43 protein-coding genes and 1 other RNA gene are annotated in these 54114 nt (G+C 53.1%); 10 read left to right on the top strand and 34 right to left on the bottom strand.

The genetic code is table 11. The features are described 5' to 3' along the window. Positions 1-87: 87 nt before the first annotated feature. Both PsW74_RS21675 and PsW74_RS21670 read left to right on the top strand, forming a co-directional pair. Positions 88-837: an AzlC family ABC transporter permease gene (locus PsW74_RS21675; RefSeq protein WP_063289927.1), complete on the top strand. Its 750-nt coding sequence runs from the start codon at positions 88-90 to the stop codon at positions 835-837. Continuing rightward, positions 834-1157: an AzlD domain-containing protein gene (locus tag PsW74_RS21670; protein WP_057465740.1), complete on the top strand. Its 324-nt coding sequence runs from the start codon at positions 834-836 to the stop codon at positions 1155-1157. Before PsW74_RS21675 ends, PsW74_RS21670 begins: the two co-directional genes overlap by 4 nt. A 59-nt stretch (positions 1158-1216) precedes the next feature. Here PsW74_RS21670 and PsW74_RS21665 read toward each other — a convergent pair whose 3' ends face one another. The 4 genes from PsW74_RS21665 to PsW74_RS21650 all read right to left on the bottom strand — a co-directional run bounded on the left by PsW74_RS21665 (position 1217) and on the right by PsW74_RS21650 (position 9036). Then, entirely contained in the window at positions 1217-3037 is a 1821-nt protein-coding gene (locus PsW74_RS21665) for an aminopeptidase P family protein (protein WP_063289928.1), read from the bottom strand. Between the two features lie 676 nt (positions 3038-3713). Further along, a complete protein-coding gene (locus tag PsW74_RS21660; protein WP_063289929.1) occupies positions 3714-4616 on the bottom strand; it encodes a 50S ribosomal protein L11 methyltransferase in 903 nt (300 codons plus the stop codon). An 89-nt stretch (positions 4617-4705) separates the two neighbouring features. After that, positions 4706-6523: a sodium:proton antiporter gene (locus PsW74_RS21655; RefSeq protein WP_063289930.1), complete on the bottom strand. Its 1818-nt coding sequence runs from the start codon at positions 6521-6523 to the stop codon at positions 4706-4708. Positions 6524-6597: 74 nt separating this feature from the next. Beyond that, the gene (locus PsW74_RS21650; protein WP_063289931.1) at positions 6598-9036 is read right to left on the bottom strand and encodes a UvrD-helicase domain-containing protein; all 2439 of its coding nucleotides are present in this window, start codon (positions 9034-9036) and stop codon (positions 6598-6600) included. Positions 9037-9407: 371 nt separating this feature from the next. Between PsW74_RS21650 and PsW74_RS21645 the strand changes: the two genes are divergently transcribed. Next, the gene (locus tag PsW74_RS21645; protein ID WP_208988095.1) at positions 9408-9905 is read left to right on the top strand and encodes a DUF4142 domain-containing protein; all 498 of its coding nucleotides are present in this window, start codon (positions 9408-9410) and stop codon (positions 9903-9905) included. 406 nt (positions 9906-10311) lie between these two features. Next, entirely contained in the window at positions 10312-10734 is a 423-nt protein-coding gene (locus PsW74_RS21640; protein WP_208988094.1) for a hypothetical protein, read from the top strand. 58 nt (positions 10735-10792) lie between these two features. Here PsW74_RS21640 and ligA read toward each other — a convergent pair whose 3' ends face one another. Together ligA and PsW74_RS21630 are read right to left on the bottom strand one after the other, a co-directional pair. After that, entirely contained in the window at positions 10793-12985 is a 2193-nt protein-coding gene (gene ligA, locus PsW74_RS21635) for an NAD-dependent DNA ligase LigA (RefSeq protein WP_208988093.1), read from the bottom strand. Positions 12986-13178: 193 nt separating this feature from the next. Next, positions 13179-14438: a glycosyltransferase family 87 protein gene (locus PsW74_RS21630; protein ID WP_063289933.1), complete on the bottom strand. Its 1260-nt coding sequence runs from the start codon at positions 14436-14438 to the stop codon at positions 13179-13181. 366 nt (positions 14439-14804) lie between these two features. Here PsW74_RS21630 and PsW74_RS21625 point away from each other — a divergent pair, with 366 nt between their 5' ends. Together PsW74_RS21625 and PsW74_RS21620 are read left to right on the top strand one after the other, a co-directional pair. Continuing rightward, the gene (locus PsW74_RS21625) at positions 14805-15488 is read left to right on the top strand and encodes an ATP-binding cassette domain-containing protein (RefSeq protein WP_063289934.1); all 684 of its coding nucleotides are present in this window, start codon (positions 14805-14807) and stop codon (positions 15486-15488) included. Continuing rightward, positions 15485-16243: an ABC transporter permease gene (locus PsW74_RS21620; protein ID WP_063289935.1), complete on the top strand. Its 759-nt coding sequence runs from the start codon at positions 15485-15487 to the stop codon at positions 16241-16243. The genes PsW74_RS21625 and PsW74_RS21620 overlap by 4 nt, the downstream gene beginning before the upstream one ends. Before the next feature lie 242 nt (positions 16244-16485). On the opposite strand, the gene recN is transcribed toward PsW74_RS21620, so the two are convergent. From recN to PsW74_RS21520, 20 genes are all read right to left on the bottom strand, one after another. Then, positions 16486-18159 (bottom strand): DNA repair protein RecN, encoded by a 1674-nt coding sequence (recN, locus tag PsW74_RS21615; protein WP_063289936.1) that lies wholly within the window; start codon positions 18157-18159, stop codon positions 16486-16488. A gap of 33 nt (positions 18160-18192) precedes the next feature. After that, on the bottom strand, positions 18193-19059 hold the full coding sequence (locus tag PsW74_RS21610) for an outer membrane protein assembly factor BamD (protein ID WP_057465730.1): 867 nt from the start codon (positions 19057-19059) through the stop codon (positions 18193-18195). Positions 19060-19212: 153 nt separating this feature from the next. Next, positions 19213-20175: a UDP-3-O-acyl-N-acetylglucosamine deacetylase gene (gene lpxC / locus PsW74_RS21605; RefSeq protein ID WP_063290145.1), complete on the bottom strand. Its 963-nt coding sequence runs from the start codon at positions 20173-20175 to the stop codon at positions 19213-19215. A 247-nt stretch (positions 20176-20422) separates the two neighbouring features. Next, a complete protein-coding gene (ftsZ, locus tag PsW74_RS21600; protein WP_063289937.1) occupies positions 20423-22186 on the bottom strand; it encodes a cell division protein FtsZ in 1764 nt (587 codons plus the stop codon). A gap of 111 nt (positions 22187-22297) precedes the next feature. After that, the gene (gene ftsA, locus PsW74_RS21595; protein WP_063289938.1) at positions 22298-23620 is read right to left on the bottom strand and encodes a cell division protein FtsA; all 1323 of its coding nucleotides are present in this window, start codon (positions 23618-23620) and stop codon (positions 22298-22300) included. Further along, positions 23617-24531: a cell division protein FtsQ/DivIB gene (locus PsW74_RS21590; RefSeq protein ID WP_208988092.1), complete on the bottom strand. Its 915-nt coding sequence runs from the start codon at positions 24529-24531 to the stop codon at positions 23617-23619. Before PsW74_RS21590 ends, ftsA begins: the two co-directional genes overlap by 4 nt. Then, positions 24519-25442, bottom strand: a complete 924-nt coding sequence (locus PsW74_RS21585) for a D-alanine--D-alanine ligase (RefSeq protein ID WP_063289939.1) — start codon at positions 25440-25442, stop codon at positions 24519-24521. Before PsW74_RS21585 ends, PsW74_RS21590 begins: the two co-directional genes overlap by 13 nt. A 49-nt stretch (positions 25443-25491) precedes the next feature. Next, positions 25492-26466 (bottom strand): UDP-N-acetylmuramate dehydrogenase, encoded by a 975-nt coding sequence (murB, locus tag PsW74_RS21580; RefSeq protein ID WP_063289940.1) that lies wholly within the window; start codon positions 26464-26466, stop codon positions 25492-25494. Beyond that, positions 26463-27884, bottom strand: coding sequence for a UDP-N-acetylmuramate--L-alanine ligase (gene murC, locus PsW74_RS21575; protein ID WP_063289941.1), 1422 nt, complete (start codon positions 27882-27884; stop codon positions 26463-26465). The genes murB and murC overlap by 4 nt, the downstream gene beginning before the upstream one ends. Next, complete coding sequence (gene murG / locus PsW74_RS21570; RefSeq protein ID WP_063289942.1) at positions 27881-29005, bottom strand: undecaprenyldiphospho-muramoylpentapeptide beta-N-acetylglucosaminyltransferase; 1125 nt, start codon at positions 29003-29005, stop codon at positions 27881-27883. Before murG ends, murC begins: the two co-directional genes overlap by 4 nt. Before the next feature lie 28 nt (positions 29006-29033). Then, complete coding sequence (locus PsW74_RS21565) at positions 29034-30191, bottom strand: putative peptidoglycan glycosyltransferase FtsW (protein ID WP_057465725.1); 1158 nt, start codon at positions 30189-30191, stop codon at positions 29034-29036. Then, on the bottom strand, positions 30191-31591 hold the full coding sequence (murD, locus tag PsW74_RS21560; RefSeq protein WP_057465724.1) for a UDP-N-acetylmuramoyl-L-alanine--D-glutamate ligase: 1401 nt from the start codon (positions 31589-31591) through the stop codon (positions 30191-30193). Before murD ends, PsW74_RS21565 begins: the two co-directional genes overlap by 1 nt. 12 nt (positions 31592-31603) lie before the next feature. Further along, positions 31604-32698 carry a phospho-N-acetylmuramoyl-pentapeptide-transferase gene (mraY, locus tag PsW74_RS21555; RefSeq protein WP_063289943.1) on the bottom strand — a complete coding sequence of 365 codons (1095 nt, stop codon included), beginning with the start codon at positions 32696-32698 and terminating at the stop codon, positions 31604-31606. A 10-nt stretch (positions 32699-32708) separates the two neighbouring features. Beyond that, positions 32709-36392: a UDP-N-acetylmuramoylalanyl-D-glutamyl-2,6-diaminopimelate--D-alanyl-D-alanine ligase gene (locus PsW74_RS30250; protein ID WP_063289944.1), complete on the bottom strand. Its 3684-nt coding sequence runs from the start codon at positions 36390-36392 to the stop codon at positions 32709-32711. A gap of 112 nt (positions 36393-36504) precedes the next feature. Next, entirely contained in the window at positions 36505-38229 is a 1725-nt protein-coding gene (locus tag PsW74_RS21545; RefSeq protein WP_063289945.1) for a penicillin-binding protein 2, read from the bottom strand. 11 nt (positions 38230-38240) lie between these two features. Then, entirely contained in the window at positions 38241-38594 is a 354-nt protein-coding gene (locus PsW74_RS21540; RefSeq protein ID WP_063289946.1) for a hypothetical protein, read from the bottom strand. A 3-nt stretch (positions 38595-38597) separates the two neighbouring features. Next, positions 38598-39635: a 16S rRNA (cytosine(1402)-N(4))-methyltransferase RsmH gene (rsmH, locus tag PsW74_RS21535; RefSeq protein WP_193775993.1), complete on the bottom strand. Its 1038-nt coding sequence runs from the start codon at positions 39633-39635 to the stop codon at positions 38598-38600. Continuing rightward, a complete protein-coding gene (locus tag PsW74_RS21530) occupies positions 39635-40105 on the bottom strand; it encodes a cell division protein MraZ (RefSeq protein ID WP_063289948.1) in 471 nt (156 codons plus the stop codon). Before PsW74_RS21530 ends, rsmH begins: the two co-directional genes overlap by 1 nt. A gap of 619 nt (positions 40106-40724) precedes the next feature. Next, on the bottom strand, positions 40725-41543 hold the full coding sequence (locus PsW74_RS21525) for a sugar phosphate isomerase/epimerase family protein (RefSeq protein ID WP_063289949.1): 819 nt from the start codon (positions 41541-41543) through the stop codon (positions 40725-40727). A gap of 286 nt (positions 41544-41829) precedes the next feature. Further along, positions 41830-43062: an MFS transporter gene (locus PsW74_RS21520; protein ID WP_063289950.1), complete on the bottom strand. Its 1233-nt coding sequence runs from the start codon at positions 43060-43062 to the stop codon at positions 41830-41832. Between the two features lie 69 nt (positions 43063-43131). Between PsW74_RS21520 and PsW74_RS21515 the strand changes: the two genes are divergently transcribed. Then, a complete protein-coding gene (locus PsW74_RS21515) occupies positions 43132-43554 on the top strand; it encodes a helix-turn-helix domain-containing protein (RefSeq protein ID WP_057465717.1) in 423 nt (140 codons plus the stop codon). 42 nt (positions 43555-43596) lie between these two features. Here PsW74_RS21515 and pepT read toward each other — a convergent pair whose 3' ends face one another. The 3 genes from pepT to PsW74_RS21500 all read right to left on the bottom strand — a co-directional run bounded on the left by pepT (position 43597) and on the right by PsW74_RS21500 (position 46353). Further along, complete coding sequence (gene pepT, locus PsW74_RS21510; protein WP_063289951.1) at positions 43597-44838, bottom strand: peptidase T; 1242 nt, start codon at positions 44836-44838, stop codon at positions 43597-43599. Between the two features lie 91 nt (positions 44839-44929). Continuing rightward, entirely contained in the window at positions 44930-45550 is a 621-nt protein-coding gene (locus PsW74_RS21505) for a LysE family translocator (RefSeq protein ID WP_208980675.1), read from the bottom strand. A 119-nt stretch (positions 45551-45669) separates the two neighbouring features. Continuing rightward, the gene (locus PsW74_RS21500) at positions 45670-46353 is read right to left on the bottom strand and encodes an SUMF1/EgtB/PvdO family nonheme iron enzyme (protein WP_063289953.1); all 684 of its coding nucleotides are present in this window, start codon (positions 46351-46353) and stop codon (positions 45670-45672) included. Between the two features lie 160 nt (positions 46354-46513). Between PsW74_RS21500 and PsW74_RS21495 the strand changes: the two genes are divergently transcribed. Next, the gene (locus PsW74_RS21495) at positions 46514-47236 is read left to right on the top strand and encodes an SDR family oxidoreductase (RefSeq protein WP_063289954.1); all 723 of its coding nucleotides are present in this window, start codon (positions 46514-46516) and stop codon (positions 47234-47236) included. Between the two features lie 159 nt (positions 47237-47395). Here the strand turns inward: PsW74_RS21495 and rnpB are convergent. Both rnpB and PsW74_RS21485 read right to left on the bottom strand, forming a co-directional pair. Then, positions 47396-47791: RNase P RNA component class A (gene rnpB, locus PsW74_RS21490), an RNA gene on the bottom strand. 44 nt (positions 47792-47835) lie between these two features. Beyond that, a complete protein-coding gene (locus PsW74_RS21485; RefSeq protein WP_208988090.1) occupies positions 47836-49269 on the bottom strand; it encodes a PLP-dependent aminotransferase family protein in 1434 nt (477 codons plus the stop codon). A gap of 108 nt (positions 49270-49377) precedes the next feature. On the opposite strand from PsW74_RS21485, the gene PsW74_RS21480 reads away from it, so the two are divergent. Beyond that, positions 49378-50190, top strand: a complete 813-nt coding sequence (locus tag PsW74_RS21480) for a pyridoxamine 5'-phosphate oxidase family protein (protein ID WP_206599784.1) — start codon at positions 49378-49380, stop codon at positions 50188-50190. 169 nt (positions 50191-50359) lie between these two features. Here PsW74_RS21480 and PsW74_RS21475 read toward each other — a convergent pair whose 3' ends face one another. The 3 genes from PsW74_RS21475 to PsW74_RS21465 all read right to left on the bottom strand — a co-directional run bounded on the left by PsW74_RS21475 (position 50360) and on the right by PsW74_RS21465 (position 52574). After that, the gene (locus PsW74_RS21475; RefSeq protein ID WP_057465711.1) at positions 50360-50857 is read right to left on the bottom strand and encodes a lytic transglycosylase domain-containing protein; all 498 of its coding nucleotides are present in this window, start codon (positions 50855-50857) and stop codon (positions 50360-50362) included. A gap of 269 nt (positions 50858-51126) precedes the next feature. Further along, positions 51127-51885 carry an N-acetylmuramoyl-L-alanine amidase gene (locus PsW74_RS21470; RefSeq protein ID WP_063289956.1) on the bottom strand — a complete coding sequence of 253 codons (759 nt, stop codon included), beginning with the start codon at positions 51883-51885 and terminating at the stop codon, positions 51127-51129. Further along, positions 51882-52574, bottom strand: a complete 693-nt coding sequence (locus tag PsW74_RS21465; RefSeq protein WP_063289957.1) for a DnaJ family molecular chaperone — start codon at positions 52572-52574, stop codon at positions 51882-51884. The genes PsW74_RS21470 and PsW74_RS21465 overlap by 4 nt, the downstream gene beginning before the upstream one ends. Before the next feature lie 351 nt (positions 52575-52925). Here PsW74_RS21465 and PsW74_RS29475 point away from each other — a divergent pair. Beyond that, the coding region (locus tag PsW74_RS29475) for a GGDEF domain-containing protein (protein WP_208988089.1) at positions 52926-54114 on the top strand (1189 nt) is incomplete at its 3' end.

The following is a 54114-nucleotide window of genomic DNA, read 5'->3' as shown; positions in this document are numbered from 1 at the left end:
ATCAAACGACAAGAATTCGCTGAAAGTAAAGAAATTAGAGCGTGAGGCGTGAATGCAAATGAGCGCAACAGGCTCTAGGAGGGTTTTGTGAAAAGCAATCAGAACAAATCAGCGATCAACGCTGGTCCCAATGAATTTTTCCTCGGTGTAACAACATTCTTCCCGTTGATTTTCGCCGCGACACCCATCGGCCTGTTGTTTGGCGCGCTCGCAGCACAAAAGGGTATGTCTCCTTTAGAAGTCCTGCTGATGGGCTCCTTCGTGTTTGCAGGTGGCTCTCAGTTCCTCGCGCTGGATTTATGGGCCGACCCGCTCCCGTGGCTCACCATTGCCTTCTCCACGTTTCTGATCAACCTGCGCCACGTGCTTATGAGTGCATCCCTTGCCCCCAAACTCGGCCATTGGACACCCCTGCAAAAGTACCTCGGCTTCTTCATATTGGCTGATGAGGTCTGGGCTCTGTCTGAACAGCGCGCCATCAAGCATCACACCACTTTCAGTTTCTATCTCGGTGTTGGCCTGACCCTGTTCATCACCTGGCAAGTCGCAACAGTGGTCGGAAGCCTGATAGGCGCAGTCATGGGCGACCCATCCCGCTACGGTCTGGACTTTGCGTTCACCGCTCTCTTCATCTGTCTGGTCATGGGCTTCTGGCAAGGCCGCAAAACTGGTGTAGTCCTCGCAGCGAGCGGTATAGCAGCAGTTCTCACTCACAAGTTCGTTCCAGGTGCCTGGTACATAATCGCTGGCGCAATCGCAGGCGTCATCGCCGCAGCAGTCCAGTATGACGAAAAAACCAACGGGCTCCAGAAACCTGCGGAGGCACTTCAATCATGATGTCAGAAGTCTTCGCAGTTGATCCGCTTGTCCTCTTCACCATTGTGGCAATGGCAGCAGGAACTTACCTGACCCGCATCGCAGGGCTGGTGCTGACAAAATTCGTCACTTTCTCAGGCAGAACTGAGGCAGCCTTGCAAGCCGTTCCGCCAGCAATCCTTATGTCGGTCGTCGCCCCAACAGCCTTCGCAACCGGCATCGCAGAGACCGCAGCAACAGCCATCACCGCGATTGCAGCCCTACGCTTGCCAATGCTGGCAGCCATGACACTCGGTGTTGTCAGTGTTGTCGTGCTCAGAATGGCACTCACTGTCATTTAAACAAAAACCCCGCTCCATGAAGCGGGGTTTTCTTTAACCTAATGAGAAGCAGGAGCGACTCAGGAAACCGGACGGGTCGCCTCTTCCAGCCAAGCTTTGGTCTCGCCATCAAGCAGTGGCCCAACCAGTTCCCGCACACGAGCATGGTAAGCATTCAGCCAGTTCAGCTCGAACGCGGAGAGAAGCTTGGTATCCACCATACGCAGGTCAATCGGTGCCAGTGTAAGCGGCTCAAAACCGAGCATCTTCTGATCACCACCCTCAATTGCAGCAGCAGGCGTCACCAGCTCAAGGTTCTCAATCCGGATGCCGTACTCATCAGCCCGGTAATAACCCGGCTCATTGGAAAGGATCATACCCGGCTTCAGCGCGATACTGTTTGGAGCTTTGGAGATCCGCTGCGGACCTTCATGCACGCCCAGATAAGAGCCGACACCGTGGCCAGTGCCATGGTCGAAGTCGAGCCCCTGCTTCCAAAGATCGATACGAGCCAGCGTATCCAGTTGTGACCCAGTCGTCCCAACAGGAAAACGCGCGGTCGCAATAGCAATATGGCCCTTCAGAACAAGCGTAAAGTGCTTGCACTGCTCAGCAGTCACAGCTCCAACAGCAAGCGTACGTGTGATGTCTGTCGTGCCATCCTCGTACTGCGCACCGGAGTCGATCAGATACACACTGTTCAGCTCAATCGGCAGATTGCTATCGTTGCTCACACGGTAGTGACAGATCGCACCGTGAGGACCAGCCGCTGAAATGGTGTCAAAGGAAATGTCCTTCAAAGCACCCGTCTCACGGCGGAACTCCTCAAGCTTTTCAGCAACAACAACTTCAGTCAGGCCACCAAGAGGCGCCGTCTTCTCAAACCATGCAAGGAAGCCAGCATAAGCAACACCGTCACGCAGATGCGCCGCTTTTGCGCCCTCAATCTCAGCTTGATTTTTAACAGCCTTGGGCAGCAGAGTTGGCTCCTGCCCTTCCACAACATGGCCGCCATTGTCAGCAACCGCATCATAAAGAGCCTGACCCGCAAGACCGGTATCAATGAGCACTCGTTTGCCTTCAGTACCCAATGCTTTCAATGCAGGTGCAAGTTCTGTCGGTCCTGCAATATCAGCAAGAGCGCTCAGCTCATCACGCACTTCATTGGAAAGCTTGCGCCCATCAATAAACAGCGATGGCTTGCCGTTAGTCGGCACCAAAGCAAAAGACAGTGGCAGCGGCGTATGCATCACATCGCTACCGCGAATGTTCAATAGCCACGCAATGGAGTCTGGCTGTGTCAGAAGCGCTGTATCTGCCTCTTTTCCAGCAATCAACTCACCAATACGCTTGATCTTGTCTGCAGCACTTTCACCAGCAAACTGCATCCCGTGCATTTTCACGGCACCAAGCGGCGCTTCCGGGCGATCACTCCAAACGGCATCGACAGGATTGCTTTCAATAGCAACCAGCTGTGCACCAGCCTTTTCACAGGCAGCTTTCAGGGAGCGCACCTGACGAACAGGGTGCAACATCGGATCGTAACCGATCTTCTGACCTTCTGCCGCATTCTCACGAAGCCAGCCCGTCAGCGGCTCTTCAATCAGATGACGATAGGCAAAAGCCTCCTCATCCACCTGATCCCGCACCTGAATGGTGTAGCGGCCATCAATAAAAACAGCTGCCTTGTCACTGAGAACACCAGCAATACCAGCAGAGCCGGTGAAACCCGTCAGCCACTCAAGGCGGCAGTCACTATCAGGAACATACTCACCTTGGTGAGCATCTGCCCGCGGCACCAAAAAGCCATCAAGCCCACGCGAGGCCAGCTCATCTCGCAGAGCGGCCAACCGAACCGGCCCACGAGATTTATCATTTACTGTGTCAAAGCTTTGAAACATGACGGAAGGCTAATGCCGATCGTCACGCAACTCAACCACACAAACACGGCTCCTAAGAGGAATTTATACTCTCAATTCAGGCGGTGAGGATACAGAAGTACACAATCCATGCGTTATACGCAGATCTGCTATGTACTCCATGCAATTTCAGATCATGACAATACAGAGATATGCAAAAAACGCATAAGTGTCATGCGAAACTATCTCTTTTTTTACAAACTAAAATAATAGATAACTCCTCTTGTCGACGGGGCGCTTCCCTCCCAAAGCAAACCGGTGGATCACAACTCCTCCCAAAGTGATCTGCACGACAAAAATGGCCGGCATCCATCAGCTGCTGATAAAGCGCTAGAAATGCCACTCATACAGCTGGATTCCTCCTCCCGGTATCTAGCAAGCTAAGCAAATTCCTCCCAGTTGCTTGGCACACAAAAAAACCTTTGCTTCCCCGGCAATTTCCTCCCAATTTGCCGGATCAGGAAGCAAAGGTTTTTTGTTTTTTTGCATTTCAATCAGACATCAAAAAACCCTCACTGCATCAGCAATGAGGGTTTAGAATTATTGCAGCGTATCTCCAAAAAGTGGAAACCGGTTTTCGGAGATACGCAAAAACAAAGGCTAAAGCAGTTCATGCGTTTCCATTTAAATGCGAACTGCTTTAGCGAGCTGCCAGACCTTACGAGTCCCAATTGCCTTTGGCAAAGGTCAGCGTCAGCCATCCTTCAATCTCGCGGCGATGCACAAGCTTCAATCCCTGCTGTCCATACGCCGAGATGATCCGTGGACCATGCTCAATCCGCAAGCCGGACAGAACCAGCGTAGACTTATGCGCAAGGTGAGCGCACAGTTTAGCGGACATCTGCATCAACGGTCTTGCAAGAATATTGGCAACAACCAGATCAAACGGGCCAAACTCATTAAAGCGGCGGTCATCTACACCAGCACGGGTGAAGGCTTTGAAGTGAGGCCCCACATTGTTCTTGCGCGCATTATCAATCGCAGCTTCCACTGCAATAGGATCGATGTCGGTCGCCAGAACTTCAGAGCTGGTCAGCTTAGCAAGTGCAATGCCCAGAACACCCGTTCCGGTGCCTAAATCAAGCATACGGTGGTATTTGTGCCGCTTCAACAAGCGCTGAAGCTCCAAAAGGCAACCTTCAGTCGTACCATGGTGACCGGTACCAAAAGCCTGCGCTGCTTCAATCTCGATACCAATGTCAGACTGGCCGACAGCATCACGATCATGCGCACCATGAACGATAACCCGATCCGCACGAACCGGCTTCAAACCTTCAAGAGATTTGGCAACCCAGTTGATGTCAGGCAGCGCCTCAACTTCAGCAAAGCTTGGAATAACGCCGCCTTCAAACTGATCAAACAAACGCATTTCAACCAGATTGATTGCGTCATCAACCGTAGATTCCAGAACCAGCACTTCTGCGGTCCAAGTTTTTCCGTCCTTGGAGCTTTCAAAGACGGCAACTGGGAACCCGTCATCTTCAAAGCGCGCCTCCATAATATCGGAGAGTGCTTTTGCTTCAGCCTCAGGTGCCGGAATGCGAACCCGGATCGTGTCCATGCAAAATCCCTTAGTTACGATGAGCCATCAAAACTCAGTGAAAACCTTTGCCTAGGCGTATAGAAGGTGCAGCACCGAAAAGCCAGTACTCACGAGGTTTTCTCGCGCTCTGCTGCATATTCGCAGGGAACAAGGCTAAGTATTGTTGAACCAGCAATCGGCATCGCAGCCTTGGTGCCATTCAGCGGGCGAAGCTTCTTGGTCGGGTCTATCAACATCAGCACAATAGCCGTCTCCGGCAAAGCCTCCTGAAACTCGGTCCAGCCATAAGTATCTGTCAACTCACTGGCTTTGATGAACCAGCCTTCACGGATCTTCGTTTCAAGGTCATTATAACTGTGCTCTGGTGTCAGAAAGGGACGACCGCCAAGCGTCACAACACGGCGAAACTTTTCCTTCTCGCTTTGCTCTTCTGAGGGTGCAAACTGATACACCTCCCCTCGCCCCATAAGCGGTCCAAAGTTTGTGGTCACCAGCGCGTTGTAATCATCATTATCAGTCACTGCGAGCAAAACGCTGTAATTCTCAAGCGGAAGCTCATTCTCAACTTCCTCAGAAAGAACCTCGCCATAGTGGTTCGCAAGCCCGGCATTGCGCGAAAGCCGCAACTTACCCCAGTTGCGATCAACAGTAAGGCTCGGAACATCCAGCGTTTTCAGTTTGGTCGCAAGCGCTACGCTAAACCGGCTCGCCCCAACAATCAGCAATCCCGGCCCCGTATGGCTGGAAAGCCCCAGCCACCGCGCAAACGGCCCAAGCGAAAACCCGTGCGCAAACACAGTGGCAACCACAACGGCAAACGACAAAACCGCCAACCGCTCTCCATCAGGAGCCCCATGTTCAACAAGCGACCTTGCAAACAAGCCAGAAACCGCGACAGCCACAATACCGCGTGGCGCAATCCACCCAACCAGCAAACGTTCTTTCCAGCTCAAGTGAGCGCCAATGGTTCCAACCCAAACCGAAATAGGCCGGATCACGAACAACAGCACCAGAATAAATGCCAAATCCTCCAACCTAAACTCCGCAAGACTGCCAAGCTGAACCGAAGCCGTCAAAACAATGAATACCGAAGACACCAGAATGATCGTGACGGCTTCCTTAAACCGTTTCAGCTCTTCAAGACTGGCAAGACGAGAGTTACCAAGCACCAGCCCAAGAACCGTCACCGTCAGCAGACCGGATTCCTCCAGCACCAGATCAGAAAGCGCATAAGCACCCATCACACTCACAAAAATCAGCGGAACTTTGAGAAATTCAGGAACACGGCCACCAACAAACAGCCAGATCAATCCACGCCCCAGCGCCCAGCCACCAACACCGCCAATCAGCAGCCCAGCCACAGCCCGGATCGCCAGCACCCAAAAACCGTGGTCGCCGTGATAAACCAGATACCCTTCAAACATGAACACCGCGAGCAGCGCACCAAGCGGATCAGCAAGGATTGCTTCCCAGCGCAGCAGCGAACTCACCCGTCGCTCTAACCGCGCCTGACGCAGAAGGGGAATAATGACAGTAGGACCGGTAACAATCAGAATTGCAGCAAACACCAGCGCCGAAGGCCAGCTCAGCTCTGCGATATAGTGGGCATTCAATGCGCTCAACAAAAACGCGATAAAAGCGCCCAAAAGAACGAGCCGCCAAACCGCCTTCTCAACACCGCCAATACGTTGAAAGTTAAGAGAAAGACCGCCTTCAAACAGAATAACGGCAACACCAAGCGCAACAGTTGGACGCAACAAATCACCGAACAACGCAGTTGGGCTGAGAACACCCGTGGCAGGACCAATGAGAAAGCCAGCAACAAGCAGAAGAACGATCGCAGGCAAAGACCATCGCCAGGCAAGCCATTGTGCACCAACGCCCGCCACACCAATTATCGCAAGCGCGAGAACCACCTCATTCATTGCCATCTCCCAACACAACTTAGAAGAGAGATAGCACAATCTACCCTAAAGGTAATTAACGCTTGAGTTGCAGCTTATGCCCGCTCAACAAAGCTATCGAGCACTTTCTTTTGGCCAGCTTTTTCAAAATCGACGGTGAGCTTGTTCCCCTCGATATCGCCGATCAATCCATAACCAAACTTCATATGGAAAATCCGCTCACCAATCGCAAAACCGCTTCCTGCCTCAGTAACGCTCTTGGCAACCAGCTCGCCTTCAATGGTCATCGGACCAGCCTTCTTGGCACGGCGGCTCTGGTTCCCACCATGCATTTTGCCATACTGCTGACCAGACGCTTGTGCCTTACGCGCCCGCTGCCAACCCGGCGTAGAGTACTTGCTTTGGAAGGGATCACTGTTGTCAAACCGGCTGGCACCGTATCCACCGCCAGCGCTATTCAGACCATACCCACCGTAAGAGCTGGAGGCCTCGACAACCTCAACACTATCTGCAGGTAGCTCATCCAGAAAACGGGAAGGAATGCAGGACTGCCACGAGCCATGAATGCGGCGGTTAGAGGTAAACCACACTTTCACACGCTTGCGGCCACGGGTAAGACCCACATAGGCAAGGCGCCGTTCTTCTTCCAGACCAGCTTGTCCGGTTTCATCCAATGCCCGCTGGTTCGGGAACACACCCTCTTCCCAACCGGGAAGGAAAACACTATCAAATTCAAGGCCTTTTGCAGAATGGAGCGTCATAATCGAGACCGCATCTTCTTCCGCATCGCTGTCCTTATCCATCACCAGCGAGATGTGCTCAAGGAATCCAGCCATGCTCTCAAACTCTTCCATGGAGCGGATAAGTTCTTTCAGGTTGTCCAATCGCCCCGGCGCTTCAGCAGACCGATCCTGACGCCACATCTGGGTGTAACCACTCTCATCAAGAATGATCTCCGCCAGTTCCGTATGGCTCATGGTCTCAACCTGATTACGCCAGTTCTCCAACATGCCAAGAACATCCGCCAGCGCAGCACGAGCTTTCGGACGCAGCTCATTGGTCTGAACCAACTCTTCCGCAGCGATCATCAGCGGAATAGCGCGTTCCCGCGCATAAGCATGCACAATCTTCAGCGTCGCTTCACCAAGCCCGCGCTTCGGCGTATTCACGATACGCTCAAAAGCCAGATCGTCTGACGTCTGCATCACACAGCGGAAATAGGCGAGCGCATCGCGGATCTCCATACGCTCGTAAAAGCGCGGACCACCGATCACGCGGTAGTTCAATCCAAGCGTGACAAACCGGTCTTCAAACTCGCGCATCTGGAACGACGCACGCACCAAAATGGCCATTTCATTCAGAGAATGCCCATGGTTTTGAAGGGCTTCAATCTCGTCACCAATGGAGCGGGCTTCCTCTTGAGAATCCCAGGCCGAGGTAACCTGCACCTTCTCTTCTTCCTCAGATCCCATCTGATCAGTGAAAAGGGTTTTACCAAGACGGCCCTGATTGTGCGCAATCAGATGAGAAGCCGCAGATAGGATGTGACTGGTCGAGCGATAGTTCCGCTCAAGACGAACCACAACAGCACCCGGGAAATCCTGCTCAAATCTCAGGATGTTATCAACCTCAGCACCACGCCAGCCATAAATGGACTGGTCATCATCGCCAACACAGGCCACGTTCGGATTGCCCTGCGCCAGCAGACGCAACCACATGTACTGCGCGATGTTGGTATCCTGATACTCATCCACCAGCATGTAACGGAAGCGATGCTGGAAGCTCTTCAGAACGTCATCATGCTCTTTGAAGATCGTGATGCAATGCAGCAGCAAATCACCAAAATCACAGGCATTCAGGATCTTAAGTCGTTCCTGATAGGTCTCATAAAGCTTGCGCCCCAAGCCATTAGCAAAGGCCTGTGCGTCACCAGCTGAAATCTGAGAGGGTGTAAGCCCGCGGTTCTTCCAGCTGTCCAGCAGCCCGGCAAATGTCTTTGCAGTCCAACGTTTTTCGTCCAGTCCTTCCGCTTGAATGATCTGCTTGATCAAACGAACCTGATCGTCCGTATCCAGAATTGAGAAGGACGACTTCAATCCAACAAGCTCAGCATGGCGGCGCAAAATCTTCACGCAGATGGCGTGGAACGTGCCGAGCCAGGCCATGCCTTCAACGCCATCACCAATGTAAGCGCCAATGCGCGTTTTCATCTCGCGGGCAGCTTTGTTGGTGAAAGTCACAGAAAGGATCTGCCCCGGAGTGGCATGACCCGTTGCCAGAATATGTGCAATACGCGTTGTCAGAACACGTGTCTTACCAGTGCCAGCACCTGCAAGAACGAGCACTGGTCCGTTGATCGTCTCAACAGCAAGTCGTTGTTCTGCATTCAATCCTTCCATGTAGGCTGGGGCGTTGGTTTGCCGTGCAGCCATGGCCCTCGCTGCGATACCACCTGCCTTGGGCTGTGGTGCAGCCAGAGGATCAGCAGGGTGAGCAGGTATTCCGCGATGAAGTGGGCCAGAAGAGTTTGCCATTGAGCTCGTTAGATCCTTTGAACGCATACCCCTCTCAAATCAGAGGGAGAATCTCCAATACTTAACGAGGAACAATATAGCAACAACATTGAAGAAGCGAGGCATCAGCAAAGAGATACACATCGTTTTGTAGGGCAAGGCATCTTCACTCAGTAACTCTTGCCTCACGCCAGTTTTGCTCTGTGATGTTTTATCAAGCTTGTTCTGAGTTACTTGAAATCCGGGAGGCCCTTTAGTGTTTTAAAGAGGAAGTATGCGTATACCTGCCAACGAGAATAACTCAGCTTAGCAATGGGAATATCTTCACTTCCGAAAGACAAACAACACTGTAACAACCTGAAAGAAAAACTATGAATACTGGTAAGTTACACATGACACGTCGGAACGCCGTCATTGGCATCTCCGGTTCTTTACTGGCAGCACCTGCTCTGGTTTCCTCCGCCCAGGCCAACCACCACGGCTCCACCGATTACACCAACAAGACGCTGACAATCAGCCCCTTCTCACTTGCCATCAGTGAAATGGCGACAATGAAGGCCAGCAATCCATTGGTGCGCCAGTTTGCAGAGCTGGAAAGCGAAGAACAAACTGCGGTCTCAAAAGTGATTGAATCCACAGGCGCCATGCCTCCCCCGCGTCCCGCTGCTCTGGAAGACATCTACAAGAAGCTGGAGGCCGAAAACGGTGAGGACTTTGACCGTCTGTACATCTCAGCTGAAATCACTGGTCATGAGGACTTGCTGAAGATTCAATCACCGGAATCCGGTAAAAAGCCTGTGAACGTGGATGTGGCAACAGCAACCATTCTGGTCGCTTTCATCCATACCCATCTGGCGATGCTGGCAGAGATCCGCAAGCAAATCGGCTAAACAACTCATTCAAACATCTCAGAAAACACCAGTGGTGCGCTCCGGCCCCACTGGTGTTTTCCTGTCAAATTCAGCCAACCCAACGATCACATCTTCAAATTTGGCTCAATTATCGCTGTCTCCCGAGAGATCTTGCTAAGATTTCCTGCCCACTCTCTTAGCCAAGGATGTTGCTTCTGGAGAACATCTGACCGCAACTGGAATGGAGCTTGAGATATGCCGAAGGTCATTTGCAGATATAAGAACTACGATGATTTCTATAAAAACCGCACAAGCATCTGGGCTGAAATCAGACGTCGGATGAACATCCACGCGACGGACACTGCAAGGCTTCGACAAACTCATTTTCCAGGGCAAGGCAGCCATCCGACTGACCTACGACAATCATGTTGAAGACGCACCGGATATGAAGAAAGCCAGAACGAACATTGCCGCACTTGAAAAAGAGAAAGCAAGAACCTTCCGTTTTGTTCAGGCCTCAAAGTCACTGGAAGAGGATATCTCGACAAAACACAAAATGCTCAAAGTGCTCGAAAGCCAGCTGAAGCAGCAGGAAAAAGACCCCAAAACTGATCCCAACTATCGCGATACAGCGAAAGAGCTCAAAAAACTGCTCAAGCTCCAGCCTGCAGTCAAAAAGAAGATCCAGGAATACGACAGTGCTCTGAAAGCACTTGAAAAAGCTGAAGCAGACTACGACCCGTTGAAAAAGCAGATCGAGAAAACCATCCCCATGAGCGTGCAGACAGATGGTAAGAACATGATGCTCTATATCGGCGGACGCGCCGAAGCATCTGTCCGCCTAAGAGCAACACTGGCGCAGAAGTAGGCTCGCCGCAAGTCTACCAATGCAGCGAGAGGAGCCCCAAAGCTCCCTCGCTCTTTTGCTATTGATCGCCAACCAACTCGAACCAGTCATCTTCGGAGATAACCTGAACACCAAGGCTCTGTGCTTTAGTGAGCTTGGACCCGGCCTTCGGACCCGCGATCACCAGATCGGTTTTCTTGGAAACAGAACCAGACACTTTCGCACCCAGACTTTCCGCACGTACCTTCGCCTCATCCCGGCTCATGCGTTCCAAACTACCTGTAAACACGAGTGTTTTTCCAGCAACGGGGCTGTCAGAGCTATCAGCAACAACCACATCAAGCGGGGTGATCTGGTCAATCAGTGCAGCAAGCGCGTCGCGGTTATGTTCCTCTGCAAAGAACTCGACCAGAGCATTGGCAACCGTACCGCCAATTCCGTCAATGTCATTGAGTTCACGGTAAGCTTCTGAAGTTGCATCAGTTGCTGCAATCATGGCATCAGAAAATGCACTCCAGGAGGAGTACGCCCGAGCCAGAAGCTTGGCATTTCCCTCTCCAACATGGCGAATTCCAAGCCCGAAAATCAAACGATTTAGTTCAATTTGCCGTTTGCTATCAATAGCTTCAAACAGCTTACGCGCAGAAACAGCACCAAACCCCTCACGCGAACGCAGTTTGTTAAGCGAACTCTTGTCCCGTTCCGCTAACGTGAAGATGTCCGCTGGTGTGCGGATCCCACCTTTATCCATGTCATATTCGTAGAACGCTTCCACCTGCTTCTCGCCCAGTCCTTCAATATCGAAGGCATTACGGGAAACGAAATGCTTAAGCTTCTCAATCGCTTGCGCTGGACAAATCAATCCACCTGTACAACGCCGAATAGCATCAACCTTGCCAGAGTTTGGGTTGACTTCGCGAACAGCATGAGAACCACAGGCCGGACAGTTCACGGGATACTCGAACGGAGCCGAATCCTCAGCCCGTTTACTCAAGTCCACGTCCACGATTTGTGGGATAACGTCACCGGCACGCTGGATAATCACCGTATCACCAACACGGATGTCCTTGCCATCTCGGATGGGTTCACCATCCTGACCAATGCCTTTGATGTAGTCCTCATTGTGAAGAGAGGCATTAGAGACCACAACACCGCCAACCGTAACAGGTTCCAGCTTTGCAACCGGAGCCAGTGCACCTGTTCGTCCCACTTGAATTTCAATGGCATTGAGCGTTGTAAACGCACGTTCTGCTGGAAATTTATGAGCAATCGCCCAACGCGGTGAGCGCGATACAAAGCCAAGGCGCCCCTGCAGATCCAGCCGGTCCACCTTGTAAACCACGCCGTCAATATCATAACCAAGACCGGAGCGATCCTCCTCGATCCCATGATAGACTTTCAGGAGTTCCTCAGCACTCTCACAGCGCTTCATCAGCGGGTTGATCTGGAAGCCCCACTGCCCAAACAGCTCCACCATGCCCATCTGTGTCTCAGCAGGAACCTCACTCATGTCCCCCCAGGCATAGGCGAAGAACTTGAGCGGGCGGGTCTTGGTGATCTCGGAATTTAGCTGTCGCAAAGACCCTGCTGCCGCATTGCGCGGGTTTGCAAACACCTTGCCGCCGTTGGCTTCCATACGCGCATTCAGTGCCGCAAAGTCCGCATGACTCATGTAAACTTCGCCGCGCACTTCAACCACATCCGGCACACCCGCAGGCAACACCTGCGGAATATCCTTAATGGTCAGCGCATTAGCTGTCACATTCTCACCAGTGGTGCCATCACCACGGGTTGCGGCATAAACCAGTTTGCCGCTCTCATAGCGCAAGGAAAGGGAAAGGCCATCAATCTTCGGCTCAGCCGTCACCGCAAGTGCGCCCATCAACGGATCATACTTTAAGAAGCGGCGCACTTTGCCAATGAAGTCCTGCACATCCTCGTCAGAAAACGCATTGTCCAACGAGAGCATCGGCACGGCGTGAGTGACCTTGCCAAAGCCTTCAACAACAGCACCACCAACCCGGTTGCTTGGGCTGTCAGCACGCACCAGTTCCGGATAAGCAGCTTCCAAAGCCTCATTCCGGCGGCGCAGCGCATCATAGGTCGCATCATCAACAATCGGCGCATCTTTGGTGTGATAGGCCGCATCATACTCAGCTATCAGCCCCGCCAGCCGCTCCAGCTCCAGCGCAGCTTCGTCCGCGTTCAGGGCTTCAATTTCTTTTTGAGAGGTATCAGCAAGGCTCACCGGTTTACTCACCTGTTTAATCATCAACTGGGCATTAGTCTTATCGCCACCGGGAATAACACACCAGCCAGAACAGTTAGGATTTAGACAGGAATTACTCTGGACCCGAGAAAAGTTGGGCCACGACTTTGCGCAGTTTGCGTTGCTTTGTGTGATTTTGCGTTGATCTGCGTTTTTTACGTGAAACCTGCGTTCCTATGTAACGGACGGCCAAGGCTCAGGTTGTCCCGAACCCTTCATCCTTTTCACGCTCATCAGAAAGGGAGTTATCCCCCTCCTCTAGTTCATCCCCTACACTAACTTGCATCTGATCAATACCAATCATCCGGGTCAACACAGCAGCCAACGCCAGCGCGGTGAAGATTGGCCCCACCGGGAAGCCATGAGCCGCCAGCGCAATATTGACGATTGGCAAAAGATAAACCGCAAACAAAAGGAGCGGCGCCACAAACGGGGAATCTGCATCATCATCAAACAGACCAGTGCGTGTCGCATAAAGGTAGAGCGCAGGAGAAAGCACTGCATAGTCCCAGAGGAACAGGAAAGGCGTTGCCAGCAAAACACACAGCGTCACAGCAAGATTACGGGCAATCGGTTCACGCTCACGCATAAACAGCCAGAACACCACCACGAACGCCAGAACAGTGAAAGGCAATTGCACCAGATATCCAGCCGTCGCAGAAAACCCGAGAGCCCGCATCGCCCCAAACGCAGATGGGATCAGATAAAGGAAGCTGCCCTCACCCTGGTCCATGACTGTTGCCAGTAAGGACGGAACCGTATCCAGATAGATCCACCAAAGACCAGACCCAAAGAACACAGCCGAGGCATCAACAAGAAACGCCACTGTCGCAACACACGCACACAGCGCGATGATACTGCGATGGGCAATCAATATGATCGGTATCAGCATGAACAGCTCAGGCTTGATGGAAACACAGCCAAGCAACACCCCCGCCCACGCCGGATGACGGTCCAGCAAACGAAGCCCGCCATAAAGGAACCCGCCCGCCAGCATGCCAAACTGGCCGTAAAACAGGTTCACCAGTGTTGCAGGAGCAAAAATGAAAAAGGTGAACGCACGAATAGGCGCTTTACGGCTAAAGGCGACCGAAAACGAGAGCAAAGCTCCCATCCCCATCCAAAGGCTATAAGCTTGGAGATAGGTCAACCCAGACAGCGGGACCAGAAAGACCAGCAGACTTGGCGGATGCACCCACGCGTAAAAGCCGGAGCCACCAGCCACATTGCGCTGTACTTCATCATAAAACCAGCCAAAGTCATAAAGCTGCGCAGCTTGCCCCGCCACAGCCATGCGAGAGGCAAGCAGGAACTGGTAGAAGTCGCCCCCCACCCTGCGCAGATCGAATCCGTCAAGGCCCATCACCGATCCAAACAGATACAGCGGATAAACCACCACAATCAGCAGCAGCGCGATGACAAAATAGATCTGTAAGCGGGCGAACGAGATAAACATCTACCGGCCTCCATCTATGCATATCCCCGTAAGTGGTTCCGGTTTTCGGATGAGAATATGCGCAAGTATAAAGTCTTGGTTGCCGGAGAGTTTAGAAGATACCAAGTTAATTATTTGAATACGCTACGTAATTTAAGAATATCTTAGGGAAATGAAACAGTGTTCACGAGAAAAGGTATGCCACCAAATTCTTTATAGGAAAATCTGAAGAAGGGTTATGCTCGCAAAACCTATCCCTTGCGCCTGGATAGAGCATGACCTTGGCTCACCCAAATAAGGTCCACTCCCAAAACACCATGGCCACCACTCCCTCCTTGATTTTCCTAGGCAACTAGGGAACTCTCGCTCCTGCAATCAGGAGTTCCAATGGCCGCCCCTCAGGACGTAGAGCGTGTGCCTCTTATCGAGGCCCGAAATATCTCAGTCACCAAGCAAGGGCGCCAGCTCTTTCACACCTATTCGTTCAAGCTGTATGAAGGCGATAAACTGTGCCTCCGTGCCCCTTCCGGTCGTGGCAAAACGGTTCTCCTGCGCATTCTCGCAGGGCTGAATAAACCGGAGGCAGGCGAGCTGCTCTTCAACGGCGTCTCTTACACAGCAGGCGGACGAACACAGCTCCACAAACAGCTCAACTGGCTCCCTCAACGCGTGAGCCCTCTGGCAGACCATATTCATGAAGCTTTGCTGGCACCGTTTGAGCTGCAAGCCAATCACAAACGCAAGCCATCAGATACCCAGATGCTTCAGGCTCTCACAGCAGCAGGCCTGCCCAACACGGCACTTGATCAGGCGACCAGCAGCCTTTCCGGCGGCGAACGTCAACGCCTCGCGCTTGCCCGCGCACTGCTTTTGCAACGTCCCTTATGGATTGCAGACGAACCTACAGCATCCCTCGACAAAGCCCATGCCCTCGCCTGTGGTGACCTGCTGATGGAAAACACCGGGACACTGCTGGCTGTCACCCACGACACCCACCTTCAAAGCAAGATTGATCAGGTAATTGAACTGCCCGAACCAGCACAGCCAGGTTCACAGGAGCGCGTGCAATGACCTCAAATGTCGCGTGGAGTGATCTAGCTCTCTTTTATCTCATAGCAATCATCCCACTGTCCCTGCTCTGGACTATGGGCCTCAAAGACCTGTCACGGGATCTGGCAATATCCATTGCCCGCATGAGCATTCAGCTGCTTGTCATCGGTTTCTATCTGCAAACCGTCTTCGATCTGGACAATCTGGCCCTCAACCTGCTCTGGCTGGTCGCCATGGCGACAATCGCCGCAATCACCTCGGCTGGCCGCGCACAAATGCCCCGCCTCAAATCAACAGCCCCGCTCACGGCAGCTATACTCATTGCCATGCTGCCAGTGCTGCTGATGTTCATCGTAATCTTCAGCCGTCCTGTGCCGTGGTACTCTGCGCAAGTCACCATCCCAGTCGCCGGCATGCTGCTCGGCAACGCTCTGGGGTCACTGGTCATCGCCCTGCGCCGGTTCAACTTAAGAACGCCGGAAGATAAGGAACACATCGAGCTGCTCACCACCATGGACGCGACCAAACTGGAAGCCCGGCGAACACTCGTCAAAGCCTCCCTGCGCGCAGCCGCCTCTCCCGTTATCGCCAGCATGGCAACACTGGGACTGGTCTCGCTGCCCGGAATGATGACAGGTCAGATTCTCGGCGGCTTCAACCCGATCGAGGCGGTCCAGTACCAGATCGCTATCATGCTCGGCATCTCCGCCACCCAAACCCTCGCCATCATCCTCGCCCTCCGCTTCACCATCTACATGGAGCCAGAGTACGAGTGATCAGAGACAAAGAGCCTTACACCAGCAATTCTTGGCCATCAGCGATTTTGCGGGAGGGCCTGAGCTTTTTCGGTCTGATGGAATGAGCCAACATACGGGCAATTACTTTGTGACAGTCTACCTGTGTATCGTCGGAGACGCGGTTCCGGGTACCTGAGGCTATAAGTAAGTCAATAACTTACTATAGGAGGGGATCAAGTTTACCCTTATGTGTTGCAGGAACTCCGATCAAAGTAGGAGGCTTAAATCAGCTCTTCTTGGCCCATAAGACGCTTGGCCGCGGCACGGGCTTCTTCGGTGATGGTGGAACCGGCGAGCATGCGGGCGATCTCTTCGTGTCGGTCACCCTCGGCGATCTCAGTCACACGTGTCGCCACACGGTCCTTCTCCACCTCATCCTTACGGATCAGGAAGTGACCATTGGCACGCGCTGCCACTTGCGGTGCATGCGTAACCGTCAGCACCTGAACACTGTTCGCAAGGCGGGCAAGACGCACGCCAATTGCTTCAGCCACGGCACCGCCAACACCCGTGTCGATCTCATCAAACACCAGTGTTGGAGACGAGCCCTTATCTGCCAGCGACACCTTCAGCGCCAGCAGGAAACGGGAGAGTTCACCACCCGAAGCAACCTTGAACATAGGCCCCGGACGTGTACCCGGGTTGGTCTGCGCCCAGAACTCGGCAGTGTCGATACCGGACGGCCCGCGCTGTTCAACATCACTCTCGATATTGATGATAAACCGCGCCCGTTCCAGCTTCAGTGCCGGAAGCTCAGCATGAACTGCAGTCTCAAGGCCTTTAGCAGCTTTCTGACGCTTCTTTGACAGCGCCGCCGCCAGCTTGTCATAGGTTTGCTTGGCGGCCTCTACAGCGCTTTCCAGCGCCTGCAATTTCTCTTCACCTGCATCCAGATCAGAAAGATCACCTTCCATCTGGGCCCGCAGTTTAGCAAGGTCATCCGGCTGTACAGAATACTTGCGAGCTGCAGCCCGCAATGCGAACAGACGTTCTTCCGTCTGCTCCAGCTCTTGCGGGTCAAAATCCGTATCACGCAGCGCCTGTTCCAAACCACCGCGCGCTTCCTCCAGCTGGTCCAGAGACCCGCCGATGGCTTCAACCACACTTGTCAGATAGTTCGGCGCAAGATCAACTTTGCGCTCAAGACGGCGCAACAAACTGGAAAGCTCAGGGATTGGAGAGGCTGGTCCGTCAAGTGCCTCATAGCCCTCGCGCAGATCGCCTGCAATCTTCTCCACCTGCATCATATCCTGACGCCGCAGAGCAAGCTCGTTCTCTTCTCCGTCACGAGGATCAAGCGCGCTCAATTCATCAGCACTGGAGCGCAGATAATCCGCCTCACAGCGGGCTTCTTCAATGCGCGCAACATGATCTTTCAGGGCCTTCTCGGCAGTGCGAACCGCTTTCGCGCTCTGCCCCACCTTTGCAGCATCACCTTCCAGCCCGCCAAAGCTGTCCAGCAGCTGACGATGGCTCTCAGGATCAATCAGGGCGCGGTCATCATGCTGTCCATGAACCTCAACCAGCAACTCTCCAATCTGCCGCAGCAGACCAGCACTCACGGGCGAGTCATTCACAAATGCACGGGTACGTCCATCAGACGCCTGAACACGGCGCAAGATGATGTCACTGTCGTGCTCTAGTTCATTTTCCTGAAGAAGGGTGCGAAGAGGGTGCGTCATTGGAACGTCGAAAACTGCGCTCACCTGACCGCGGTCCTGACCATGCCGAACCAGTCCGGCGTCTCCTCGCCCACCAAGGGCGAGGCTTAAACTGTCAAGAAGAATAGACTTACCTGCACCGGTTTCACCCGTCAGAACACTCATGCCGTCGCTGAAATGCAAATCCAGCTTATCAATGAGAACGATATCCCGAATAGAAAGCGATGCCAGCATGGTAGTCTAGGAAACTCCGATTCCTTGAAAGGCTTAAAGGAGTTTCATATCCCCAAATGCCCTGCTAAGCCAGCTGCCTTTGTTCTCATGTGGCTCCAGACCGCCCTTTTTCAAAAGAGAAAACGCATCTTTGTACCACTGGCTCTGCGGGAAGTTGTGTCCCAGCACCGCTGCAGCTGTCTGTGCTTCGTTCGTCACACCAAGTGCATAATAGCTTTCGGTCAGACGATAGAGCGCTTCTTCAACGTGACGGGTGGTCTGATAATTGCTCACCACAGTCTTGAAGCGGTTGATAGAGGCAAGGTAGTTACGGCGCGCCAGATAGTAGCGGCCAACTTCCATTTCCTTACCAGCCAGCTGATCTTCCGTCGCGCGGATACGCTGACGAGCCTGCTTGGTGTATTCAGAATCTGGGTAACGCTGAACAACTTCACGCATTGCGTCCAATGCTTTGGCGGTCACAGCCTGGTCACGACCCACATCTGGGATCTGACGGAAGTAGGACTCACCAATAATGAAGAGCGCGTAGGCGGAATCATCATTACCAGGATAAAGCGAGGTAAAGCGCTCAGCAGCGGAAATCGCTTCAGGATACTTACCCATTTTGAAGTTCAGGTAAGCAATGTTGATCAGCGATTTACGCGCGAATTCGGAGTAAGGATAGATGCGGTCAAGCTCGTAGAACTTTTTCGCAGACGCTTGCACGTCGCCAGATGCACGAAGAGCCAAAGCCTCATTGAACATCACTTCCGCAGGAGTTTCATCCAGCGCAAGATCATCAACATCATCCTTGGTTGCACAGCCCGCAATAACGAGTGCCATCGCCAAAGAGGTATATCTAATCGCTCTTTTGAGGCGATTAGCCCCCAAAGCAGTCCCGGCAGCATCTGAACGCAGCAATGTTTCCGACTCCTATCGTGTTGGGATTCGGGTAAAATCCCTCCCAGTTCACGCTTCTATCTCAATGTTTGGATAACGTCACGTAGTACCACAGCATTTGCCTCGAATTTATGTCGGAATAGAGGCAAAAACCGTTGAATAACTATTTTAGCCTCAGGAGACGTTAGGGCCAAATGCTGCAGCCTGCAGTCCGCCAATCAACTCGGCATGACCTTTTTCGCGTGCATGACGATCTACCAGAGCAACATCAGCTTCGACAATTTCAAAAGCATCCGGGTTCTTGAAAAGCTCCACAAGGATGCAGTGATTCATACGGTGACCGCCTTTGTAAGAGCGGTACTCGCCCAAAATAGGCAAGCCAGCAAGAGCAAGATCACCGATCGCATCAAGGCTTTTGTGACGTACGAATTCGTTTGCCCAACGGGTTCCTTCAGGGTTCAGAACGCGATCACCGTCAAGAGCGACGGAGTTCTCTAAGGAAGAGCCCATGGCAAAGCCAAGCTTCCAGAGCTTCTCAACATCCTGCACGCTACCAAAGGTACGGGCACGGGAAATTTCATCACGGAAGTAATCAGGTGTCAGGTCAAACTTGAGCTGCTGACGACCGATTTTTGCGTGATCGAAATCGATGGTGATGTCAAAGCGTGTACCGTCAAACGGGTTGAGTTCACACCACTGATCACCGGAAACGTAACGAACTTTTTCTTTAACGCGGATGTAACGACGCTTTGCGCTCAGCGTTTTCAGGCCAACACGTTCGATAGCTTCAACGAATGCTTCGGAGCTACCATCCATGATTGGCATCTCAGGTCCGTCAATGTAAGCGGTCACATTGTCAACGCCCATACCGCGCAGAGCAGCCATCAGGTGCTCAACGGTAGAGATGCCGCTGTCATGAGGATCACCAAGTACGGTGCACAAAGATGTTGCAGTGACTTCCTTCCAGTTTGCTTCCGTCTGCACGTAGCCACCCTTGGTGCTACGATGGAAAACAATGCCGGAGTTCGCGTCTGCTGGGTGAAGTGTAATGGAAGCTGGACCGCCAGAGTGAACCCCAATACCATTCAAGGTTACACTGTCCGCAAGCGTTGTCTGTTTTTCGACACGCATTCCCATATTGTTCCAGCCTTTATCATTCCGCTCCAGGTACATACTGAACCTCACGAGCCACTACTTTCGAATACCCTCTGCGGGTTGGCTGGAACATAGCTCTTGGAGCTTACCAAATAAAATAAAGCTTTATTACGGTTTGTAACGTCCTGAAAATTTTAGGTACATTTACCGACAATTCCATTTAAAAACGCAAAGCAGCAACCCGGAAAAATCCGGATTGCTGCTCGAGAGGCGCGAGTTCTGTTGATAATCAGGTGGCTTGGCGGCGCAGGAACGCCGGGATTTCCAACTGATCATCTTCGATCATTTGTGAGCGTGCAGGCGCAGGGCGTCCACCAGCGTCCAGAGTCCCGGCTGCACCGTGATTCCGAGGCTCGGTTGGACGAGGCGCTGCTGGCTGGCGTGGAGCCTCAGCAAACGCATCTGCCTGCACTGGCTCATGGTGCTCCATGTGCTCGTCTTCACGGCGGCCAAGACCACCAGTCAGACGGCGCAGAAGACCCATTGGGCGACGCTCTTCTTCCATGTGATGCTCATCATGCTCTTCAACCTGCTGAGCCATAGTGGCTGGTGCTGGCTGAGGAGTTGCAGATGCCGGCTGTGGTGCAGGCGCTGCAGCAGGAGCATCCGTGCGCGCACGAATTTCACGCTGTGCAATTGGCGGAAAGTCTTCAACACGTGGCATACGTGTCTGAGGCTCTACCTTTTGTGCAACAGGTGGAATAAATGGCTCAGGAATATTGGTAGGCTCATCAAAAGCCTGCGTTGGTTCCTCAAGTGCATCATATTCCTGCACAGGCTCATAACGACGAGACTGATAAGGAGAAATTTCCACTTCCGGGTCAGTTGCAACAGCAACCGGCTCAGAGTGCATAAGTGTTTCGGCTGCTGCGGAGCCCATCGCGCGCATCGCACGAACTGGGGTGGGTGCAGGAGCTACTTCTACCGGCGCAGCTACCGCTGGACTGGGCGTAGGCGTAGTAGCGCTCTGCAGACGCTCTGTGAGTTCAGCCATACGAACCTCTGCAGGAGAGATATCTTCACGCAGCTCTTTGTCGATGCCGGTGGCAACAACAGAAACGCGGATAATACCGTCCAGAGATTCATCGAAGGTCGCACCAAGAATGATGTTCGCTTCTGGGTCTACTTCCTCGCGGATACGAGTTGCAGCTTCATCAACTTCAAACAGCGTCAGGTCGTTACCACCAGTGATGGAGATAAGCAGACCGCGCGCGCCCTTCATGGAAGTCTCATCAAGCAGCGGGTTCGCAATCGCAGCTTCAGCAGCCTGGATGGCACGCTGTTCGCCGGATGCTTCACCGGTACCCATCATCGCTTTACCCATGCCACGCATTATGGAGCGTACATCAGCAAAGTCGAGGTTGATGAGACCTTCTTTGACCATCAGGTCAGTGACGTTCGCTACACCGGAATACAGCACCTGATCAGCCATGGAGAAGGCGTCAGCAAAGGTGGTCTGTGCATTCGCAATGCGGAACAGATTCTGGTTTGGAATAACAATAAGAGTATCAACATTACGCTGTAACTCTTCGATGCCGGCTTCGGCAACACGCATACGTCTGGACCCTTCAAACTGGAAGGGTTTGGTAACCACACCGACGGTCAGTATACCTTGTTCACGCGCAGCTCGAGCAACAACTGGCGCAGCACCGGTACCGGTGCCACCACCCATACCCGCGGTGATAAACACCATATGCGAGCCGGACAGGTGATCGTTGATCTCGTCAATAACTTCTTCTGCAGCAGCTGCACCAACTTCAGGCTGGGAACCAGCGCCCAAGCCTTCCGTAACAGCAACGCCCATCTGGATAACACGCTCAGCCTGGCAAAGTGCCAATGCTTGTGCATCCGTATTAGCAACAACAAAGTCACAGCCCTGAAGACCGCTCGTTACCATGTTATTTACGGCGTTTCCGCCACCGCCACCAACACCGAATACGGTGATCCTGGGCTTCAATTCCTGAATATCAGGCATTTTCAGGTTGATTGTCATATTAACCTCGCGACCCTAATAACATGCCCGAAGTCGGGCATGTCGTTCTTCCTCTCGTGCGTCCGCCGCATCTGGCGAAACTCGTGATAGTGGGGGTTATGCGCTTCCCCACTAGAAACTTTCTCTAATCCACTGACCAACCCGAGCCAGATAGCTCCCGCGCCCTTTAAGGCCACGGCGTTGGTGCCGGGGTTCGAATTGCTCAATCTGCGCCACCTGCGGATAAATCAGCAGGCCCACAGCTGCCGAGAACGCCGGACCCTTGGCTTCCTCTGGCAAACCGGAGATACCCAGCGGACGCCCCAGACGCACACTGCGCCCAAGAATGCGTCGTGCCGTTTCAGAAAGGCCAGTCAACTGACTGCCCCCGCCTGTCAGCACAACACGTTTACCCACTCGGCCTGCAAAACCAGAAGCGACAATCCGGTCTCGCACCATCTCCAATATCTCTTCAACGCGCGGGCGAATAACCCGCGTCAGCATCGCCCGGGGGATCTGCGTTGGCAGATCGCCATCCGTATCCACGGGCGGCACCTGAATAAAATCACGGTCATCCACTACACTTGGCAGCGCAGACCCATGTAAAACTTTCAAACGCTCAGCAGCTTCCATCCGTGTGGAGAGCGCGCGCGCCACGTCCATGGTGACGTGATTACCGCCAACAGCCAGCGCATCCAGATGCACCATCTGACCATCAACAAAAATCGAAAGCGTGGTTGTGCCACCACCCATATCAATACAGGCAACACCCAACTCAATCTCGTCTTCTACCAGCGTGGAAAGGCCTGCTGCGTAAGGCGTCGCAACCAGTGACTCCACTTGCAGGTGTCCACGCTCAATACAAAGCTCCAGATTACGCACCGGCGGTACTTCTGCAGAAACCACCTGCATGTCCACGCCCAGCTTGCGGCCCATCATGCCGCGCGGATCACGAATGCCGCGGTTGCCATCCAGCCCGTAGGAGATCGGCAGCGCATGCATCACCGCCCGTCCCTCAGTCGCCGTATGGGTAGAACCCGCCGCCAGCACACGCTGAATATCGGCCTCAGTCACACCTTCAGTTCCAAGCGGCACAGTGGCGGAGAAAATCTCGCTCTGCAGACGGCCACAGCTGACAGTCACTAGCAGCGTTTCCACCATCACACCGGCCATACGCTCGGCCTGATCAACTGCGCGGCGGATCGCCTGCTCAGCCTGATCCATGTCCACAACAACGCCGGACTTCATGCCTGCAGACGCCTGATACCCGTATCCCAGCACCTCAATGCCATGCGAACGGCCCGGCATCAGGTCTTCCTCGTCACCAGGCACCAATTTCGCGATAATACAGCACACTTTCGTGGAGCCGACGTCCAGCACAGAAACCACAACAGATCTGCGGCTCGGCAAAGGCCGCATCCGCGGCAGAAAAATCACGTTCTTATTCGAGCTCATGTGTCCCTCCCGGAGTTGGAGGGCGTACCCCGTTGCTCGATGGTGGTTTTGCGGCGAATGGCGGCGTCATCCGAAAGACGCACCACAACGCGATCCTGCAAACGCAGGTCCACCGCGACGATATCGCGGGAGAGCAAACCACCTTGATCATCCAGCTTTTTAAGTTCCGCCAGCGCATCGCCAACATCAAATTCTGGCAGACGCACTGTAATTCCGTTTTCTAAGGCAAGATCCCAGCGTCGTTCGGAGCGCAGCTTTGCAGCGCGCACCCGGGCACGGATACCTGGGAAATTGTCCAGCTCGCTCATGATCTCACCAGCACGCAGCTGCGCACCGTGATTGACCACGCGAAGCAAATTCGCATAACGGCCATCCACCTCATCGGTGATGACCTCGCCTTTTTTGGTGATGACAGACGTAATGTCCCCACGCTGCCAGAGCGCATAAGGCTCTTGCTCTTTGATCATCACACGCAGCGTACCGGGGTAGAACTTCTGGATGGCCGCATTCCGGATCCAGGCAATATCTTCCAGACGCTCTTTCGCGTCAGCCGCATCAAACAACATCAAAGAAGGCCGTTCGTGAAGTTCAAGCGCTTCCAGCACCTGAAACTCGGTAACACGCTGCAAACCTTCCATTTTGATCTCATTCACCGCGAAACCGACGGAGGAGGTAACTGATTCGCTCACATTACGGGCGTGTCCACCCAGCGTAATGCCATAAGCAGCGGACAATGCAAGGAAGCCAAAAGCGCCCGCAGTTGGTGCCCAGGATGGGATAAGTGCAAAAAATCCAGTGACCCCCCAAGCGGGTCTCTGGTGCAAACGCGATACGCCACGACTTCTGAAGCGATAGCTCCAGATGCCTGTGCGTTCCCGCAATGCATCAAATTTTGCCTTTATCTTCCGCAACTTGCGTCCTCCACGATCCAACTCACCAATTCTTGAAAATCATGTCCGGCGTGTGCCGCGATTTCCGGGAGCAGTGATGTTGGCGTCATGCCGGGTTGAGTGTTCACCTCAAGACAAATCAGTTCTCCTAGGCCACCGGGTCCTTCGTTAAAACGGAAGTCGGCGCGTGTAACGCCGCGACACCCCAGAGCCTGATGTGCCTTGAGACTTGATTTTTGTATTTCTTGGTAAACAGATGGTAAAATTTCCGCAGGAAGTATGTGTTGTGAACCGCCTGGGACGTATTTTGCATCATAATCGTAATAAGTGTGACCCAGCGGTACAATTTCTAGTACCCCTAACGCCACATCACCCATCACCGCGCACGTCAATTCGCGGCCTGGGATGTAACGCTCGACCATGAGCAAATCACCATACTGCCAATCTTCGCGTGTCAATTCCTGCGGAGGATGCTCTTGCCCCTCCTTCACAATCAGCACACCGAAGGACGATCCTTCGTTGATTGGTTTGATCACATAAGGCGGCTCCATCACATGACGGCGCGCAGCATCAGCGCGGCTGACCACAATGGCATTGGCAACCGGAACACCGGCAGCCTTCATCACGGCCTTCGCCTTTTCCTTATGCATGGCAAGCGCAGACGACATCACTCCGGAATGGGTGTAGGGAATATCGAGCACTTCCAGAATACCCTGAATAGCCCCGTCCTCGCCAAACGGCCCATGCAGCGCATTGAATGCCACGTCTGGTTTCAGTTCCTGAAGCACAGCAGAAATGTTGCGGTCAACATCTACACGCGTGATCTGATAACCAGCCGCTTCCAGAGCGTCCGCACAGTCTTTGCCTGAAGACAGAGAAACAGGCCGCTCAGCAACCCATCCACCCATCAAAACTGCAACATGCTTGGTCATCACAAAACCCAATCCTGATTTAAACGCCTAAAACAACACGTGAACGGAATTAGCCCGCTTTACCCAAAAACGGCTCAATCGCCGCTCCGTCCACAAACGCCCCAAGACGCTTGATTTCCCATTCCAGACGCGTCCCTGTCTTTGCCAGAGCATCCCGGCGAACGGTCTCGCCAAGCATTTCCAAATCATGAGCGGTAGCGTCTGCAACGTTCAACATAAAGTTGCAGTGTAATTCCGACATTTTTGCGCCACCGATCTGCAGTCCACGACATCCAGCCGCATCAACCACCTTCCAGGCACTGTTGCCGTCAGGATTTTTGAAGGTGGAACCACCGGTTTTCTCGCGAATGGGCTGTGCTTTCTCACGATGAGCAACAACTTCCGCCATTTCCGCGCGGATCTCATCTTCACTCTGCGCAAAACCTTCAAACACCGCACTGGTAAAAATCAGGTCCTTGGAGGCAGCAGAATGGCGATACGCATAGCCCATTTCCACATTGGAAAGAGTGAGGATTTCGCCGGATCGTGTCACCGCGTTAACGTTAACAACGCGGTCCTTTGTCTCTGTCCCGTGAGCTCCTGCATTCATGCGCAAGGCGCCACCAACAGCACCCGGAATACCGGTGTAGAATGCAAATCCACCCGTGCCCGTCTTGGCCGCTTCTTCCGCCAGCTTCTTGTCAGGAACGCACGCCCCTGCCCGCAGCTTATGGCCGCCAAGGTATTCAACCTGACCAAACCCGCGGATTGGCAGACGAATAACAACACCTTCAATGCCACCATCACGCACCAGCAAGTTGGAACCAAGCCCAACCACAGTCACCGGCACATCCTCTGGCAGTGCTTTCATGAACACAGCCAGATCTGCCTCATCAGCAGGCTGGAACATCAACTGCGCAGGACCTCCCACACGGAACCATGTCACAGCTGAAAGCAGCTGGTTCGGGATCAGGCGACCGCGAATGTCTTCGACAGCATCACCAAGAAGCGGCAGGAGATCAGGGTAGCTTACAGTTTGGCTCATACAGTCTCTCCTTTGGGAGAGAGCGCTTCCAGCTCTACAGGCAACTTGTAAGCCCACTGGGTAATGTTCCCTGCACCAAGGCAAATCACCAGATCACCCGGCTCCGCCAGCTCCGCAATCTTACCAGCCAGCTCATCAGGACCGGCAATGCTGTGAACCGAACGGTGACCACCAGCACGCAGACCGGAAATCAGATCAGCCTGACCAGCCCCTTCAATCGGCTGCTCACCAGCTGCAAACACAGGTGTAATCACAACCTTGTCTGCATCATTGAAGCAGGCACAGAAATCTTCAAACAGGCTCTCCAAGCGCGTAAAGCGATGGGGCTGCATCACAGCAACCACCTTCCCTTCAGCTGCCTCACGCGCCGCATGCAAGACGGACTTAATCTCAACTGGATGGTGCGCGTAGTCGTCAAAAAACTCTACGTCATTCCAGGAGCCAGTGTGCGTAAAACGACGCTTCACTCCGCCAAAGCCTGCCAGACCCTTGCGGATGTTCGCATCAGAAATACCGAGAGAATGCGCCAGAGCAATCGCAGCCGTCGCATTGGACACGTTGTGCAGACCCGGCATTGGCAACACCAGGTCTTTCAGCTCAGTTACCTTGTCCCCGCGGCGATCATGAATGATCACGGTGAAGATGGACTTGCCACCCTTGGTGGAGACATCAGTAAAGCGAACATCTGACTGCGGGTTGGTGCCGTAAGTGATGATGCGGCGGTCTTCAATCTGGCCCACAAGGCTTTGCACCTCCGGGTGATCCAGACACATAACCGCAAAACCGTAAAACGGGACGTTCTCAACGAACTGGGCGAACGCAGCACGGACACCATCAAAATCGCCGTAGTGATCAAGATGCTCAGGATCGATGTTGGTCACCACAGCAATATCAGCAGGAAGCTTGACGAATGTCCCGTCGGACTCGTCCGCCTCAACCACCATCCAGTCACCCTCACCCATGCGGGCATTGGTGCCATAAGCGTTGATGATACCACCATTGATAACAGTCGGGTCCATATGGCCAGCATCCAGCAGCGCCGCAACCATAGAGGTCGTCGTCGTCTTGCCGTGCGTGCCGCCAATGGCAATCGCCTGTTTAAAGCGCATCAGCTCAGCCAGCATTTCAGCGCGGCGCACAACAGGCATGTTGTTTTCGCGTGCTGCCTTCAGCTCAACATTGCTGCCTTTGATTGCGGAAGAGATGACGCAAACATCAGCGCCCTCAAGGTTCTCGGCAGCATGACCCACCATGACCTTGATGCCCTTATCACGCAAACGCTGCACGTTTGCATTCTCGGACATGTCAGAGCCCTGAACACGGTAACCAAGATTATGCAACACCTCGGCAATACCGCTCATGCCAATGCCGCCGATACCGACGAAGTGTACTCCCCCAATGTCTACTGGCATTTTCATGAGGCAATCTCTTTCTGTTCAGTTGCCGGTGCAGCACCAACAAGTGTTTCGGTCAGATCCGCAAGGCGCTGTACAGCTTCCGGCGCGCCCTGCGCCTGTGCTGCGTGTGCTGCCTGTGCAAGACGGCCCGGATTATCCATGAGTTCTTTCAGCTCACGGGCCAGTCGTTGCGGATCAAGTTCTTTTTGTGGGATCGGCCATGCGCCACCTGCTTCAGCAAGCACATTCGCATTCATGCCCTGATCGTTATCAAGAGCACCCGGTAAAGGTACTAAAATAGAAGGACGCCCAATCGCTGCCAGCTCGCATACAGTACCAGCACCGGAACGGCTGATAACCAGATGAGCGGCCGCAATGCGCTCAGGCAAATCCGTAAAGAAAGACGCCACCTGCGCGGCAACACCCATCTCGCGATAGGAGCTTTCAAGCCCCTCCAGATCTTCAGGGCGAGCCTGCTGCACAACGACCAGCTGCTCGCGATCTTCCGGCGCCATCAGCTTCAACGCTGCCGGCAAAATCTGAGAGAATACACGCGCTCCCTGCGAGCCACCAAACACCAGCAGATGAAAAGCGCCACCTTTTTCAGGTGCGTTATAAGTCTGACCACACACCGCAATCACATTGTCACGCAGTGGATTGCCGGTCATCGTCGCTTTAGCAGCCAGATCAGCAGGCAGTGTTTTCAGCGGAAAACTGGTTGCAACCGCAGTTGCGCCTTTGGCCAGCATCCGGTTCGCCCGGCCCATCACAGCGTTGGCTTCATGCAAAATGGATGGAACGCTTAAGAGACGGCCAGCAAACATTGGCGGAAAGGTCGGATACCCGCCAAAGCCAACAATCGCAGCAGGTTTAGCAGCGCGGATTGCTTTCATGGCCTGCAACGTACCCAAACCAAGTTTGATCGCCGTCTTGGCAAGAGAAATCGGGTTCTTGCCGCGAATGGTATCGCTTTTGACCAGATGCACGTTATCTGCCGGAAACGCGCTGCCATACTTGTCTGCGCGACTGTCCGTGATCAGCTCAACACCATACCCACGGCGCTTCAGCTCGCAGGCCAGCGCTTGTGCAGGAAACAGGTGGCCACCCGTTCCTCCAGCAGTGAGCATAATCTTTGGCTTCATTTCACTCTCCGACACAGGCAAAACTCTTTTAGGCAGGCTGCACAGGGGCAGCACGGGTAACGGTAATAATCGGGTTCTTGCGCGGTTGCGGACGTTTGCGCGTCAGCGCCAGCACAAAACCCATCGTCAGGGAGATCGCCATCAACGACGACACACCTGATGAGATCAACGGAAGGGTCATTCCCTTCGCAGGCATAAGATTGAGGTTCACCGCCATGTTGATAGTGCTTTGCAGGCCAAACATGACGATAAGACCGGAAGACGCCAGACGGCCAAACGGATCCTGATCCTGCGTCGCCATGTAAAGACCACGCAGCACAACGAATGCAAAAACGGTCACCAGCACCACACAAACGATGATGCCGTATTCTTCAGCAGCCACCGCAAAAATGAAGTCCGTATGGCTATCGGGCAAAATTCGTTTCACCGTACCTTCACCCACACCACGACCTAGCCACCCCCCGGCAATGAAGGAGTCGATCGCTTTATCGATCTGGTAGGTGTCACCGGAAGACGGATCCAGGAAACGCATGATACGCCCGCGAACGTGCGGCAGATACGTAAAGCCCGCAGCAACGCCAAGAATACCCATGATCCCAAGCGGCACAATCGCCAGCCAGGACAACCCGTTCAGGAAGAACAGCGCAAACAGAACAATGGTCAGCAGCATGGTCTGTCCAAAGTCAGGCTGCGCCACGAGCATGGCGGCCACAATGCCAAACAGAAGAATGGAGATCAGCTGCCCCGGAATGTCCTGGGCTTTACGCCCCTCAGACAACAGAAACGCAATGATCACCACCAGCACTGGCTTGATAAACTCTGACGGCTGAATGGAAATACCAAACAAGCTCACCCAGCGCCGCGCACCTTTAATGTCAGACCCGAAAAACAGCGTGCCCAACAGCAGCACCAGCATCACGCAGAACACCACCAGTGCCACCCGGCGTATATAGCGTGGTGAAAGCGCTGAAACGCCCAGCATCACGGCAGCGCTTGGAATAAGGAAAAGCGCCTGCTTCTTCACAAAGTAGAAGCTCTCAAGCCCAAGGCGTTCAGCAACAGGAGGGCTCGCGGCAAGAGACAACACCAAACCAGACACCATCAGCGTGAAGATGCCGATCAGCATGTAACGATCAATCGTCCAGAGCCATTCTGCAAATGCACTGCGATCCGTACGTGATACCATCAGCGTGCTCCCTCACCCTTCAGCATTTTGGCAGCAGCAACTGCCGCGCTCACAAATGCATCCCCGCGAACTTCAAAGCTCTTGAACTGGTCAAACGAGGCGCAGGCCGGAGACAGCAAAACCACCGCTTCACTGCCTTTGTCCCGTGCAGCATCTTGCGCCGCTGCCTCAACAGCCAGCTCCAAAGAGCTAAACTTGTGCGCCTCAACAGCCCTGGCAAGCTCTTGCTCAAACTCTTCCGCCGCTTCCCCAATCAGGTAAGCCTTCACGACTTTCGGGAAGTAGGCTTTAAGCGAAGAAATCCCGCCCGCCTTCGGACGACCACCAGCAATCCAATAAATCCGGTCAAACGCTGCCAACCCGTGAGCAGCAGCTTCTGCATTGGTCGCCTTGCTGTCATTCACAAACAATACCTTGCCTGCTTCAGCAACCAGCATCAAACGATGCGCAAGACCCGGGAAGGTCGCAAGCGCGGCTGCAATCTCATCAAGTTCCAGCCCAAGTGCTGCACAAACCGCAACAGCAGCAGATGCATTCTGCCCGTTATGAGAGCCACGCAAAGTGTTGGAGGAAGACAGGTCAGCCACAACCACCTGCTCTTCATCAAAAACCTCAAAGACCTTACCGTCTTCAGCGTAAACGCCAAACTCGACAGGCCCGAGACAAGAGATCAGCTCAACCGGCTCACCGCTTTCTGCACGGCGCTGCGCAATAGCTGCACTGAATTCATCATCCACGCCAACAACAGCAAGACGCGCTGCTTTAACGATCCGCTCTTTGATGGACGCGTAATTCTCCATGTTCCCATGCCGGTCCAGATGGTCCGGCGACAGGTTCATCATTACCCCGATATCCGGCACAAGACTTGGCGCAAGATCGATCTGATAGGAGGAGACCTCAACCACATAGACGCGATCCTCGGAAAACTCTTCAAGATCCAGAACCGGACGGCCAATATTGCCCCCCATCTGAACATCCATGCCGCATTCTTTAAGCACATGCGAAATCAGAGCAGTCGTGGTGGATTTGCCGTTGGTACCAGTGATGGCAACAAACGGTGCCTCTGGACAAACCGCTTCCCGCTCATTCACGAAAAGCTCCACATCCCCAATCACCGGAATACCAGCTTGTCTCGCCCGCTCCACACTCCAGTGCGGCGTCGGATGCGTCAGCGGAACACCCGGAGCAACAACCAGCGCTGCGTAGCGGGACATATCCGCCTCACGCAGGTCAATGGCAGCAAGCCCGTATTCTTCAGCCGTGGCAACACTGGCCTCATTATCGTCCCACACATCAACGCGAGCCCCACCAGCCTCAAGCGCACGCGCAGTCACAAGCCCGGACCCTCCGAGCCCGAACAATGCGACTTCTTTGCCTGCAAGATGACGGATAGGGATCATGTGCCGAACCTCCTAGCGCAGCTTCAGTGTGGCAAGACCAACAAGGGCCAGCACAACAGCAATGATCCAGAAACGAATAACCACCTGGCTCTCAGTCCAGCCCAGGTGCTCAAAGTGGTGGTGAATTGGCGCCATGCGGAACACACGCTTGCCAGTCAGCTTGAACGACGCCACCTGCACAATCACAGAAACCGCTTCCAGCACAAACAGACCACCGATGATCGCCAGAACAATCTCGTGCTTGGTCGCAACAGCAATCGCCCCCAGCATACCGCCCAGAGCAAGAGAGCCTGTGTCACCCATAAAAATCGCAGCAGGTGGAGCGTTGAACCATAAGAACCCAAGCCCAGCCCCAATCACCGCACCACACACAACAGCAAGCTCACCAGTGCCCGCCACATGGTGGATCTGCAGATAGCTGGAGAACACAGCATTACCAGTCAGGTATGCGACCAGACCAAACGCGGCAGCAGCAATCATCACCGGCACAATTGCAAGACCATCCAGACCATCAGTCAGGTTCACCGCATTGCCCGCGCCAACAACAACAAAGGCAGCGAATGGGATGAAGAACAGACCAAGGTTCAGCGTCAGCTCTTTAAAGAACGGAAAACCGATGCTGGTGGAAAATGGCTCGGCATCCAGAAGCGTCACCGCAAAAGCCGCAAGACCCGCAATCAGGAACTCAAGACCCAAACGCGCTTTACCGCCAAAGCCTTTGTGCGAAGACTTGGTGACTTTCAGATAGTCATCATAAAAACCAATGAGGCCAAAACCGACAGTCACACCCAGAACAATCCAGGTGTAGGGATTGCGAAGGTCAGCCCACAACAGCGTCGCAACAATCATCCCGGAAAGGATCATCAGGCCGCCCATGGTAGGCGTACCCTTTTTTGTCAGCAGATGGCTCGCAGGCCCGTCTTCACGAATTGGCTGTCCATGTCCCTGACGCGAACGCAGCGCATCAATGATGCGTGGGCCAAACAGGAACACAAACAACAAAGCAGTCATAATCGCGCCGCCGGTACGGAACGTAATGTATTTAAAAACATTCAGCGCAGACAGGGAAGGATAAACCTCTGAAAGCTCCGCCAGCAAATATAGCATTTAGTCAACCTCAGGACTTACCGGTTGCAGCCGGTTCAGGAAAACGTTTCTTCAAGGCATCCACAAGTGGACCCATACGGGTTCCAAGGGAGCCCTTTACCATCACGATGTCGTTGGGACGCACTTCCGACAACAGGTCTTTTTCCAGTTTGTCGGAGGTCTCTGAATAGGCGCCTCTGGTCTGTGCAGGCAACAGGTCCCAGAGCACCTTCATGTGAGTACCCACACAATAAACCACGTCGATCTTTGCGCGCTCCAGTTCACGCGCAAGGTCTGCGTGCAACTTGTCGGAATCTGCACCTAATTCGAGCATATCTCCCAATACGGCGATGCGACGGCCATTCTTCGCAACGGGCAGACCAGCCACCAGATTGATCGCAGCGCGCATACTCGCCGGGTTGGCATTATAGCTCTCGTCAACAAGCAACGCCGTGCCACCATTCACATCAAGAACGGTCTGCGCACCACGCCCTTTCGGCGCAGACATTTCTGCAAGGGCCAGACCAGCAAACGCAAGATTGGCCCCCAGCTCCATAACCCCGGTCAGCACGCCCAGTGAGTTGATCACATGGTGTGCACCCGGAGCGCCGATCTTGTAGGAAATCTCCTGCCCGAGAATATTGGCATTCAGACAAGAACAATCAGGGTTTGCAGCCACTTTTTTGGCAATGGACTGAGCACCCGGCTGCATGCCAAAGCTGACAATGTTCCGCACCCCGGCCACAGCTGCCAGATAACGAAGCAAGTCATACTGGCGGTTATCCCGGTTCAGGATCGCCACACCACCCTTTTCGATGCCAGTGAAGATCTCAGCCTTTGCACGGGCGATATCTTCAACAGAGTTAAAGGCTTCCAGATGCACAGGCTCCACAGTGGTCACGATTGCCACATGCGGACGAACCATTTTCACCAGTGGCGTGATCTCACCGCGATGGTTCATACCAATCTCGAAAATGCCAAACTCAGTATCAGCATGCATACGCGCCAATGTCAGCGGTACACCCCAATGGTTGTTGAAGCTCGCCACAGGAGCATGGGTGATACCGGACTTGGACAGGCAAAGACGCAAAGCTTCTTTCGTGCCTGTTTTTCCAACAGAACCAGTAACCGCGATGATCCGCGCTTTCGAGCGCGCGCGCGCAGCCACACCAAGGCGCTCCAACGCTTGAAGCACATCATCAACAGCCACATAGCGGCCACCTTCCGGCAGCTCAGCAAGCTTGTCACGCGCAACAACAGCCACAGCAGCACCAGCCTCAACAGCTGTTCCTGCAAACGCATGACCGTCAAAATTTTCGCCCTTGATCGCGAAGAAGGCTTCACCGGGTTGGATCACCCGGCTATCAATGGAGATTCCGGTTATGTCATCACTCAGATCACCGTAAACATCCCCATCTACTGCCTCCAGAAAATCGTTAAGCAGCCACAGCGGCCCACGGTCTATTTCAGGCAGTTCAATCATTTGCCGCTCATATTCCGACTTAGTGTCCGGGTCCAATAGGTTGATATGGGGGACGATAGTCCACTCAGGCTTGTCTATCGCTGACTTGAGCTTTGGTTTTTCTTCGGTTTTACGCTCAAAAGCAGCAGTCTCAGCCGTCTCAGCAGGTTCCTCAGAAGCAGGTAACCCACCTATTGCTTCTGTGCCGTCCTGCTCATCGGGTTGAGTGGACTGCGATACATCTTCCGTGACCTCCGGAGCAACCTCTTCAAGACCTTCATCCGCAAGAAATGCATCCGCATCCGCGTTTGGCGCCTCTTCCGGTTCAACAGCACTCACTGTCGCGACTTCAGGGTTCTCTTCGGCTTCGGCTTCGGCTTCGGCTTCGATAGCCGCTAGATCACCCAGCAGCTCGTCTTCAAGTGCATCCGGTGTATCTTCCGCAACATTGGGGAAGCCATCCTTGCCAAAATCAGGGTCATGGCTTTCAACATCAGCCAGTTCCGCATCGGCAAGATCATCAGCGCCCAGAACATCTTCTTCCAGCGCCAGCCAGTCTTCTTCCTCTTGATCACGCGCATCATCAGGATTTTCCGGCAGAGTAGCTTCCAGCTCCTCAACGCCAGCCTGCACCGCAGCCAACAGATCATCATCATCCAGCGCTTCTGCAGCTGCCAGCTCATCACCTTCATCAGCCAGCAGGTCCATCTCATCCAGATCAAGAGAGATCTCAGGCAGATCAGTCTCAGCAACAGGAGACCCACCATTTTCAGCAGAAGCTTCTGCAAGCGCTTTCTGGATTTCTTCATGGTCGGAGAAAGGCAGAACTTCCGTTCCAACAATCTGCCCTGTTTCATGCCCCTTACCGGCCACACAAAGCACATCGCCTTCCTGCAGCATCTTCACCGCTTGACGGATGGCAAGTGCACGATCCCGAATCTCAAGCGCGGCAGGACAGGCAGCAACAATCTCCTCACGAATTTTGTCAGGATCTTCCGTGCGCGGATTATCATCAGTCACAATGGAAACATCAGCAAGACGAGCAGAAATCTCGCCCATCAACGGACGTTTACCCGCATCCCGATCACCGCCACACCCCATCACACTGATCAGGCGACCAGCCGCAAATGGGCGCAAGGCTGCAAGCACATTCTCCAGCGCTTCCGGCTTATGAGCATAATCAACAAACACCAGAGCGCCGTTTTCACGTGTACCTACATGCTCAATCCGGCCCGGTGCACCACGCAGCACAGTCAGCGCTTCAAGAACAGTTTGAAGCTCCACACCAGCAGAAATAGCCAGCCCCGCAGCAATCAGGGCATTGCTCACCTGAAAATCACCTGCCAACGGCAAGGCGACAGAGAACACACCCTCAGCCGTTTCCAGCTCAAGAACCTGACTGAAGCCCTCTGGCTGAACGCTAAGCACTTTCAGATCATCGCCAAAAACACCAGTCGTAAACGTCTTGAGGCCGCGCTCTTCCGCAATCGCCAGAACTCGGTCAGCAAATTGCGTTTCCGGATCAACAACAACCACACCATCATCCGGCAAAAGATCGCGGAACAAACGCAATTTTGCCTGAAGGTAGTCTTCCACCGTTGGGTGGTAGTCCATGTGGTCTCGGCCAAGGTTGGTAAAGCCAGCTGCAACAATGTGCACGCCATCAAGACGATGCTGGTCCAACCCGTGACTGGACGCTTCCAAGGCCGCATGGGTGATCCCATCCTCTGCCAGACGTTTAAGGTCTTCATGCAAAGACACAGGGTCAGGTGTGGTCAAGCCACCATAGCTCTGCCCTGTCGATGTGACAGTACCAATGGTTCCAAGACTAGCAGAAACCAGCCCGGCATATTCAAAGATCTGACGCACGAAAACAGCAACAGACGTTTTGCCCGCAGTGCCTGTCACAGCAACCATCTTCTCAGGCTGTTTGCCAGAGAAAGCAGCCGCCATCAAAGCAAGCTCCCGGCGCGCATCTTGTGCAGCGACCAGCGGAACCTGTTTGGCTTGCTTGCGGATATCATCAGAAATTCTGTCCGCATCAATCAAAATGGCAGCAGCACCAGCGTCTACGGCCTGCTCAATAAACTTCGCACCATCAACTTTCGCGCCCTTGAGAGCAGCAAAAACAAAACCGGGCTCCACTGCTCGACTATCAGCAGTAAGCCCCGAAATATTAAGAGTATCAACCCCGTCTGGCCCATCGCCCTCGGCGGAGATTATCTCTTGTTTTGTAAGGTCTTTAAGCAACATAGCGTCGATATGTCCGGCCTATGAGACATGAATGTGGCAAACCAGATTTGGAGAACAGTTGTCTTCATATTTCCCCAATATCTCCGTGTATTGCCTCAATCAATTCTCCTGTTTAGTTCCGGTTCTGATAGGAAACCGGAATTGTTTCTGCGTCATCTGCGAAATCAGGCACCACGCCGAGCATTGGTGCAATTCTGCGGATAACAGATGCAGTGGTTGGCACAGCATTCCACCCTGCAGTAGAATAACGTTGCCCTTCCACGGCTTGTGGCTCATCCAAAACAATCAAAACGAGATACTCAGGATTGGACATCGGGAACGCCGACATAAAGGAGTTCAGATAAACACCTTCAGCATAACGGCCATTCACAACTTTCTGCGCTGTTCCAGTCTTACCGCCAACATCATAACCCGGCACAGCAGCACGCCGCCCGGATCCACGCAGGACATTTTCACGGTTGAGATACCGAAGGATCTCGCTAGTTTGTGGTTTCAGAACCTGTTTAGCAAGCTTGTCAGCTTCTTCCTCACTGCGAGGCAGGAACGTTGGTTCAAGATATTTACCGCCATTGACCAGCGTCGCACCCGCAACAGCCATCTGCAGCGGCGTGATGCCCAAGCCATGACCAAAAGAGATCGTCATTGCAGCAAGGTCATTCCACTTCGGTGGAAGCAGAGGCCGCGCAACGCCCGGTATCTCGGTTTTCATTTTCTGGGTCAGCCCAATCTTTTTCAAAAACGCCTTCTGCTCCTCAATGCCAGCTTTCTGCATGACTTTGATGGTGCCGATATTGGAGGAGTAAATGAAAACTTCAGGCACGGACAAAACACGGCGCTTCCCGTGGAAGTCATCGATCTTCTGACCTGCAACACGGATAGGTTTGGTGGCATCAAAGCCATCTTCCAACTTCACCTTGCCACTATCCAGCGCCATCGCAATGGTAATGCCTTTAAAGATGGAGCCCATCTCAAACACACCGCCAGTCACCCGGTTCATGCGTGCTTTTTCAAGCGCCTGCTGACGGTTGTTCGGGTCAAAATCCGGCAGCGACGTCATGGCGATCACTTCACCGGTGTCCGCTTTCAGCACCACACCCATGGCCGCTTTGGCCTTGTAGTACTCCATGGAACGGCGCAACTCATCACGCACTGCATGCTGAACACGCAGATCAACCGAAAGCTTGACGGGCTCCATGGTCCGATCCTGCGTAAAGCCAAGATCTTGCAGATCCTTCAACCACGCCTGATCGACATACTTCTCCATGCCAGAGAGGCCCTGGTTGTCGACATTCACAGTTCCAAGAATGTGACTGACCGTCTGACCACCCGGATAAAACCGCTTATTGCTCTCACGGAAGCCAACACCCGGCAGACCCAGCGCATGAATGGCCTGTCGCTGCTCAACGGAGATCTCACGCTTGAGCCACGTAAACAGCGCATTGCTCTCAAGGCGCTTCTTGATGACAGGCGTATCGAGCTCCGGCAGAATAGAGATCAGTCCATCAAAGACTTCATCCGTATCCGGGATCTTGCGCGGCTCAGCATAAAGCGCAGCACTCTTGATATCGGTCGCAAGAATTTCACCATTGCGGTCAATAATATCAGGGCGCGCCTGAGTAACAGAACTCTGCGCAGCAAGGAACCCCTCAGCAGGGTCCCTGTCCTGCAACCCAAGCAGGATCAGACGACCAGCGATAGCCCCATACACAAACACAAAGATGGTCATCGCAAAGAAAATGCGCGAGCGTCCCGGACCACGAAGCCGGATCGCACTTGTGCCATGCTTTTGGGTCACATTAGACCGCCGCAAAAAGGAACTGTCAGCTTTCCTGGCCACGAGCCCCTCCCTTACTGCACGGATGTAACGCGACTGGCGTAACCGCTCATCGCATCAGCAGAGACTGGCTCCATCAGAACAGGTCTAACCGGCAACGCCTTCAGTGTCGTGATCTGCTCCGCACGCAGTGGCTCAAGCTTCAAAATATCGTTGTAACGATCAACGATACCCTGCAAACGCCCGGGCTGATTAAGCACACTCCACTGGGCTTTGTAGTAACGGATATCGTCTTTTTCCTTGGCAATCTCAGCAGAAAGCTGACGCACCTGATCGGCAAGGTTCTCGTTAGACATCTTGATGTCGTAAACGAGCGCAGCACCAATAACCACCGCAACAACAAAGAACAGATTTACGAAGCGCAGCATAGCTTAGCCTCCGAGACCGTGAAATGAAGCAAGGCGCGGAACGCCTGCTGCATGAATATCTAACTCCCGCGAAGGCGTATCCAACCGCCGTCCAGCTCTCAAACGAGCAGAACGTGCGCGAGGATTATCAGTAATCTCCTCAACGCTGGCATCCTGATTGCCCTTCACGATAAATTCGAAAGTCGGAGGAGGAATATCCATCTCTGGCATATGACGAGATCCACCACCGCGGGTCTTGCAGCGATCTGCAAGGAACCGCTTCACAATACGATCTTCCAAACTATGGAACGTCACAACAACCAGACGCCCACCCGGACGCAAAATCCGCTCAGCAGCAGCAAGAGCACCAGCCGCCTGATGCAACTCACCATTCACATAGATACGCAGTGCCTGAAAGGTCCGCGTTGCTGGATGAATGCTGGCTTTCTTAGGATTACGCTTCACCACCTTCTCGATAACGCGAGCAAGCTCAAGCGTCGTCTCGAAAGGCTTCTCTTCACGCGCCTGACAAATGGCATGCGAAACACTGGAAGCACGCTTTTCTTCACCAAGCATCCCGATGATGCGCGTCAAGTGCTGGCGCTCCATGGTATTCACCACGTCCGCCGCACTTGGACCATCCTGCTCCATGCGCATATCCAGCGGCCCGTCAAACCGGAACGAAAATCCACGCTCCGCCTGATCCAACTGCATGGAAGACACGCCAAGATCCATCACCACACCGTCAACGGCATCATAACCAAGCGCACGCGCATGGTCTTCAAGATCAACAAACTGACCATGGACCAGCTGCAAGCGCCCATCAGACTCTTGTTCCAAAACACGACCGTCGCGGATCGCATCCGGATCCCGGTCAACGCCAATCACACTGGCTCCAGCCTCAAGAAAAGCCCTGGAGTAACCACCGGCACCGAACGTACCGTCAATAATCACATCACCCGGCGCGGGGGTCATTGCCTCCCGCACCCGTTCCAGAAGGACTGGAATGTGACGCGCTGGTCCGCCAGCGATATCGGATTTGTCTCCGTCGCCGCCCGTCATCATAGTGCCCCTCCGGCTGCTGTCCCCGGCGCACCACCGGAAGACAATACTGCAAGCGCCCGCTTCATGGCCTCGTCGCGGTGCTTGGCGAACCTCACAGGTTCCCAAATCTGAAACTTAAACCCCTGCCCAACAAAGGTGACTTCACCATCAATACCGGTGTGGTTGCGGATCATCTCAGAAAGAACAATCCGGCCATCCCGATCAATCTTCAGGGTTTCACTGGCACCATAAAGCGCCGTGGACAGAGCGTCATACTCCATTGAGAGCGTCGAAAACGCATCAAGTCGTTTTTGGATTTCCGCTGTAAGTCCGTTACCGCCTGCATCAACCGCCTCCTGAAAAGGAGATGGGAAGCAGTAGAGTCCCTCAAAGCCGTCTTTCGCCAACGCCGCACGAAAGGGTGCAGGGATCGATACACGACCCTTTGCATCCACCCGATTGGTGAAGTGCGAAACAAAACCAGCCATTGGTCCCCTCTTTAATGAGCCAGATCTTCTTGATCTGTCAGCGGCACATCAAACAACTCTCCACTCCTTGGAGAGTCAGCGCTCAAATCAGGCAAAAACAACAAGATTACTGAAGTACAAACCGGAATATCCCGGGAGCCTATGGGATACCATGGGATGCCATGGGACGTCAATGAACCCACCAGCCCAAACCGAAAAGAATGCCCCTTAACATCTGGTAGTTATCACCAATTATGGTAAACGAAATATTGATAGGAGCTTACGCAGGGATTTCTGCAAGTTACACGCATCCAAATTGCGATTACAACCAGAAGCACTCACAGTTTTCACAAAGGTCGAAGAAAGAATTTCGCCGATTAGCTCTAGTGATTTTAACCTATCAGCCTTGGCAAAACTCCGTTTTTCCCATGCCGGACCATGAAATTCCATGCCCATTCAGAGGACGGTGGGGCAAATTCCCATACCTACCCACGATTGTCCTGAGTCGATAATTTCTGCCGGAAAGACACGTCACGCACCACGATCACAATTGGTTTTGTTGGTTATTTTGATCGCTCAATCAAAGGAGGCCGGCAGTGCTGCCGACCTCAAACCTCATAAGAAGAAGCAAACTGAGCCGTTATCTGGCGAGACTCAGCCCAACCAGATAATCAGCGCCTTTGCGCAAAGTGGTCTCATCCATGATCTCAAGGATCAGGCGTGGATTGCTCTTCAGTTTTGCCAGTTCTGCAAACAGAGGCTCCCACGGAATAGAACCCTCACCCGGATTCCAGTGGCGGTCAGCATGGCCATCAATGTCCTGAATATGCACATGCTGCAAAGCATCACCAGCTGACTTGATGAAGTAATCAACCGGCGGTGCGCCATAACAGGAGTGCATGTAGTGAGCGTGCCCGGTATCAATCGAAAGCGCCAAAGCTTCACTCTCAAAACTCTTCAGGATCTCCAACCGGTAGGACGGGTCCAGATCTTCGATGTTCTCCAACACGATGACGCAGCCCATATCCTCCGCCTTGGTGACAACGTCCTTCAGGTTCGCATGGATCATTTCCAGCTTCATCTGACGACCATTGTCATATAGGTCGAGGTTGTTGTGATCCCAGATCGTGTAAGGACTGTGCAACACCATCTGGTCTGCAGCCATTTTGGCACACAACTCAATACCTTGATCCAGACGCTTGCGAACAGCCTGCTGAAACAGCGGATCAGCCGCAGAAAGGTCCAGGTTCCAGAATGGACCATGCAGACCGAGGCGTCCCTCATGTCCATCCAGAAGCTTCTTTGCTTCTGCGACCAGGTCATCACACCCATTGTCCAGCAAGTTCCAATTATAGAAATCCTGCAGCTCAAGATCCCGAGGCAGCTCCAGCAACCATTCACGATGTTGGGGGAGATGTTTGACGCACATTGCTGCGCCTAAAACCGGCAAATCACTCATGCGGTTATTCCAAGATAAGGCCTCAAAAGGCACTGCTTTCAGTTATGCCTTTGCTCTTACATGTCTTGCATGTCAAAGGCATTACATCGCCTAAAGCTGCTTACCTTATTCCGGCTCGCTCTCACTGCTTTAAGCGCTCATCCCGCCGCATATATTTTGCGGCAATCAGAGCACCATGACAGTTTCGTTTTGCACGGTCTACGTACTATTCCAGAGCGATCGAGAGCATCAACAAAAAATGCGCATAACACGTCTAAAAACTGACGCTCTCGTAAGCCCGTTACACTCAGTTTTCCATCCGCACAAACGCCGTTGCCGCCTTACGAACCGAGCGCCAGATAAAGACGAGTAAGCCGATAAGCGCCATGCAGGTCAGCGCAGTAGCCACAATCCGAAACGTCCCGGCAAATCCAACCGCAGCAATCAAAGGAATGCTGACAAAAACAGAGAGGAACTGGCCAAGGAAAACAGAGGAAGTCAGAACCCCACCTGCCATACCACGCCGTGAGCTCGGAGCCACCTGAAGGGCGATAGCTGGAAAGTTCGGCATCGCAAGCGCGTACCCGGCACCCATCGCAGCGGTCCCCAGGAACACGCTCCAGGTTTGCTGAAGGGTCAGCAACATCAGCCCTATCGCCATAAATCCGTAGGCCAGCGTAAATGCCCCACTGTAACCAACACGCGCTTTAATCCGCCCGTAAAGCAGAGCTGCCGTGCCACCAGTCAACATCAATGCACCCAGCGCAGCACCTGTCATAGTCGCACTGTCATAACCATGAGCATCCAGAAAGAACGGCAGCTGTGTCGGCATGAGGAAGAAAATCATATTAGTCAGCATTTGCAGTAAAGCCAATGCCGTCAGCAACCAGACCCAGGCAGGAGATCCGTCGTCTTCTGCACTTGCAGCCTTCTTTGCAGCTGCAGAGTGCTTCACCGGTTCGCTGAGATAACGCCACAAAAACGGCACCATGAGCAACGCAAGCCCATAAATTGCAAACGGCAACCGCGGAGAAGTAACAGCCAGCAAGCCAGCCATTGAGATAAAGAGAAAACCGCCAAAGTTGCGGGCCGACGTCTGTAGCCCCATCAGCGAGCTGCGCTGGTTGCCGACAAAGTAGTCACCGATCAAAGCTGTTTGCGCCGTCATCACCATGGCAACAGCAATGCCAAGACCCAACCGACTCATCAATATACTCGTCAGGTCCGGCAGGATCATGCCGGCACTTCCCATCACAGCAAACAGCAGGACACCTGTAAGCAACAGTGCCCGCCGACCATAGCGATCTGCAATCACTCCAGCCAGCGGGGCACAGATAACAACAGTCAACGAAGGCGTTGAGACCAGAAGCCGGGACAACCAAAGAACATTTGGATCATCCCGGAACATCTCCTCCAATCCAGCAAGAGCAGGACTGATCGTCGCGTTCGCCATGACTGTTAAAGTAGCCGCCATTAAAAGAGCAATCGCTCTGGGGTCTTTCCAGACCTGTTGTTCGGGCTCCACGTGCACTTGTTTCATTTGCTTATCCTCTTGCAAAATTACCCTGTTGAGATCAGGATACGACTTCAAGTCAACTTGAGGTCAAGTATGAAACTGCTAGATATTGGAGAGATCACCGAACGCTCAGGCGTGAAGCCCTCCACACTGCGATATTATGAGGAAGTCGGGCTCATTCAATCCATAACGCGGCACGGTCTCCGACGTCAGTACGAGCCGCAAATCCTAACGAAACTCTCTCTGATCACACTCGCCAAGGCTGGTGGATTTTCACTGACAGAGATTGCAGGCATGTTTTCTGAAAAGGGTCAGCTCCAGATCCCGCGAGAGCAGATCCGTGAACGTGCCGATCTGATTGATGAGCAAATCAAGGAACTCACAGCCCTGCGCGATGTCCTGCACCACGTGGCCGACTGCCCTGCCCCGAGCCATATGGAGTGCCCTTCCTTCCAACGCATGCTCAAGGCATCGGACAGGCGGAAACCAGCAAAGAAAAAACCGCCGACCAAATAGCCGACGGTTCCATGTTCTCATGAAGCGGTTTTTAGGGGCCTCTTACTTCGCAGCGCGCTCAACAAGCTTAAGGCACACCTGCATCGCACATGCCATGTCCTGCACGCTGATCCATTCCAGCGGCCCATGGATTTCCTGCATGCCGGTGAAGATGTTCGGGCAGGATGTCCCCTTCGCGGTCAGCACAGAACCATCGGTTCCGCCACGGATCGGCTTGGCAGATACACTCAAGCCCATGTCCTCATAAGCTGCCTTAGCAAGCTCAACTGGGGTCATATCATCACGCAGCCAATGGTGCATGTTGCGATACTGTTCTTTGACCTCACAAGAGATGGAAGCACGCGGCTCAGTAGCCTGAACTGCAGCACATACCTGCTCCAGCAGATCAGCTTTCGCTTCCAGACCTTCCAGCTCAAAATCACGCAGCACAAAATGCAGTTCCGCTTCAGCTGCATTCCCCACCATGTCGGCAATAAAGATAAAGCCATCACGACCATCAGTGGTCTCAGGTGTCATCGTCGCATGCGGTAGCATGGTGATGATCTTGCCTGCCAGATGCAACGCATTGACCAGCTTATCCTTCGCATAACCAGGATGAACAGAAACACCAGTGATCTTTACCGTCGCACCATCAGCGCAGAAATTCTCATAGTTCAGCTCGCCCACTTTGCCGCCATCCAGCGTGTAAGCAAAATCCGCACCCAGAGCGCCAGGCAACTTGTCATGCACACCGCGCCCGATTTCTTCATCCGGCGTAAACGCAATACGAAGCTTGCCATGAGGAAACTGAGGGTTGCTCAGCAAATGACGTGCAAGGCACATGATGATCGCAACACCGGCCTTGTCATCCGCACCCAGCAACGTACTTCCACTGGCGGTGATAATGTCATCACCGATTTTCTCACCAAGATAACGGGAGTTTTCAGGAGACAGGGACAACTCAGAGGCATCCGGGAAGGAAATTGCAGAACCATCATAAGCACGGTGAACGCGTGGCTTCACACCCTCAGCATGGTAGGCCGGGGCGGTATCCACGTGCGCCAGCAGGCCAATCACAGGCGCATCAGTCTCGACAGTCGCAGGAATAGTGGCAAGAACAACGCCGTATTCAGTCAGCTCAACGTCACTGGCACCAATCTCCATCAGCTCAGCACGCAGCACCTTTTGTACATCAAGCTGGATCTGAGAGCTTGGGGACTCCGGGCACGTCTCATCGCTCTGGCTATCAATAGCCGCATAGCGAACGAGGCGCTCTTCCAGTTCCTGATCAAATTCTGTTCTCATAGAAGATCTCCTTGCAGTTACCTTCTATCTGCGCGAAGCCCCATCAACTTTCAAGTTGGAACACTGCCATAGGAGCAAAAGCAAACCGCTTTTACCGCACCTCACTCGCAATTTTCCCTGCAAACCCAAAAAGAACAAAGCCCGACAACACACGGAACCGGCGATACCGCGCCTGAGTGATAAAGCGCGCCCGTAACAACGAGGCCAACGCAGAATACCCGCTTAAAGATAGGACAGAGATCCCACAAAACGTTGCAACAAGAATACTGGCCTGTGGCAGCAGGGCCAACTCAGAGCTCATAACTTGTGGGAACAGAGCAACAAAAAACAGGATCGCTTTTGGGTTGGTCACCGCCAGCAAAAATGCTTCCCAAAACAGTGTCAATCCAGATACAGAAACGCTGACATCCCCTGATAAATCAATCTCCTCACGCTTGAAGACAAACTTAAGCCCAAGCCAGACCAGATACCCAACACCCATCCATCGGAACACACTCCACAAAATCTCAGAGGTGAGCACAAAACTCACCACACCACCCGCGCAAAATGCACCCGCAATCGCAAGCCCAAGTGTATTGCCAAGAATAGTCGGCAGAACCCGCCCCATCCCCAACTGCGCAGCCCGTCGCACGGTATTAAGGATCGCTGGCCCGGGCGTCACAATATTCGCCGCAGAAATCAGCACAAAAGAAACCCAAACCCAGAAATCCATTTTGTATTCCACTGTATACATAAATCAGATTTTGGATAATTGATTGCGTTGGTGCAGTCAAGCTTACAAGACAATACCGGTGTTTTTCTTGGACAGAGGCTTCCTTGCCAGCAAGCAACCTACTTTATTGACCGCGCAACACGAAAACCCAGGTCCTCAACACGAAAGGTTGGGTGACTGCGCCGTCTGTTGGTGACAAGGCAACCCCGTTCATCATCTGCCCAACCACCACCTTTGAACACGCGGTACGCTCCATAAACAGCTGGATCATAAAGATCCCAACACCACTCCCAAACATTGCCCAGCATATCGTAGAGCCCAAACTCATTCGGCTCTTTGCACCCTACTGCCTGCGGAGTTCCAGCTGAGTTTTCGGCAAACCACCCGATATCTTCAAGCGCACCATAGCGCGGTCCTTGAGAACCAGCACGACACGCATACTCCCACTCAGCATCTGTCAGCAGACGATACCCATCGCTTATGGCGCACCGATCAACCAGCCCGTCCCCATGCTCAAGGTAGTAAGGCTTCAGGCCATACCGCTCAGAAAGGCCATTACAAAACCTGACCGCATCAAACCAGCTGACAGAGTCAACGGGCAAATCATCACCAGTAAACTGAGAGGGCCGCTCATCCAGAACAGACGCATACAGCGCCTGTGTAACCAGATATTTCAAAGTATCAAACGACTGAACCTGAGCTGTCCATCGCTCCCTTTTACGATCATCTTTCTGAAGAAGGACACCGGCAGGGATCGTCACCATTTCCGGTATCAAAGTGGAACTCGACTCCCCCAACAGCATTCCAGCATCTCCAACAAACCAATAAGCCCCAACGCGCCGAGTGTGGCACACCAACGAATAGAAGCAAACTTTACGCGCTCCCAACAAGCTTCAGAAAACTATTTTGGCTAAAGAATTGAAAGATCATCCCGCTCACAATGATCGGAACATAACCAGACCCATGACGAAGCCTCTTGTTGTGATCACAGGTGCCAGCTCAGGCATCGGCGCAGCCCTTGCAAAAACCTTCAGCAAAGACGGGCACCCTCTGTTGCTCTTGGCAAGACGCACGGAACCCGTGATGGCGATGGACCTTCCCAACACGATCTGCAGCAAAGTCGACGTCACGAACCGCGAGCACATGATCAAGGCCATCCGCCATGCCGAGCAAGCTTTAGGTCCGGCAGATGCCATCATCAACAACGCAGGCTGCATGTTCCTGAGCGAGCTAAAAGATCAAAATCCAGAAGATTGGGAGACAATGATCGACGTGAACCTGCGTGGTGTCTTCAACGGCATCCACGCAGTGCTGCCAGCAATGTACCAACGCGGCTCTGGCACCATCATCAACATAGGGTCCATGACTGCTAAGAAGCCCTTCCCAATGCGTGCGGCTTATGGCGCCACCAAAGTCGCTGTCCACGGTCTCAGCGAAGCATTACGGCAAGAGGTGGCAGGCCACAACGTCCGTGTCATCACAATCGCACCAGGTTTGGTTGAAACACCCCTCCCTTCTAGCACACGCGATGCAAAAATCCGCGAAGACTACGAAGAACAGAAACGGCAAATCGGTGGTGCACTTGACCCACAAAACGTGGCCGACGCCACCCTATTTGCCTACAACCAGCCCCAAACCGTAAACATTCGCGAACTGGTCATCACAGCAACGAGGCAATCTGGCTGATCATACGACAGCACCGCTAACGGCCTACAATCCGCTCCAAATTTGCCGCGCCTTCAAAAGCGCAGCACACCGAAAGGCTCGGAGATGGATCGAAGGACTGCTCGGCAGCTTCTTCACCTTTGCAGGCTACAAGCTGCTGACAAGCGATGTATAAAGAAAAATACCAGTCGGCCTGTAAGCCGGGTTTTGTAAGGCACAAGGTGTTACCCTTGTACGCGACGGCAATTCATCTGGGATGCCCATTACTGAACACCTCTAGCGACCCACCCGGGCGGTCAGGTCTGGAAACATGACTGGAAGTAAACTTCCGCGCCGCCCCTATTCGGTCTTGCTCCCGGTGGGGTTTACCATGCCGTTTTTGTTGCCAAAAACGCGGTGGGCTCTTACCCCACCCTTTCACCCTTACCAATGCATGCACTGGCGGTTTGCTTTCTGCGGCACTTTCCCTAAGGTCACCCTCGCCGGACGTTATCCGGCACCGTGTCTCCATGGAGCCCGGACTTTCCTCCACTGCGGCCTTTCGGCACTTGCAGCAGCAACCGTCCGGCCGACTGGTGCACCTGAACTACGGAGCCTAAGGAAAAAGGTCAAGTAAAGAATTACGCTTGCACACGATCTCCGCTCAGTTCCATTGCTTGCTCAAGAGCTTGAACAAAGCCACTCCGCAACTTCTCATTCGCCTCAGCAAACCCAACAACAAGCCCCTTCTGCGGTGCACCAAGATAAAATACGGAAAGCGGATTAACCCCAAAACCTCTCTGGTTCATCAAATCCGCAACAGCCACATCATCGCAGGTCTCCGGTAGATAGAGACAAGTCTGTAGGCCTCCGGTTGGCATGGAAACACCAACCTGATTGCCAAAACGCTCCCCGATCAACTGGCACAGCGCAACACCGTTTTCATGGTAAGCACTGCGGATCTTGTTCAGATGCGCCCGAAAGTGCCCGCTCTCGATGAAATCAGCAAAGGCCATCTGTACATGCACATTAGCCAGTGCACCCGATGCCCGCTGCGCCAATTCCAATCCCACCACATGCTCTTTAGGAACAACCGCATAAGCAAGCCGAATACCCGGCATGAGCGACTTTGCAGAGGTACCGATATAGATCACAGAGTGACGATCACTCAGCCCCTGAAGCGCTGCAATCGGCCGCCCTTCAAACAAGAACTCACTGTCGTAATCATCTTCTAAAATCACCGCACCTTTGTCATGAGCCTGTTTAAGCAACATAAGCCGCTCACTCATCTCCATGCGCCGGCCAGTTGGATATTGGTGCGAAGGCGTCACATAGATCAAAGAGGCACGTGAAACCTGATCAATCTCAGTTAAAGCCTGCACCTTCAACCCAGCAGCAAAAAAGGCTGATCGCGCGCCCAGATATCCCGGCTCCTCAAGCAGTGCCACGTCCCCTTCCTCAGAAAAACACTGGGACATGAGCGAGAGCGCTGATTGTGTGGTCGGAAAGGCGAGAACCTGCTCAGGAGAGCAGACCACGCCGCGCTCCTGTGCCAGATACTGTGCCAGTACCCGCTGCAACTCAGGCAAACCAGAAGTATGCTCGTATCCCAGCGCATTGCCATTGAGTAGCCGCGCTGCGCGCCGCAAACTCCGAGCCCACTGTTCTTTGGGAAACAACTCCCGTGAAGGTTCACCCGGCTGCATGGAAACACCCCTTCCCGACGGGCTCGTGTAACGGTGATTACAAGAAAATCGCTTGCCACGCGATGAAAGCGGAGGTGTCGTTTCACGAACAGGACCTGCAACAACAGCCCCTTCAACCTCAGGCAAGGCCACCACTTCAGGCCGTGCACCGGACCGCACGTCCACCAGCCCTTCGGAGCGCAGCAAATCATAGGCCGTGTTCACTGTGTTGCGAGAAACGGAAAGGCTGGTCGCCAACTGACGTGAGCTGGGCAACCGCTCTCCTTCAGGAACACGCCGCTTCAGAATTGCATCCCGGTACTGCTGATAAATCTGGCTCGACAGCGGAGTGCTGACCTCACGATTGATCATCACAACATACTCAAACAACTGGCACCCCACAATTAGATTAAGCGGATCTATATGAGGAACCAGTTTTGCAGAGAATACTGATCAGCACAATACTTCTTCGCCCCGCAGCGGGGGTAACGTGCACAAATGAAACAGAAAACCCGGCAAGCAGTCAGAGCACAAACTCAAACCACTTGCCGGGCCAACTGGTCCCATATTGCCGACTTCGCTCAAAACCGGGGACCAGAAACGGTTAAGACAATGACAGCAGAAATGACACTTGAAGCAGCGCCAAGCACCAACACTCGTGAAACCAAGCCACCTAAATTTGCTCGTGTCAGAACAAGTCTGCGCGCGGATTATGATTGGAACACAATCCTCCCAATTCTGGAGAGCTCCCTCGTCGTCCATGTCGGCTTCATGGACGAAGATCGCCCAATGGTCATTCCCATGGCTTTTGCAGTTATGGACCGCACTATCTACATTCACGGCGCGAAAGCAGCGCGGATCGTGAAGAAAATGAGCAAAGACTCCCAAGTCTGTCTCACATTCACACTCATTGACGGCATTGTTGCTGCGCGGTCAGCTTTCCACCATTCCGTCAACTACCGAACCGCCGTCATTCACGGCACGGCCCGCCTTGTCACCGACCATCAGGAAGCATGGGACTCCCTCAAGGCAATCACCGAACACCTTCTGCCTGGCAGATGGGATGAGGTCCGCCCGATGACGGAGAAGGAACAGATCTCAACTGGGGTCATTGCAATCGAGATCGAACACGCCTCAGCAAAAATCCGTCAGGGCGCTCCGGTCGACGATGCGGAGGATTACACGCTACCCTATTGGGCTGGCGTTGTTCCGGTCACAACGTCACTCGGTCAACCGATTGATGATGGGAAACTACTGGATGGCGTGAAGGTGCCCGCTTCGCCAACAAATGCAGCTCGAAAGTTCGCCTAATTTTCGGGGAATTCGCCTAAAATTTTAAGAGTTAGGGTGGTTGACTTTGCCCGGTCAACCACCCCGATATGTCCTTGCAGACAGACTGACCGTCGGTCAGACATTCGTAAAATTCTAAGAAACTTTGAATGGGAACTTACAGTCCCCCGCCCGAATATGCAAGATGCATTTAGCTGCGTGCCATAATATCCTTAACGCGCTTGCAGTACTTGGCACTAATCCGGTTCATACGCTTGGCATAGTGGCCAGCGTTGTATCGCAAAATGGTTCCGCACAGATCTCCGCCAGCGCGCTTATAAGCACCAGCCAGATATCGCATGCCCCATTCGATGTTGTTCTCTGGTTTATAAAGAGCTTTGGTCGAACCACGATAACCCATACCACGTGCGGTCGATGGCTTAATCTGCATGAGACCAACTTCACCGGCACGGCCACGCGCTCTTGCGTTGAAGTTACTTTCCACTTCAACAACAGCCTTCGCAATGTGGTGCGGAACGCCGTGCTTCTTGGCTTTCTGTTCGATCAGCTTGACGTAGCTACCCTTTTTAGTAGCCGCTGCAGCTTCATCAGAGAAGACATTGGTATTCACAACACCGCCGAGCATAACACTTGCAGCAAGAACGGGGATTACTACGTTATTTTTTATTTTTGTAAGGTTCATCTTCATTTCCTGGCAATCATGTTTTGAGCAGGAGTGTTTATCTTCAGAAGATGAGACGAAAATCAGACAGGTCTGATCACGAAAAGTTACAATTTTAATGTTTAAAAACTGGCATAAACCTTAGTTTATGGCACAAAAAGGGCTGATGCAGGGCACATCAGCCTTACTTAAGGAAACTTTTCAGCAAAACAGAGACGTTCCCCTACGTAATCAAATCGTATTCCTATTACGTAGTAGACCCTATTTTACTGATATTTCAATGGCATCTATCACAATCAGAAGGATTTTAGCTTTTTCAGCAGGCTATGCAGTGTCGCAATGGTCTGCGCATCAGCAATTCCATCAACTTTTGCAGGACGGAAGTGGCGCTGAAACGCCTCAACAGCATATTTGGTCTTCTCATCAAACACACCACTGACCAATACATCATATCCATAGAGCCCCAGAAGCGACTGCAGAGCTTCAATCGGCTGCCCTTCATCACCTTCCTGAAAGAAGCTCGAAGCCTCAAGCTCTACCGGCTCAATATAATGTCCAACACCAGCCTCAGCCAATCGCGCCCATGGAAAATGACGGCCCGGATCCTGTTTACGGGACGGAGCAACATCAGAATGTCCAAGCACCCGCTCTGGTGAAATACTATTGCGTTCACAGATATCCTTGGCGAGAGCAATCACAGCTTCAATCTGCACATCAGGATAGCCTTGCGTACCCTCTTCCTGATCTCCCAGATTAGAAATCTCGATTCCAATGCTGCGGGAGTTAAGGTCATCCTCACCTTTCCAGCTGGAAACACCGGCATGCCAGGCCCGGCGACTTTCCGGCACCATCTGCGTAACCATGCCCAGTTCATCAACCAGATAGTGGCAGGAAACTTCTGAGCGCGGATCGCACAGCCAGGACACAGCCTTCTCAGCACTTTCCATCGCCGTGTAATGCAAGATCAGCATATCAACGGCAGGAACGCGGCGCTCGTTGTGATTGGGAGATGGACGAAGACGCGCAGGCACTGCGCATTCAGTTTTAACGCTCATATTCCTCGTTCCGCGCAGATCTGCTCATACGCTTTATTCAATGCGACCAGTTTATCGCTGGCGATCTTGACGAACTCCTCAGGGACACCTCGACCAATCAACCGATCAGGATGTGTCTCCCGGACTTGCTTGCGATAGCAGGAGCGCACGTCTTCATCACTCGCCGCCATATCAATACCGAGAACCAGATAGGGATCTCCATCCCCTCTTATATGACGGGCTTTAATCTGCGAAAAGCCAACGGCATCAATTCCAAAGATTTCGGCAATCCGGCTGAGATAGGCGACTTCTCTCTCATGAATAACGCCATCTGCCTTGGCTATATAAAAGAGGCCATCCAGCACATCCGTACGCGTCGTCTCATCTTCAGCAAACAACACAGAGAGTTTGGAAGCGTAGGTCTCAAAGCCCGCTACGTCCTGCTGAGCCAGTTGGAAGAGGCGCGAAACGTTGCGCTCCTCACCCGCTGGCATCTCAAACAGATCGTAAAATGCGATCACTTCGTCATGGGTCACAACACCATCGGCTTTTGCCATTTTCGCAGACAAGGCAATCATAGCGACCGTAAAGGCAACATTCCGGCGCGCTTCACCAACTGACTGAACAAGCTGCTGCAGCCGGTCAACCAACTGGGCACCACCGGTTTGCAGTGCACCTACAATCTTGTCAAAGCTGCCCCAAAAATTCATTGGCATCCTGCTCTCTGTTCAATCTGCCTGACAATTTCGCCGGAAAAGACAGCAAAATAATTAGTCACCGCAAATCAGGTTTATACCTAACAAATTATTTATCAATCTGAATAGTTTGTTTCCCTTGGGTTTTATTTGCCCACTGCTATCTATAAGTGCCCATTGCATGATTTCAGTTCAAGCCTCAGTCAAGCTTGACCTCAAAATATCTCCCCGCGAAACATATGGGTAATGTTTTACAGATATATTCGCTATTAATTAAGTACACATACAGGCGACAGCGCCAACTAACTTCTCAGTTGCCTGTTGCCAGCGCACATTATTTCGTGCGTTTCGGGATGGGGATTTCAAGTGGAAACGATACCTCCACATCGTAAATTACTTTACGCCGGCATAGTGTTTGCTGTGATTGGTGCCATTGCCACAAGCTTTTATGCCATTGATCAAGCGACTTTATATTATTTATTCAAGAGTGAAGCTCAAAAAGAATTCCATACTGCGAACAACATCATCAATTCACACCACCCTTTCGAGGCCCCTTCCAATGAAGACACGGGACAAAAGGATTCCTCTTCCCCGTTAAACTTCGGCCTGCGCGGGTCCAGCTCTGCCCCAACCACAGAAATCATCTCTTCAAGCTGGAAACTGCCTGCAACCAAAGCCACCGCAGTCAAGCAGGCACTGGTAGAACAGTTTGAAGAGTTCGAACTGCTGGTCGTCAACGCTCCCGGTCGTCCATTGGCTGTCCATCCGCGGAACATGACCAATGACCGCGTAAACGAAATTCTGTCTGATCCCTCTGCTTATGATGCCTGGCACTCTGCGCTCAGTTCTGGGCAATTGGTGATTTACTCCAACTTCAACTGGCTTGAATGGCGGATACCAAAATTTGGCGTCGTCATTCCTTATGTAAATGACGAAAACAAAGCGCGTGGCGGCTTTATCTTCACCACCAAACCAACGCTCAACACCGTCGTGTTTATGGACGCAATCGCCTTTGGGTCGGCCTTTGCATTCCTGCTGGTGCTCGTCGTGGCAATTGCCTCTATTATGTTCGCCTGGAAAGGTCTGCATGATCGCTGGAAAACCTCCAAAACGATCCGCTTCCTCGCGCACAACGATCCACTGACTCACTTGCCAAACCGCGCCGTTTTCTCTGACGAGTTAAACAAGGCACTCCGCAAAGCATCTATTACAGCTTCCAATGTTTACGTCATTGCCATCGACGTTGATAAGTTCAAGGAAGTGAACGACAACCACGGCCATGCGGCTGGCGATACATTCCTCCAAATCATCTCGGATCGTTTACGGCTCGTCTTCACCGATCACCTCGTCTCGCGTCTTTCTGGCGATGAGTTCGCCGTGATGATCGAGGGGGAATACACCAGCCACGACATCACCGTGCTCGCCCAGCGCGCCATGGCAACCACCAATTCCAGCTGCGTCATCGACAGCAAAGAAATCAAGATCTCCTTATCTATGGGCATCGCTCAGGCAACCGATGCTGCATGGCGGTCTTCCCGCCTTCTCCATTGCGCTG

This window comes from Pseudovibrio sp. W74, from assembly GCF_001623085.1.
GTDB lineage: Bacteria > Pseudomonadota > Alphaproteobacteria > Rhizobiales > Stappiaceae > Pseudovibrio.
Note: the sequence above shows the minus strand (reverse complement) of the source record. Positions and strands in the feature narration are given on the sequence as shown.

Excerpts from the sequence above, each read along its gene's own strand:
- PsW74_RS21475 (WP_057465711.1), bottom strand. The coding sequence starts at position 50,857 with ATGAAGATGAACCTTACAAAAATAAAAAATAACGTAGTAATCCCCGTT.
- PsW74_RS21650 (WP_063289931.1), bottom strand. The coding sequence starts at position 9,036 with ATGGCAAACTCTTCTGGCCCACTTCATCGCGGAATACCTGCTCACCCT.
- mraY (WP_063289943.1), bottom strand. The coding sequence starts at position 32,698 with ATGCTATATTTGCTGGCGGAGCTTTCAGAGGTTTATCCTTCCCTGTCT.
- PsW74_RS21470 (WP_063289956.1), bottom strand. The coding sequence starts at position 51,885 with ATGAGCGTTAAAACTGAATGCGCAGTGCCTGCGCGTCTTCGTCCATCT.
- PsW74_RS21670 (WP_057465740.1), top strand. The coding sequence starts at position 834 with ATGATGTCAGAAGTCTTCGCAGTTGATCCGCTTGTCCTCTTCACCATT.
- ftsA (WP_063289938.1), bottom strand. The coding sequence starts at position 23,620 with ATGAGCTCGAATAAGAACGTGATTTTTCTGCCGCGGATGCGGCCTTTG.
- PsW74_RS21515 (WP_057465717.1), top strand. The coding sequence starts at position 43,132 with ATGAAACTGCTAGATATTGGAGAGATCACCGAACGCTCAGGCGTGAAG.
- PsW74_RS21525 (WP_063289949.1), bottom strand. The coding sequence starts at position 41,543 with ATGAGTGATTTGCCGGTTTTAGGCGCAGCAATGTGCGTCAAACATCTC.
- murC (WP_063289941.1), bottom strand. The coding sequence starts at position 27,884 with ATGAAAATGCCAGTAGACATTGGGGGAGTACACTTCGTCGGTATCGGC.
- ligA (WP_208988093.1), bottom strand. The coding sequence starts at position 12,985 with ATGATTAAACAGGTGAGTAAACCGGTGAGCCTTGCTGATACCTCTCAA.
- PsW74_RS21530 (WP_063289948.1), bottom strand. The coding sequence starts at position 40,105 with ATGGCTGGTTTTGTTTCGCACTTCACCAATCGGGTGGATGCAAAGGGT.
- PsW74_RS21640 (WP_208988094.1), top strand. The coding sequence starts at position 10,312 with ATGAAGAAAGCCAGAACGAACATTGCCGCACTTGAAAAAGAGAAAGCA.
- PsW74_RS21665 (WP_063289928.1), bottom strand. The coding sequence starts at position 3,037 with ATGTTTCAAAGCTTTGACACAGTAAATGATAAATCTCGTGGGCCGGTT.
- PsW74_RS21630 (WP_063289933.1), bottom strand. The coding sequence starts at position 14,438 with ATGTTTATCTCGTTCGCCCGCTTACAGATCTATTTTGTCATCGCGCTG.
- PsW74_RS21625 (WP_063289934.1), top strand. The coding sequence starts at position 14,805 with ATGGCCGCCCCTCAGGACGTAGAGCGTGTGCCTCTTATCGAGGCCCGA.
- PsW74_RS21540 (WP_063289946.1), bottom strand. The coding sequence starts at position 38,594 with ATGCTGCGCTTCGTAAATCTGTTCTTTGTTGTTGCGGTGGTTATTGGT.
- PsW74_RS21495 (WP_063289954.1), top strand. The coding sequence starts at position 46,514 with ATGACGAAGCCTCTTGTTGTGATCACAGGTGCCAGCTCAGGCATCGGC.
- PsW74_RS21480 (WP_206599784.1), top strand. The coding sequence starts at position 49,378 with ATGAAACAGAAAACCCGGCAAGCAGTCAGAGCACAAACTCAAACCACT.
- ftsZ (WP_063289937.1), bottom strand. The coding sequence starts at position 22,186 with ATGACAATCAACCTGAAAATGCCTGATATTCAGGAATTGAAGCCCAGG.
- murG (WP_063289942.1), bottom strand. The coding sequence starts at position 29,005 with ATGAAGCCAAAGATTATGCTCACTGCTGGAGGAACGGGTGGCCACCTG.
- murB (WP_063289940.1), bottom strand. The coding sequence starts at position 26,466 with ATGAGCCAAACTGTAAGCTACCCTGATCTCCTGCCGCTTCTTGGTGAT.
- PsW74_RS21465 (WP_063289957.1), bottom strand. The coding sequence starts at position 52,574 with ATGAATTTTTGGGGCAGCTTTGACAAGATTGTAGGTGCACTGCAAACC.
- lpxC (WP_063290145.1), bottom strand. The coding sequence starts at position 20,175 with ATGGGAATGCGTGTCGAAAAACAGACAACGCTTGCGGACAGTGTAACC.
- PsW74_RS21505 (WP_208980675.1), bottom strand. The coding sequence starts at position 45,550 with ATGGATTTCTGGGTTTGGGTTTCTTTTGTGCTGATTTCTGCGGCGAAT.
- murD (WP_057465724.1), bottom strand. The coding sequence starts at position 31,591 with ATGATCCCTATCCGTCATCTTGCAGGCAAAGAAGTCGCATTGTTCGGG.
- PsW74_RS21520 (WP_063289950.1), bottom strand. The coding sequence starts at position 43,062 with ATGAAACAAGTGCACGTGGAGCCCGAACAACAGGTCTGGAAAGACCCC.
- PsW74_RS21645 (WP_208988095.1), top strand. The coding sequence starts at position 9,408 with ATGACACGTCGGAACGCCGTCATTGGCATCTCCGGTTCTTTACTGGCA.
- PsW74_RS30250 (WP_063289944.1), bottom strand. The coding sequence starts at position 36,392 with ATGTTGCTTAAAGACCTTACAAAACAAGAGATAATCTCCGCCGAGGGC.
- PsW74_RS21500 (WP_063289953.1), bottom strand. The coding sequence starts at position 46,353 with ATGCTGTTGGGGGAGTCGAGTTCCACTTTGATACCGGAAATGGTGACG.
- recN (WP_063289936.1), bottom strand. The coding sequence starts at position 18,159 with ATGCTGGCATCGCTTTCTATTCGGGATATCGTTCTCATTGATAAGCTG.
- PsW74_RS21585 (WP_063289939.1), bottom strand. The coding sequence starts at position 25,442 with ATGACCAAGCATGTTGCAGTTTTGATGGGTGGATGGGTTGCTGAGCGG.
- PsW74_RS21655 (WP_063289930.1), bottom strand. The coding sequence starts at position 6,523 with ATGAATGAGGTGGTTCTCGCGCTTGCGATAATTGGTGTGGCGGGCGTT.
- PsW74_RS21660 (WP_063289929.1), bottom strand. The coding sequence starts at position 4,616 with ATGGACACGATCCGGGTTCGCATTCCGGCACCTGAGGCTGAAGCAAAA.
- pepT (WP_063289951.1), bottom strand. The coding sequence starts at position 44,838 with ATGAGAACAGAATTTGATCAGGAACTGGAAGAGCGCCTCGTTCGCTAT.
- PsW74_RS21565 (WP_057465725.1), bottom strand. The coding sequence starts at position 30,191 with ATGGTATCACGTACGGATCGCAGTGCATTTGCAGAATGGCTCTGGACG.
- rsmH (WP_193775993.1), bottom strand. The coding sequence starts at position 39,635 with ATGACGGGCGGCGACGGAGACAAATCCGATATCGCTGGCGGACCAGCG.
- PsW74_RS21620 (WP_063289935.1), top strand. The coding sequence starts at position 15,485 with ATGACCTCAAATGTCGCGTGGAGTGATCTAGCTCTCTTTTATCTCATA.